This is a genomic window from Aquibium sp. ELW1220, from assembly GCF_030398385.1.
In the GTDB taxonomy this organism is placed as follows: Bacteria; Pseudomonadota; Alphaproteobacteria; order Rhizobiales; family Rhizobiaceae; genus Aquibium.
The window spans coordinates 1-55,219 of record NZ_JAOAOQ010000015.1 but is presented as its reverse complement, the minus strand read 5'-3'; the positions used below and the strand labels follow the sequence as shown (position 1 = coordinate 55,219).

55 protein-coding genes and 1 pseudogene (1 of these 56 cut by a window edge) are annotated in these 55,219 nt (G+C 67.8%); 32 read left to right on the top strand and 24 right to left on the bottom strand.

Annotated features, from left to right (window positions below; all coding sequences use genetic code 11):
* The 3 genes from N1F91_RS15075 to N1F91_RS15065 form a co-directional block, all read right to left on the bottom strand.
* A protein-coding gene (locus N1F91_RS15075) for a TIGR01620 family protein (RefSeq protein WP_289993227.1) crosses the window boundary here: on the bottom strand, positions 1-115 show its 5' end (the start). It extends 947 nt beyond the left edge of the window; only the first 115 of its 1,062 coding nucleotides appear in the window; the start codon lies at positions 113-115; its stop codon lies off the left edge, out of view.
* Positions 112-1,575 carry a YcjX family protein gene (locus N1F91_RS15070; protein WP_289993226.1) on the bottom strand — a complete coding sequence of 488 codons (1,464 nt, stop codon included), beginning with the start codon at positions 1,573-1,575 and terminating at the stop codon, positions 112-114. Before N1F91_RS15070 ends, N1F91_RS15075 begins: the two co-directional genes overlap by 4 nt.
* Positions 1,576-1,648: 73 nt before the next feature.
* On the bottom strand, positions 1,649-2,158 hold the full coding sequence (locus N1F91_RS15065) for a histidine phosphatase family protein (protein WP_289993224.1): 510 nt from the start codon (positions 2,156-2,158) through the stop codon (positions 1,649-1,651).
* A 285-nt stretch (positions 2,159-2,443) separates the two neighbouring features.
* On the opposite strand from N1F91_RS15065, the gene dksA reads away from it, so the two are divergent.
* On the top strand, positions 2,444-2,857 hold the full coding sequence (gene dksA / locus N1F91_RS15060; protein WP_187971859.1) for an RNA polymerase-binding protein DksA: 414 nt from the start codon (positions 2,444-2,446) through the stop codon (positions 2,855-2,857).
* A gap of 991 nt (positions 2,858-3,848) precedes the next feature.
* Here dksA and N1F91_RS31125 read toward each other — a convergent pair.
* Positions 3,849-4,040 (bottom strand): annotated as a pseudogene (locus N1F91_RS31125) (hypothetical protein); the annotation flags it as partial.
* Between the two features lie 315 nt (positions 4,041-4,355).
* On the opposite strand from N1F91_RS31125, the gene cckA reads away from it, so the two are divergent.
* From cckA to N1F91_RS15020, 7 genes are all read left to right on the top strand, one after another.
* Entirely contained in the window at positions 4,356-6,968 is a 2,613-nt protein-coding gene (gene cckA / locus N1F91_RS15050; RefSeq protein WP_289993223.1) for a cell cycle histidine kinase CckA, read from the top strand.
* A gap of 324 nt (positions 6,969-7,292) precedes the next feature.
* The gene (gene urtA / locus N1F91_RS15045) at positions 7,293-8,594 is read left to right on the top strand and encodes an urea ABC transporter substrate-binding protein (protein WP_289993222.1); all 1,302 of its coding nucleotides are present in this window, start codon (positions 7,293-7,295) and stop codon (positions 8,592-8,594) included.
* Positions 8,595-8,719: 125 nt separating this feature from the next.
* Complete coding sequence (gene urtB, locus N1F91_RS15040; protein WP_289993658.1) at positions 8,720-10,336, top strand: urea ABC transporter permease subunit UrtB; 1,617 nt, start codon at positions 8,720-8,722, stop codon at positions 10,334-10,336.
* Entirely contained in the window at positions 10,333-11,580 is a 1,248-nt protein-coding gene (gene urtC / locus N1F91_RS15035; RefSeq protein WP_289993221.1) for an urea ABC transporter permease subunit UrtC, read from the top strand. The genes urtB and urtC overlap by 4 nt, the downstream gene beginning before the upstream one ends.
* 4 nt (positions 11,581-11,584) lie before the next feature.
* On the top strand, positions 11,585-12,331 hold the full coding sequence (urtD, locus tag N1F91_RS15030; RefSeq protein WP_289993220.1) for an urea ABC transporter ATP-binding protein UrtD: 747 nt from the start codon (positions 11,585-11,587) through the stop codon (positions 12,329-12,331).
* A 4-nt stretch (positions 12,332-12,335) separates the two neighbouring features.
* Complete coding sequence (gene urtE / locus N1F91_RS15025; protein ID WP_289993219.1) at positions 12,336-13,031, top strand: urea ABC transporter ATP-binding subunit UrtE; 696 nt, start codon at positions 12,336-12,338, stop codon at positions 13,029-13,031.
* Positions 13,032-13,124: 93 nt separating this feature from the next.
* Positions 13,125-13,343: a hypothetical protein gene (locus tag N1F91_RS15020; RefSeq protein WP_289993218.1), complete on the top strand. Its 219-nt coding sequence runs from the start codon at positions 13,125-13,127 to the stop codon at positions 13,341-13,343.
* Positions 13,344-13,378: 35 nt separating this feature from the next.
* On the opposite strand, the gene N1F91_RS15015 is transcribed toward N1F91_RS15020, so the two are convergent.
* Entirely contained in the window at positions 13,379-14,008 is a 630-nt protein-coding gene (locus N1F91_RS15015) for a MarC family protein (protein WP_289993217.1), read from the bottom strand.
* 22 nt (positions 14,009-14,030) lie between these two features.
* Between N1F91_RS15015 and N1F91_RS15010 the strand changes: the two genes are divergently transcribed.
* Positions 14,031-14,420 carry a hypothetical protein gene (locus N1F91_RS15010; protein WP_289993215.1) on the top strand — a complete coding sequence of 130 codons (390 nt, stop codon included), beginning with the start codon at positions 14,031-14,033 and terminating at the stop codon, positions 14,418-14,420.
* A complete protein-coding gene (gene gyrA, locus N1F91_RS15005) occupies positions 14,413-17,223 on the top strand; it encodes a DNA gyrase subunit A (protein WP_289993214.1) in 2,811 nt (936 codons plus the stop codon). Before N1F91_RS15010 ends, gyrA begins: the two co-directional genes overlap by 8 nt.
* A gap of 93 nt (positions 17,224-17,316) precedes the next feature.
* Here gyrA and N1F91_RS15000 read toward each other — a convergent pair whose 3' ends face one another.
* The 7 genes from N1F91_RS15000 to N1F91_RS14970 all read right to left on the bottom strand — a co-directional run bounded on the left by N1F91_RS15000 (position 17,317) and on the right by N1F91_RS14970 (position 22,679).
* The gene (locus tag N1F91_RS15000) at positions 17,317-17,457 is read right to left on the bottom strand and encodes a hypothetical protein (RefSeq protein ID WP_187971850.1); all 141 of its coding nucleotides are present in this window, start codon (positions 17,455-17,457) and stop codon (positions 17,317-17,319) included.
* A 183-nt stretch (positions 17,458-17,640) separates the two neighbouring features.
* Positions 17,641-17,826, bottom strand: coding sequence for a hypothetical protein (locus tag N1F91_RS14995; protein WP_289993213.1), 186 nt, complete (start codon positions 17,824-17,826; stop codon positions 17,641-17,643).
* A 52-nt stretch (positions 17,827-17,878) separates the two neighbouring features.
* On the bottom strand, positions 17,879-19,186 hold the full coding sequence (gene purB, locus N1F91_RS14990; protein ID WP_289993212.1) for an adenylosuccinate lyase: 1,308 nt from the start codon (positions 19,184-19,186) through the stop codon (positions 17,879-17,881).
* 57 nt (positions 19,187-19,243) lie between these two features.
* Complete coding sequence (locus tag N1F91_RS14985; RefSeq protein ID WP_289993211.1) at positions 19,244-19,705, bottom strand: hypothetical protein; 462 nt, start codon at positions 19,703-19,705, stop codon at positions 19,244-19,246.
* A 68-nt stretch (positions 19,706-19,773) separates the two neighbouring features.
* A complete protein-coding gene (locus N1F91_RS14980) occupies positions 19,774-20,502 on the bottom strand; it encodes a DUF2259 domain-containing protein (RefSeq protein ID WP_289993210.1) in 729 nt (242 codons plus the stop codon).
* Positions 20,503-20,582: 80 nt separating this feature from the next.
* Positions 20,583-21,599, bottom strand: a complete 1,017-nt coding sequence (locus N1F91_RS14975; protein ID WP_289993209.1) for a P1 family peptidase — start codon at positions 21,597-21,599, stop codon at positions 20,583-20,585.
* A 6-nt stretch (positions 21,600-21,605) separates the two neighbouring features.
* Complete coding sequence (locus N1F91_RS14970; RefSeq protein ID WP_354670546.1) at positions 21,606-22,679, bottom strand: branched-chain amino acid ABC transporter substrate-binding protein; 1,074 nt, start codon at positions 22,677-22,679, stop codon at positions 21,606-21,608.
* Between the two features lie 165 nt (positions 22,680-22,844).
* Between N1F91_RS14970 and N1F91_RS14965 the strand changes: the two genes are divergently transcribed.
* The 8 genes from N1F91_RS14965 (at position 22,845) to N1F91_RS14930 (ending at position 29,808) form a co-directional block, all read left to right on the top strand.
* The gene (locus N1F91_RS14965; protein WP_289993208.1) at positions 22,845-23,339 is read left to right on the top strand and encodes a flavin reductase; all 495 of its coding nucleotides are present in this window, start codon (positions 22,845-22,847) and stop codon (positions 23,337-23,339) included.
* Between the two features lie 32 nt (positions 23,340-23,371).
* Entirely contained in the window at positions 23,372-24,301 is a 930-nt protein-coding gene (locus N1F91_RS14960) for a MoxR family ATPase (protein WP_289993206.1), read from the top strand.
* A gap of 142 nt (positions 24,302-24,443) precedes the next feature.
* Positions 24,444-25,718, top strand: a complete 1,275-nt coding sequence (locus tag N1F91_RS14955) for a VWA domain-containing protein (RefSeq protein ID WP_289993204.1) — start codon at positions 24,444-24,446, stop codon at positions 25,716-25,718.
* A gap of 25 nt (positions 25,719-25,743) precedes the next feature.
* Positions 25,744-26,079, top strand: a complete 336-nt coding sequence (locus N1F91_RS14950; protein WP_289993202.1) for an XdhC family protein — start codon at positions 25,744-25,746, stop codon at positions 26,077-26,079.
* A 13-nt stretch (positions 26,080-26,092) separates the two neighbouring features.
* Entirely contained in the window at positions 26,093-26,803 is a 711-nt protein-coding gene (locus N1F91_RS14945; protein WP_289993201.1) for an XdhC family protein, read from the top strand.
* The gene (locus tag N1F91_RS14940) at positions 26,800-28,410 is read left to right on the top strand and encodes a molybdopterin-binding/glycosyltransferase family 2 protein (protein WP_289993200.1); all 1,611 of its coding nucleotides are present in this window, start codon (positions 26,800-26,802) and stop codon (positions 28,408-28,410) included. Before N1F91_RS14945 ends, N1F91_RS14940 begins: the two co-directional genes overlap by 4 nt.
* Positions 28,411-28,477: 67 nt before the next feature.
* Positions 28,478-29,356, top strand: coding sequence for an alpha/beta hydrolase (locus N1F91_RS14935; RefSeq protein ID WP_289993199.1), 879 nt, complete (start codon positions 28,478-28,480; stop codon positions 29,354-29,356).
* 32 nt (positions 29,357-29,388) lie between these two features.
* Positions 29,389-29,808 carry a DUF1330 domain-containing protein gene (locus tag N1F91_RS14930; RefSeq protein WP_289993198.1) on the top strand — a complete coding sequence of 140 codons (420 nt, stop codon included), beginning with the start codon at positions 29,389-29,391 and terminating at the stop codon, positions 29,806-29,808.
* Positions 29,809-29,829: 21 nt separating this feature from the next.
* Here the strand turns inward: N1F91_RS14930 and N1F91_RS14925 are convergent, their stop codons facing one another.
* The gene (locus tag N1F91_RS14925; protein ID WP_289993197.1) at positions 29,830-30,495 is read right to left on the bottom strand and encodes a DUF1176 domain-containing protein; all 666 of its coding nucleotides are present in this window, start codon (positions 30,493-30,495) and stop codon (positions 29,830-29,832) included.
* 100 nt (positions 30,496-30,595) lie between these two features.
* A complete protein-coding gene (locus N1F91_RS14920; RefSeq protein ID WP_289993196.1) occupies positions 30,596-30,760 on the bottom strand; it encodes a hypothetical protein in 165 nt (54 codons plus the stop codon).
* A 254-nt stretch (positions 30,761-31,014) separates the two neighbouring features.
* On the opposite strand from N1F91_RS14920, the gene N1F91_RS14915 reads away from it, so the two are divergent.
* The 4 genes from N1F91_RS14915 (at position 31,015) to N1F91_RS14900 (ending at position 34,500) form a co-directional block, all read left to right on the top strand.
* Complete coding sequence (locus tag N1F91_RS14915) at positions 31,015-31,464, top strand: hypothetical protein (RefSeq protein ID WP_289993195.1); 450 nt, start codon at positions 31,015-31,017, stop codon at positions 31,462-31,464.
* A gap of 103 nt (positions 31,465-31,567) precedes the next feature.
* On the top strand, positions 31,568-31,864 hold the full coding sequence (locus N1F91_RS14910) for a DUF2218 domain-containing protein (protein WP_289993191.1): 297 nt from the start codon (positions 31,568-31,570) through the stop codon (positions 31,862-31,864).
* Between the two features lie 109 nt (positions 31,865-31,973).
* Positions 31,974-33,023, top strand: coding sequence for an aldo/keto reductase (locus tag N1F91_RS14905; RefSeq protein WP_289993190.1), 1,050 nt, complete (start codon positions 31,974-31,976; stop codon positions 33,021-33,023).
* Between the two features lie 22 nt (positions 33,024-33,045).
* A complete protein-coding gene (locus N1F91_RS14900; protein WP_289993189.1) occupies positions 33,046-34,500 on the top strand; it encodes an amidase in 1,455 nt (484 codons plus the stop codon).
* 18 nt (positions 34,501-34,518) lie between these two features.
* Here the strand turns inward: N1F91_RS14900 and N1F91_RS14895 are convergent, their stop codons facing one another.
* The 4 genes from N1F91_RS14895 to N1F91_RS14880 all read right to left on the bottom strand — a co-directional run bounded on the left by N1F91_RS14895 (position 34,519) and on the right by N1F91_RS14880 (position 37,393).
* Positions 34,519-34,950, bottom strand: coding sequence for a TA system VapC family ribonuclease toxin (locus N1F91_RS14895; protein ID WP_289993186.1), 432 nt, complete (start codon positions 34,948-34,950; stop codon positions 34,519-34,521).
* Between the two features lie 5 nt (positions 34,951-34,955).
* A complete protein-coding gene (locus tag N1F91_RS14890) occupies positions 34,956-35,222 on the bottom strand; it encodes a CopG family transcriptional regulator (protein ID WP_289993185.1) in 267 nt (88 codons plus the stop codon).
* A 43-nt stretch (positions 35,223-35,265) separates the two neighbouring features.
* Positions 35,266-36,798, bottom strand: coding sequence for an acyl-CoA carboxylase subunit beta (locus tag N1F91_RS14885; protein ID WP_289993184.1), 1,533 nt, complete (start codon positions 36,796-36,798; stop codon positions 35,266-35,268).
* 154 nt (positions 36,799-36,952) lie between these two features.
* Positions 36,953-37,393, bottom strand: coding sequence for a VOC family protein (locus N1F91_RS14880; protein ID WP_289993183.1), 441 nt, complete (start codon positions 37,391-37,393; stop codon positions 36,953-36,955).
* Positions 37,394-37,615: 222 nt separating this feature from the next.
* Between N1F91_RS14880 and N1F91_RS14875 the strand changes: the two genes are divergently transcribed.
* The 8 genes from N1F91_RS14875 (at position 37,616) to N1F91_RS14840 (ending at position 44,627) form a co-directional block, all read left to right on the top strand.
* Positions 37,616-38,212: a cold-shock protein gene (locus N1F91_RS14875; protein WP_289993182.1), complete on the top strand. Its 597-nt coding sequence runs from the start codon at positions 37,616-37,618 to the stop codon at positions 38,210-38,212.
* Between the two features lie 13 nt (positions 38,213-38,225).
* On the top strand, positions 38,226-38,726 hold the full coding sequence (locus N1F91_RS14870; RefSeq protein WP_289993180.1) for a DUF192 domain-containing protein: 501 nt from the start codon (positions 38,226-38,228) through the stop codon (positions 38,724-38,726).
* A 21-nt stretch (positions 38,727-38,747) separates the two neighbouring features.
* Positions 38,748-39,509: an alpha/beta fold hydrolase gene (locus N1F91_RS14865; RefSeq protein ID WP_289993177.1), complete on the top strand. Its 762-nt coding sequence runs from the start codon at positions 38,748-38,750 to the stop codon at positions 39,507-39,509.
* A 104-nt stretch (positions 39,510-39,613) separates the two neighbouring features.
* Positions 39,614-40,024 (top strand): universal stress protein, encoded by a 411-nt coding sequence (locus tag N1F91_RS14860; protein WP_289993175.1) that lies wholly within the window; start codon positions 39,614-39,616, stop codon positions 40,022-40,024.
* Positions 40,025-40,268: 244 nt separating this feature from the next.
* Positions 40,269-41,459, top strand: a complete 1,191-nt coding sequence (locus N1F91_RS14855) for a septal ring lytic transglycosylase RlpA family protein (protein WP_289993656.1) — start codon at positions 40,269-40,271, stop codon at positions 41,457-41,459.
* Between the two features lie 254 nt (positions 41,460-41,713).
* Positions 41,714-42,820 (top strand): D-alanyl-D-alanine carboxypeptidase family protein, encoded by a 1,107-nt coding sequence (locus N1F91_RS14850; RefSeq protein WP_289993654.1) that lies wholly within the window; start codon positions 41,714-41,716, stop codon positions 42,818-42,820.
* A 98-nt stretch (positions 42,821-42,918) separates the two neighbouring features.
* Positions 42,919-43,581 (top strand): dTMP kinase, encoded by a 663-nt coding sequence (gene tmk, locus N1F91_RS14845; protein WP_289993653.1) that lies wholly within the window; start codon positions 42,919-42,921, stop codon positions 43,579-43,581.
* Entirely contained in the window at positions 43,578-44,627 is a 1,050-nt protein-coding gene (locus N1F91_RS14840; protein WP_289993174.1) for a DNA polymerase III subunit delta', read from the top strand. Before tmk ends, N1F91_RS14840 begins: the two co-directional genes overlap by 4 nt.
* Positions 44,628-44,645: 18 nt before the next feature.
* On the opposite strand, the gene rimO is transcribed toward N1F91_RS14840, so the two are convergent.
* Positions 44,646-45,959 (bottom strand): 30S ribosomal protein S12 methylthiotransferase RimO, encoded by a 1,314-nt coding sequence (rimO, locus tag N1F91_RS14835; protein WP_289993173.1) that lies wholly within the window; start codon positions 45,957-45,959, stop codon positions 44,646-44,648.
* A 251-nt stretch (positions 45,960-46,210) separates the two neighbouring features.
* Between rimO and N1F91_RS14830 the strand changes: the two genes are divergently transcribed.
* Both N1F91_RS14830 and N1F91_RS14825 read left to right on the top strand, forming a co-directional pair.
* A complete protein-coding gene (locus tag N1F91_RS14830; protein WP_289993652.1) occupies positions 46,211-47,455 on the top strand; it encodes an MFS transporter in 1,245 nt (414 codons plus the stop codon).
* The gene (locus N1F91_RS14825) at positions 47,452-48,825 is read left to right on the top strand and encodes a glutamate--tRNA ligase (RefSeq protein ID WP_289993171.1); all 1,374 of its coding nucleotides are present in this window, start codon (positions 47,452-47,454) and stop codon (positions 48,823-48,825) included. Before N1F91_RS14830 ends, N1F91_RS14825 begins: the two co-directional genes overlap by 4 nt.
* Here N1F91_RS14825 and N1F91_RS14820 read toward each other — a convergent pair.
* The 5 genes from N1F91_RS14820 to N1F91_RS14800 form a co-directional block, all read right to left on the bottom strand.
* Positions 48,743-50,035: a DUF2865 domain-containing protein gene (locus tag N1F91_RS14820; RefSeq protein ID WP_289993168.1), complete on the bottom strand. Its 1,293-nt coding sequence runs from the start codon at positions 50,033-50,035 to the stop codon at positions 48,743-48,745. The two genes, N1F91_RS14825 and N1F91_RS14820, sit on opposite strands and share 83 nt — an antisense overlap.
* Position 50,036: 1 nt before the next feature.
* The gene (locus N1F91_RS14815) at positions 50,037-52,373 is read right to left on the bottom strand and encodes an NADP-dependent malic enzyme (protein ID WP_289993166.1); all 2,337 of its coding nucleotides are present in this window, start codon (positions 52,371-52,373) and stop codon (positions 50,037-50,039) included.
* Positions 52,374-52,476: 103 nt separating this feature from the next.
* Positions 52,477-53,280, bottom strand: coding sequence for a DUF72 domain-containing protein (locus tag N1F91_RS14810; protein WP_289993164.1), 804 nt, complete (start codon positions 53,278-53,280; stop codon positions 52,477-52,479).
* 160 nt (positions 53,281-53,440) lie between these two features.
* Positions 53,441-54,418, bottom strand: a complete 978-nt coding sequence (locus N1F91_RS14805) for a hypothetical protein (RefSeq protein ID WP_289993163.1) — start codon at positions 54,416-54,418, stop codon at positions 53,441-53,443.
* Positions 54,419-54,819: 401 nt separating this feature from the next.
* Positions 54,820-55,219, bottom strand: a 400-nt coding sequence (locus N1F91_RS14800) for an IS110 family transposase (RefSeq protein WP_289993162.1), incomplete at its 5' end; no start/stop codon positions are given.

Genomic DNA, 55,219 nt, shown 5'->3' with positions numbered 1-55,219 from the left:
GCGTCACCACCGACATCTCCGCGCCGTGCAGCGCGCGCGGCTCGCGTTCGGCCTGCGCCGCCGCCTTGCGATCCGGCGGAAGACGGAACGCCTTTGGTTCCCGTGCGTCGCTCATGACAGCCGGTCTCCGATCAGGAACTGCAATGCCCTGTCGAGGCGGATGTGCGGCAGGGAAAGCGTCACGCCGTCGGCGCTGCGTTCCAGCCGGGGCGGCCGGAAGCGGACGAAGCGGATGGCGCGCGTCTGGCCGGCGATCGCGCCAGCATCGAACAGCGAATCGGGAGACTTCGGCAGGTCTCCCGGAAAGACGGCCGTTTCGGTGTCGCCGTCGAAGGTCTCGCCGCCGATCGTTTCGCCCGAAAGCGGGGTCCCGATGATCACCGGCAGTTCCTCGCGCCGCTGCGTGACGGTGCCCTCGCGCGTCGCGCGGACTGCGGCCAGTGCCAGTACGTCGACGGCCGCTCCCGAAATGTCGGCCCGCGCCGCCGCCCGCTCGGTCAGCCGGCGCACGATGGCCTGCAGCCGGTCGTGGCTGGTGTGATGGATCTGGTCGGCCTTGGTCGCCGCGATCAGGATCCGGTCGATGCGGCGCGACATAAGGTTCGACAGGAGGCCGCCGGAGCCCGGACGGAAGCAGCCGAGGATCTCGGTCAGGGCCCGTTCGAGGTCGGCCAGCGCTGCCGGACCCGCGTTCATCGCCTGCATCACGTCGATCAGCACGATCTGCCGGTCGAGCCGGGCGACATGCTCGCGGAAGAAGGGTTTGACGACATGCGTCTTGTAGGCCTCGAAGCGGCGCTCCATCATGGCGCGCAGCGAACCCGGCCGCGCCCGGCCATCGCGCAGGTTCGGCAGGGGCGTGAAGGTCAGCGCGGGCGAACCTTCGAGATCGCCGGGCATCAGGAACCGCCCTGGCGGCAGGGTGGACAGGGCACGCGTATCCTGGCGACAGGCCCGCAGGTAGGCGGTGAAGACTTCGGCGAGGCGCCGCGCCGTCATCTCGTCGGCGTCGCGGTCGGGATCGATGGTGGCCGCCAGCGCCAGCCACTCGGCCGAGAGATCGGCTCGAACCGGAAGGGCGGCGAGCTGGAAGGAGTCGGCCGAGAAGGCGGCGAAATCCTTGCCGAGCAGCGGCAGGTCGAGAAGCCACTCGCCCGGATAGTCGACGATGTCGATCGAGATGCGCCCGCGCGAGAGCATGCGCCCCCAGGCCGACGCCGATTCATACTCGATGGTCAACCGGAGTTCGGAGATTGCGCGGGTCGATTCGGGCCATGCGCGGGCGTCGAGAAGGGCCGCCACGTGGTCCTCGTACTGGAACCGCGGCACGGCGTCGTCGGGCTGCTCCTCGAGATAGGCGCGGGCGAGCCGGCCCGACTTCTGCGCCTCGAACATCGGAAGCCGGCCGCCGTGGATCAGGTTGTGCACGAAGGCGGAAATGAAGACCGTCTTGCCGGCGCGCGACAGCCCGGTCACGCCCAGCCGGAGGGAAGGCGCGACGAGGTTCGCGGCTCTGCCGGCTATCGTGTCGAGCGCTATGAACGCCTCGTCGGTGAAGTTCGTGAGAGACGCCAACGTCATCCTCGCCTGCGGAGCAACTGGCCGGATATAGGCCCGAGGCCGGCCATTTGTAATCCCGCGGGGGCGTTCAGTGGTCGGAGGGCATGAAGAAGGCCTCGAGCGTCCCGACGCCGGGCATCGCCTCCGACAGGTCGCCTTCGAACGAGATCACCGCGAGCCCGCCCGTCGGGAAACCCTTGTCGAGATCGTCGCGGGCCGGACCGACACCGGCCGCAGACAGCCCGAGCGCCAGGTCCTCGATCGTCGGGTTGTGGCCGACGATCAGCAGCGATCCGTTGGCACCGTTGTTGCGCACGATGGTCAGATAGCCGGCGGCATCGGCGGCGTAGAGGGTCTCCGAGAGCAGGGCTTCGGATGGTTTCATGTCCAGGACCTCGGCGACCCCGCGCCAGGTATCGAGCGCGCGCCGGGCCGGCGAGCAGACGACGCGGTCGGGCCGGTAGCCGTTCGCGAGCATCATCTCGCCGACGATGCGGCTCTCGCTGCGCCCTTCCTCGGTCAGCGGACGGTCGAAATCGCGGTCTCCGGGCTCGGCCCAGGCGGCACGCGCATGGCGCAGAAGGAAAAGGCGGCTCATCTGACATCCTCCTCGCGGGCAAGCGCCCTCGTGCCTGCGCGGAGCATTACCGGGAGGCCCCGCGCAACGCAACTCGCATGCTGGGCACCGCTCGCGAGCGTGGCCCGGAAGCCTTCTCGAAAGCTCGGGAAAACCGCGTTTCCCTTGCGGCACGACGGCCGGGACGGCTTCGGCCGGCTTTCGGTGCATGGCTAACAAACGCGTGACATTGCTCACCTTTTGGCTTGTACAGCTTCGGCGGCCCGAATATATAGGCGCCGGTTCATAGCTATGGGGGAGACTCAGGTGAGCGAAACCATGGAAGACTACGTGCCCAGCGAGAGCGAGCCGTTCATGAACGAGCGGCAGAAGGCCTACTTCCGCGCCAAGCTCATGACCTGGAAGAACGACATTCTTCGCGAAGCGCGCGAAACCCTCGAAATCCTGCAGCAGGAAAACGCAAACCACCCCGACCTCGCCGACCGTGCCTCTTCCGAAACCGACCGCGCCATCGAGCTGCGGGCCCGCGACCGGCAGCGCAAGCTGATCTCCAAGATCGACGCCGCGCTGATGCGGATCGAGGACGGGACTTACGGCTACTGCGAGGAGACGGGCGAGCAGATCTCGCTGAAGCGGCTCGACGCGCGGCCGATCGCAACGCTTTCGATCGAGGCGCAGGAACGCCACGAGCGTCGCGAAAAGGTCTACCGGGACGACTGACCCGCACGCCGCTGCGGCAGGACTTCAGGAAAGAGATCCAAAAGGCGGCCCCCGTGGCCGCTTTTTTTTGTGCCGGCCATCCTCCGCCATGTGCGGGGTTCCTGCGCCGGGCGGCCTCAGGCGGCGGCGCGGTTGCGGCCGCATCCTCCCGGCATCGGATGCCGTCCGATCGGGTCGCGGTGCTTTGGATTCGGCCGTACCTCGCGGCCGTGCGGCTGCGGGCTTCCGGCGAACCTGCCGCTCAGCGGCGGTCGCGTGACATCTCGCCGAGGAGCTTGTTCATCTCCTCGTCGATGTCGGCGGCCTTCGCGCGGCTGCGCTCGCGGGCCGGGTAGCGCAGGGAAGTCTCGAGTTCCTGCAGCAGGGCGTCGTCGAGATCGTTCTCCACCGGCGCGGGAGCGGGCTGAGGCTGCTGTTGCTGGGCTCTGCGAGTCGCCTGCGCCCGTGCCGGGTGGGGGGTCACGCGGGCCACGACCGGCGGATCGCGGCGTTCTTCCGGAGGTTGCGGGAAATTCGGCTGGGTCGCGGCCGGCAAGGTGACGCGCGGCAGGACAGGGCGGATCGTCCGCTGCTGCCGCGGCGCGGTCGGCACCTGCTGCTGCGGAGCGACGGGTGCCTGCGCCTGCTGCGCCACCGGCGCAAGCGGCTGCCGAACGGGCATCGGCGCGACCGGTCGTACGGCGACCTGCTGGTGTACGGCGGCCGGAGGCGCGGGGGGCGCGGGCGGCGGCGGCGGGGTGGGAGCCGGCGAAGGGGCGGGTTCGACGTTCACGGGTCGCGACGCCGCCGGGGCACGCTGAACCGGCGGCCTCTCCGCAGCGCGGCTCGGCTGGCGCTGCGGTGCGGCCGGAACCTGGCGCGGCGGTGCCGGCGGGATCGGGTTGGGCTGAAGCGCTTCGTCGCCGTGGTCGTAGGCGTCGAACGCATGGTCGGGATCCGGAGCGATCGCGCGCGCCGGTTCCGCTGCTTGAGCGCGGGGCTGGCGGGTACCGAGGCGGATGTCCTGCTCCACCACCACGTCGGTCGGGCCGCCGATCAGGATGAGATGCTCGACGTCGTCGCGGCGCACGAGGACAAGCCGGCGCCTGTCGTCCACGGCGGCTGCGTCGAGCACGGCGAGCCGCGTGCGGCGGTTGCGGCCGCCGGCGATGTAGGTTCCCGACGTCAGCATGCGCACGACGCGGAAACCCGCATAGGCGACGATCACCGCAATGACGCCGATGATCAGCCAGGTGACCGCCGGGATGTACCGGGAATCAATCAAGCCATCCAGCAAGCTGGTCATCGAACTCTCCTCTGAGGTGCCGCGACACGATTGACACGCGAATTGCTGCGCCGCAAGCAAATGAGCATGCTACCGTGTGATAAATATGGTCGCTTCGCGAAGGTGCGGCCTTGCGGGAGATCGCAGCGCCGCGCGAAGCGGGATGCTCTGGAGAATGGACCCGGCGGGCTTTCGCGCCCGTTCATTATGTGATTCATACCGGGCACGGGCGGCATGGCAGGATTCGGGCAGGACGGACAGCGGATGGAGGGGAACGGCGAAGGCGAATTCTATCCGGCGCCCATCGTCGACCAGAACTCGCGTCCGGGGACGATTGCGCGGCTGATCGTCTTCATCATCGTGCTCGTGGGGGCAGCCTTCGTGTTTGCCCTGATGCGCGACCAGCTCGGCGATCCTTTCCTGCTCGGGCTGCTCGGCATCCTGGCCATGATCGGCGTCGGCTACCTGTTCGCTTCGGCCATCGGCTTCGTCCAGGTGGCGCCACGGTCTTCGGGGGACGAACTGGCCAAGGCCTACATCGACACGATGGGGCAGGGGCTCGTCGTGTCCGACATGCGCGCGCGCGTACTCTATGCCAACCAGGCCTATTCGAGGCTTACCGGTGCGACGTCGGCTGCCGACGTGCGGACGCTCGACGTGCACCTTGCCGACAACATCGAGGCCTCCCCGACGGTCGAGCGCCTCGCGCTCGGGCTGCGCGACGGGCGGGGCGGCGACGGCGAGTTCCGCGTCTCGCAATCGATCCGTCCCGGATCGGAACCGGGTGCCCACTGGTACAGGGTGCGGGCGCGTAGCTTCCGGGCAGCAGGCCAGCGCCAGCCGCTGCTGGCATGGCAGGTCGAGGACATTTCGGGCGAGCGCGCCGAGCAGGAACGGTTCTTTCTCGACCTGCAGCAGGCGATCGATCATCTCGACCATGCGCCCGCCGGCTTCTTCTCGGCCGATCCGGCCGGGCGGATCACCTATCTCAACGCCACGCTGGCGGAATGGCTGGGCATCGATCTGGCCAGCTTCTCGCCGGGTTCGGTTGCCCTTTCCGAAGTCGTGGCCGGTGACGGCATGGCGCTGATCCGGTCGGTCAAGGCCGATCCGGGCGCCACCCGCAACGCGGTGATCGATCTCGACCTCTCGACGGTCAAGGGCGAGGCGCTTCCGGTGCGCTTCATGCATCGGGCGACAGCCAGCCGGGACGGCGCACCGGGTCCGACCCGCACCATCGTGCTCAACCGGGCGCAGGGAGAGGATGCCTCGGCGGATTTGCGCGCGTCGGAAGTCCGCTTCACGCGCTTCTTCAACTCCACGCCGATGGCGATCGCCGGCATCGACGGTGCTGGCCGCATCCTGCGCACCAACGCGCCGTTCCTGTCGCTGTTCTCGAGCGTCGTCGATCGCGATGCGGTCGACCGCAGGGCGCGTCTCGACACGGTCATCCACGAGCGCGACCGCGCGGGTTTTGCCGCCGCGCTCGACAAGGCCAAGCAGCACCAGGCCGACATCGCCCCGATCGACACCATCCTGCCGACCGACGAGGAACGGCACATCCGTTTCTACGTCAGCGCGGTCGCCGACGCGAGCGAGGGCGAGACCGCCGAGGAGGCGGCGATCGTCTACGCCGTCGACACGACCGAGCAGAAGGCGCTCGAGGCGCAGATGGCGCAGGGCCAGAAGATGCAGGCCGTCGGCCAGCTTGCCGGCGGCATCGCGCACGACTTCAACAACGTGCTCACCGCCATCATCATGGCGTCGGACCTGCTCCTCGCCAGCCACAGGCCGTCGGACCCTTCCTTCGCAGACATCATGAACATCAAGCAGAACGCCAACCGCGCCGCCTCGCTGGTGCGCCAGCTGCTCGCGTTCTCGCGGCGCCAGACGCTGCGGCCGGAAGTGCTGAACCTGACCGACGTGCTGGCCGACCTGCGCATGCTGCTCACCCGGCTGGCCGGCAACGACATGCGGCTGCGCATCGACCATGGCCGCGACATCTGGCCGGTCAAGGTCGACCTCGGCCAGTTCGAACAGGTGATCGTCAATCTCACGGTGAATGCGCGCGACGCCATGCCGGGCGGCGGCGATCTGGTGGTGCGCACCAAGAACGTGCCGGCCGAGGAATGCGCGCCGTTCGGCTATCGCGAACTCACGGCTGGCGATTACGTGCTGATCGACGTCGAGGACACGGGCACGGGCATCCCGCCGGACATCCTCAAGAAGATCTTCGAACCCTTCTTCACGACCAAGGAGGTGGGCAAGGGCACGGGCCTCGGCCTTTCCATGGTGTACGGCATCATCAAGCAGACCGGTGGCTTCATCTTCTGCGATTCCCAGGTGGGCGTCGGGACGACATTCCGTATCTTCCTGCCGCGCCACATCGTGCAGGAAAAGGAACGGGAAGAAGCGGCCAGGGCCGAGGCCGCGACGTCGGCGGTCAAGCCGGAAGCCAACAAGGACCTTTCCGGGTCGGCGACGGTGCTGCTCGTCGAGGATGAGGATGCCGTGCGGATGGGCGGCGTGCGTGCGCTGCGCTCGCGCGGCTATACGGTGCACGAGGCCTCGTCGGGCGTCGAGGCGCTCGAAATCTTCGACGAACTCGACGGGGCGATCGACATCGTGGTCTCGGACGTGGTGATGCCCGAGATGGACGGACCGACGCTGCTCGGCGAGCTGCGCAAGCGCCAGTCGGACGTGAAGTTCGTCTTCGTCTCCGGCTATGCCGAGGATGCCTTCGCCAGGAACCTTCCCGCAGACGCCAAGTTCGGCTTCCTGCCGAAGCCCTTCTCGCTGAAGCAGCTTGCGACGGTGGTGAAGGACATGCTGGAAGGCGAGGCGTAGAAGCGCACTGGTACGGCCCGGATCTTCCGTATCGGCAGGCGACGGCGACGCGCTGGCAGCCGTATCGTTCGGCATATGGCGATTGTTTGGGCTGAATTTCTTGTCTGCCTATTTTTTGCCCAGCCCCTGCCGTCTGTTGCGCAAAGAAGTCTCAACAAAGATTAAACCCGTACGACGATGCCATCGGAACTCGGGTGGCTGCTCATCGTCCGCGTCTTTGTTCGCAAGGCTTTCCGGGTTTTTGTGACAGCCCGATCAGGTTTGGCACAGCCGTTGCATTGTTTTTATCGGTGCAACAACCAACCCTTATCGGAGGTTCTCAATATGAGGGGAATGATCGCAACACTGGCGAAGCGGGTCTCGGGGGCAGCGCTTGCCGGCCTGATGATGGCCGGTGCCGCTACCGCGCAGGAAGAAACCATCAAGGTGGGCATCCTGCACTCGCTTTCGGGGACGATGGCGATTTCGGAGACGACGCTCAAGGACGTCATGCTGATGCTGGTCGAACAGCAGAATGCCAAGGGCGGCCTCCTGGGCAAGAAGCTCGAGGCCGTCGTCGTCGACCCGGCGTCGGACTGGCCGCTCTTCGCCGAAAAGGCGCGCGAGCTGATCTCGGTGAACGGCGTGTCGGCCGTGTTCGGCTGCTGGACGTCGGTGTCCCGCAAGTCGGTCCTTCCGGTCTTCGAAGAACTGAACTCGATCCTGTTCTACCCCGTCCAGTACGAGGGCGAGGAAAGCCAGCGCAACGTCTTCTACACGGGTGCTGCGCCCAACCAGCAGGCGATCCCGGCGGTCGACTACCTGATGAACGATGAAGGCGTCGAGCGCTGGGTGCTCGCCGGCACCGACTACGTCTATCCGCGCACGACCAACAAGATCCTGGAAGCCTACCTCCAGTCCAAGGGCGTCGCGGCCGAAGACATCATGATCAACTACACGCCGTTCGGCCATTCCGACTGGCAGACGATCGTGTCCGACATCAAGGCCTTCGGTTCGGCCGGCAAGAAGACGGCGGTCGTCTCCACCATCAATGGCGACGCCAACGTTCCCTTCTACAAGGAACTGGGCAACCAGGGCGTCAAGGCCGAGGACATCCCGGTCGTGGCCTTCTCGGTGGGTGAGGAAGAACTCGCCGGCCTCGACACCGCGCCGCTCGTCGGCCACCTGACGGCCTGGAACTACTTCCAGTCGGTCGACACGCCGGAGAACGCGGAGTTCATCGCGGCCTGGAAGGAGTTCACCAAGAACCCCGACCGCGTCACCAACGATCCGATGGAAGCGCATGTGATCGGCTTCAACATGTGGGTGAAGGCGGTCGAGAAGGCCGGCACCACCGACACCGACGCCGTCATCGACGCCATCATCGGCGTTTCGGTGCCGAACCTCACCGGCGGCTACTCGGCGATGATGCCGAACCACCACATCACCAAGCCGGTGCTGATCGGCGAGATCCAGGCCGACGGCCAGATGGAGACCGTCTGGGAGACCACCGGCCTCGTGGTGGGCGACGAGTGGTCCGACTACCTGCCGGACTCCAAGGACCTCATCGCCGACTGGCGCGCCCCGATGTCCTGCGGCAACTTCAACGTCGCCACCGGCAAGTGCGGCGGCAAGGGCATGAACTGACGCGTGCATGACCGGACCGGCGGCGCCTGCCGCCGGCCCGACATGACCGCGACGCTTCCGGGCGGGCACCTCCTCCCGTCCGCCCGGAAGCCTGAACAAACCCAACGAGAAAGCCCGCCGTGCCCATGACCGTCCTGCGCGTCCTGCTCGTCCTGATCGGCCTCGTCCTGTCCGGCGTCTCCGGCGCCTTCGCCGACGACGACGCGATCCGCGCCACCATCGGCCGCTTCGCCGAGAGCAAGAATTTCCGCGACACCGAAGAGGTCGTGCGCGCGCTCGGCGCCAGTGGCGACGTCCGCGTCGAACGCGCGCTCTCGGCGCTGTCGGACGGCAATCTGAGTTTCCGCAAGGCCGACAAGGCAGTGTTCATCGCCCTGGAGAAGGGCCAGACCGCCACGCTCTTCGACCCCCTGACCGGAGACGCCGCGGGCGAGGAGCCCAAGGGCGGCTTCACCAAGATCAAGGTCAACAATTCGCTGCGGCGCACGATCCGCGACGTGATCTCCGGCCTCACGCTCGCGTCGCCCGATCCCGTCGTGCGCCTCGCTGCCGCGCGCACCATGTTCATCGCACCGGATGCCGGCAATCTCGAGGCGCTCGACGCCGCGATCGCCAAAGAGACGGTCGCCAGCGTGAAGACGGCGCTGGAGACCGCGCGCGCATCCACCATCCTCGTGTCGGACGCAGCCGACGCCGCCAAGCTCGAAGCCGTCGCCTTCCTCGGCAAGCGCGGCGACCGCGACACGCTCTCCCTGCTGACCGGCTTCGCGGCCAGGGCGCAGGGCGAGGTCCAGGCGGCTGCCCAGCGCGCGATCGACGATATCAACGCGACCCTGGCGCTCTGGGACGTCGGGCAGAACGTCTGGTACGGCATTTCGCTGGGCTCGGTGCTGCTCTTGGCCGCGATCGGGCTTGCCATCACCTTCGGCGTCATGGGCGTCATCAACATGGCGCATGGCGAGATGGTGATGATCGGCGCCTACACCACCTTCGTCGTGCAGTCCGTCATCCGTACCTCCTACCCGTGGCTGTTCGACTGGTCGCTCACCATTGCGCTGCCGCTCGCCTTTCTGGTCGCAGGCGCGGTCGGGCTGGCGCTGGAGCGCGGCATCATCCGCTTCCTCTACGGCCGGCCGCTCGAGACGCTGCTCGCCACGTGGGGCGTCTCGCTCATCCTGCAGCAGGCCGTGCGCACCATCTTCGGCCCGACCAACCAGGAGGTGGGCAATCCGTCCTGGATGTCGGGCGGGTTCCAGATCGGCCAGCTGGCGCTGACCTGGAACCGGCTCTGGATCGTCGTCTTCGCGCTCGCCGTGTTCGGGCTGCTCCTCTACGTCTTCAAGCGGACGGCCTGGGGCCTGCAGATGCGTGCGGTGACCGCGAACCGGCGGATGGCCTCCTCGATGGGCATCCGCACGCCCTGGATCGACGCCTTCACCTTCGCGCTAGGCTCGGGCATCGCCGGCATCGCGGGCGTGGCGCTGTCGCAGATCGACAACGTCTCTCCCAATCTCGGCCAGGGCTACATCATCGACAGCTTCATGGTCGTCGTGTTCGGCGGCGTCGGCAATCTCTGGGGCACGCTGGTCGGGGCCTTCTCGCTCGGCATCGTCAACAAGTTCCTCGAGCCCTATGCGGGCGCGGTGCTGGGCAAGATCCTCGTGCTGGTCCTCATCATCCTGTTCATCCAGAAGCGCCCGCGCGGGCTGTTCGCCCTCAAGGGAAGGTCGGTCGAGGCATGATCACCCAGCGTCTGTTCACGGGCGGATCGAGTAGCCGTATCCTCGTCGTCGCCGTCATCCTCGCTGCTGTCGCCGTGCTGGTCCCGGTGCTGCATCTGGCCGTGCCGCCGTCCAGCCCCTTCCACGTGCCCAACTACATGGTCACGCTCGTCGGCAAGTACCTGACCTATGCGCTGCTCGCGCTGGCGCTCGATCTGGTATGGGGGTACTGCGGCATCCTCTCGCTCGGCCATGGCGCCTTCTTCGCGCTCGGGGGCTATGCGATGGGCATGTACCTGATGCGCCAGATCGGCGACCGCGGCGTCTACGGCAATCCGATCCTTCCCGATTTCATGGTGTTCCTGAACTGGAACGAACTGCCGTGGTTCTGGTACGGCTTCGACCAGTTCTGGTTCGCCGCGATCATGATCGTGCTGGCGCCCGGTGCGCTCGCCTTCGTGTTCGGCTGGTTCGCCTTCCGCAGCCGCGTGACGGGTGTCTACCTGTCGATCATCACCCAGGCGCTGACCTATGCGCTGCTGCTTGCCTTCTTCCGCAACGACATGGGCTTCGGCGGCAACAACGGCCTGACCGATTTCAAGGACATCCTCGGCTTCAACGTCCAGGCGCCGGAGACGCGCGCGGGGCTGTTCGCCGCCAGCGCCCTGGCTCTGGCGCTCGCGCTCCTCATAACCTCCGCGATCACGCGGTCGAAGTACGGCATGCTGATGATCGCCGTGCGCGATGCCGAAAGCCGCACACGCTTCATCGGCTGGCGGCCGGAAAACGTGAAGGTCTTCGCCTTCACCGTCTCGGCGGTGATGGCCGGCATCGCGGGCGCGCTCTACGTGCCGCAGGTCGGCATCATCAATCCGGGCGAGTTCGCGCCGGCCAATTCCATCGAGGTGGTCGTCTGGACCGCCGTCGGCGGCCGCGGCACGCTGGTGGGACCGATCATCGGGGCGCTGCTGGTCAACGGGGGCAAGAGCTGGTTCACCGGGGTTTTGCCGGAGTACTGGCTGTTCGCGCTCGGCGGCCTGTTCGTCGCGGTGACGCTGTTCCTGCCGAAAGGCATCGTCGGCACCTATGATGCCTGGCGCGCGGCGCGAAGGGATGCGGCCGAGCGGGCAAGGACGAAGGCCGAGGAGGACGCAGCACCGCCGCCCGTCGACCCGGTCACCGGCCGGCCTGCCCGGAACGAGGACACGGCAAAGGCGCCGTCGTCCGACCTCGCCGGCGGCCCCGCGCCGCAGCCTGCGGAGTAGAGAGATGTCGAAGAGCGGAACCATCCTCTATCTCGACGGCGTGTCGGTCTCCTTCGACGGATTCCGCGCCATCAACAACCTGTCGCTGGTGCTCGACAAGGGCGAGATGCGGGCCATCATCGGTCCCAACGGCGCCGGCAAGACCACGATGATGGACATCATCACCGGCAAGACCCGTCCGGACGCCGGCGAGGTCTACTTCGACGGTACGGTGGACCTCACCAAGCACGACGAGGCCGACATCGCGATGATGGGCATCGGCCGCAAGTTCCAGAAGCCGACGGTATTCGAGAGCCACACGGTCGAAGACAACCTCGTGCTGGCGCTCGCCGGGCCGCGCTCGATCTTTCCGGCGCTGTTCCACCGGCGTTCGAAGGCCGAAAGCCAGCAGATCGACGATATCCTCGCCACGATCCGCCTGGAGGCCCGCCGCAACGATCTGGCGGCCAATCTCAGCCATGGCCAGAAGCAGTGGCTGGAGATCGGCATGCTGCTGGCGCAGGATCCCAAGCTTCTCCTCGTCGACGAGCCGGTTGCCGGCATGACCGACGCCGAGACCGAGGAGACCGCGCGGCTGCTGAAGGACATCGCGAAGACGCATTCGGTGGTGGTCGTGGAGCACGACATGCATTTCGTGCGCGAACTCGGCGTCAAGGTGACGTGCCTGCACGAAGGCTCGGTCCTGTCCGAGGGCACGCTCGACAGCGTCTCGGCGGACGAGCGCGTCATCGAAGTCTACCTGGGGAGGTGAGGGCATGCTGACCGTCAAGGACGCCACCCTCCATTACGGTGCGGCCCAGGCCCTGCGCGGCGTCTCGCTGACCGCGGGAGAGGCGAAGATCACCTGCGTGCTCGGCCGCAACGGCGTCGGCAAGACCAGCCTCATGAGAGCGATCGTCGGCCATCACCGGCTGACGAGCGGAGAGATAGCCTTCGAGGGGAAGGCGCTCGACCGGAGCGCGGCGTATGATCGCGCCCGGTCGGGCATCGCATTCGTGCCGCAGGGACGGGAAATCTTCCCGCTCCTGTCGGTCAAGGAGAACCTGGAGACGGGCTTTGCGCCGCTGAAGCGGGCAGACCGGCACGTCCCGGACCATGTGTTCGAGCTGTTCCCGGTGCTGAAGAGCATGCTGTCTCGGCGCGGCGGCGACCTGTCGGGCGGCCAGCAGCAGCAGCTCGCCATCGGCCGTGCGCTGGTGATGCGGCCCAAGCTGCTGGTCCTCGACGAACCGACCGAGGGCATCCAGCCCTCGATCATCAAGGACATCGGCCGGGCGATCCGGTTCCTGCGCGATACGGCCGGCATCGGCATCCTTCTGGTGGAGCAGTATCTCGACTTCTGCCGCGAACTGGCCGACGAGGTGAACATCATGGACCGCGGCCAGATCGTCCATTGCGGACCGGCGGAGGATCTCGACGATCCGCAGGTGCGGAAATTCCTCACGGTCTGAGGTCGGCGGCGCGACGACCGGGACGGCTGGAACCCATGGCGCGGCGGGGGCGTTTCCGGAAGGATCGATCCGCGATCCCCGAGGAGTTTCCCCATGTCGACCAAACCAGCCGCCGCGCCGCAGCCGCCCCGCACCTCCGAAGCCGCCGAAGCATTCCGCAAGGAGCGTGCGCGGCAGGGCTCGGCCCAGCCCGACGCCGAGGACGAATTGCAGGAAGGCCTCGAAGACACGTTTCCGGCCAGCGATCCGGTCTCGCATGATTCGGCAGGCGTGGCCGGCAAGCCGCCGAAGGACCGGCATTCACAGGACTGATCGCCGCCTCTGTCCGCTCGCCTCGCCGTCGCCCGTCAGGCGGCGGCGAGCGCCTTCACGCCGTCGGCGACGAACTGCACGGCGAGAGCCGCCAGGATGACGCCCAGCAGCCGCGTCAGGATCGAGCGGCCCGTCTGTCCGAGATAGCGGTCGACGCGTTCCGACAGCACGAAGACGAGATAGGTGATCGCGATCGCCAGCGCGATGACGGCCAGCAGCACCCCGACTGCGGCCGGCCCTGCGAACGAACCCGACAGGAGCACCGTTGCGGATATCGCGCCCGGTCCGGCGATCAGCGGGATCGCCAGCGGGAAAGCCGCGATGTTGTGGATGTGGTCGCGGGTGATCGCGACGTCCGCAGCCTTCTCCTTGCGCTCGGTGCGACGCTCGAAGATCATCTCGAAGGCGATGAAGAACAACAGCAGCCCGCCGGCCACGCGAAAGGCGGGCAGGGTGATGCCGAAAACCGACAGGATCGCCGCGCCCGCCACCGCAAACAGCGCGAGTACGGCGAGGCCGATGATCGAGGCACGCAGCCCGACCTGATGGCGCTGCGCGCGGTCCATGCCGCGCGTCAGCGCCAGGAAGAGCGGCGCAAGACCGGGCGGGTCGATCGTCACGAGGATCGTCACGAAGGCGTTGAAGACGAGATCGAAGTTCGGCACGGGATTCTCCCGGTGGTCCGGCATGGCGAAAGCATCGTGGTCGCAGGAGCGCCCGGTTGCCCGACCTGCGACGGGAGGCATCCTGAACGGTGGCCGCTCTTTGATCAACCGGATCGTCACCAGCGCGATGGCTGCAATCGGACGCTCCTTGGCCGAGGCCCGTGCCGGCATGTCCTTCCCCGCAGAAACATCCGTCGGCGGGCCGCGACGGGGGAAGAATCGGCGCCGGATTTCCAAGCTTGACGGGCTTTTGTCCACCGGTTTTCTGCCGCACTGCGAGCGTCCTTTCCAAGTCTTTGAAAAAGCTCGACGAATGCGCTTTGCCCATTGGACTGTGAAATTGGAGAATCGCGCCGGCTTCCTATATAAGGGGCCATTGATTCCAGCGACGAACGTGGTCCAATTTGTCTGATCTCACCAAACCGCCCGCCGGGGGTTCGAACGGCATCGAGCCGATCTCCATCATAGAGGAGATGCAGCGCTCCTATCTCGACTACGCGATGAGCGTGATCGTCAGCCGCGCCTTGCCCGACGTCCGGGACGGCCTGAAGCCTGTGCATCGGCGCATCCTCTATGCCTCGCACGAGAGCGGCTACCACTGGAACCGCAAGCACGTGAAGTCGGCGCGTCCGGTCTCGGACGTGATGGGTAAGTACCACCCGCACGGCGACGCATCGATCTACGACGCCCTGGTGCGCATGGCGCAGGACTGGTCGATGCGGCTGCCGCTGATCGACGGGCAGGGCAATTTCGGCTCGATCGACGGCGATCCGCCGGCGGCGATGCGCTACACCGAGGCGCGGCTCACCAAGGGCGCGCACGAGATCCTGGAGGACATCGACAAGGAGACCGTCGATTTCCAGGAAAACTACGACGGCTCGTCGCGCGAGCCGAAGGTGCTGCCGGCCCGCTACCCCAACCTGCTGGTCAACGGGTCGGGCGGCATCGCCGTCGGCATGGCCACCAACATTCCGCCGCACAATCTCGTCGAGGTGGTGAATGCGGCGATCGCCATCGTCGACAATCCGGCGATCGATCTTCCCGCCCTGATGGACATCATCCCCGGCCCGGATTTCCCGACGGGGGGGCTGATCCTCGGCCGCGCCGGCATCTACAGCGCCTATCTCACCGGGCGCGGCTCCGTCATGATGCGCGGCAAGGTCGATGTCGAGCCGATGCGTGGCGATCGCGAGGCGATCATCATCACGGAGGTGCCGTACCAGGTCAACAAGGCCACGATGATCGAGAAGATGGCCGAACTCGTGCGCGACAAGCGCATCGAGGGCATCTCCGACATCCGCGACGAGAGCGACCGCCAGGGCTACCGGGTCGTGATCGAACTCAAGCGCGACGCCAATGCCGAAGTCGTGCTCAACCAGCTCTATCGCTACACGCCGCTGCAGACCTCCTTCGGCGCCAACATGGTGGCGCTCAACGGCGGCAAGCCGGAGTTGATGAACCTCATCGACATCCTGAAGGCCTTCGTCTACTTCCGCGAGGAAGTCGTCAGCCGGCGCACGAAGTACCTGCTCAAGAAGTCGCGCGAGCGCGCCCACGTCCTCGTCGGTCTCGCCATCGCGGTGGCCAATATCGACGAGGTCATCAAGCTGATCCGCAGCGCGCCCGATCCGCAGACCGCGCGCGAGCAGTTGATGGAGCGGCGCTGGCCGGCGGCCGACGTCGAGGCGCTGATCCGCCTCATCGACGACCCGCGCCACCGCATCAACGAGGACGGCACCTACAACCTTTCCGAAGAGCAGGCCCGCGCGATCCTCGAACTGCGCCTGCAGCGGCTCACTGCGCTCGGCCGCGACGAAATCGCCGACGAGCTGAACAAGATCGGCGAGGAGATCAAGGACTACCTGGACATCCTGGGGTCCCGCGCGCGCATCCAGACGATCGTCAAGGACGAGCTTGCTTCCGTGCGCGACGAGTTCGGCACGCCGCGCCGCACCGAGATCATCGACGGCGGTGCCGACATGGAGGACGAGGACCTCATCCAGCGCGAGGACATGGTCGTCACGGTCACGCATGAGGGCTACATCAAGCGCGTGCCGCTCTCGATCTACCGGGCGCAGGCGCGCGGCGGCAAGGGCCGCTCGGGCATGGCGACGAAGGACACCGACTTCGTCACGCGGCTGTTCGTTGCCAACACGCACACGCCGATCCTGTTCTTCTCCTCGCGCGGCATCGTCTACAAGGAAAAGGTCTGGCGCCTGCCGATCGGCACGCCGCAGTCGAAGGGCAAGTTCCTGCGCAACCTTCTGCCGCTCGACGCCGGAGATCGCATCACCGCCATCCTGCCGCTGCCGGAAAACGAGGAGAGCTGGGCCGAACTCGACGTCATGTTCGCGACGACGCGCGGCACCGTGCGGCGCAACAAGCTGTCCGATTTCGCCGACGTGAAGCGGAACGGCAAGATCGCCATGAAGTTCGAGGAGGAGGGCGATGCCATCCTCGCGGTCGAGACCTGCACGGAAAACGACGACGTGCTTCTGACCGCCGACAGCGGCCAGTGCATCCGCTTCGCCGTGACCGACGTGCGCGTCTTCGCCGGACGCTCCTCGCAGGGCGTCCGCGGCATAGCGCTCGGCCAGGGCGACCGTGCGATCTCCATGACCATCCTCGAGCATGTCGACGCGTCGCCTGCGGAGCGGGCAGCCTATCTGAAGCGATCGGTGGCCGAGCGACGCGCGGCATCGAGCGAGATCGGCGACGGCGAGGAGGAAATCGCCCTGACCAACGAGGAGGTCGGCGAGGAGGCGGACCTGAACGACGAGCGCTACGAGCACCTCAAGGCGCACGAGCAGTTCGTGCTTACCGTGACCGAATACGGCTACGGGAAGCGGTCGTCCTCCTACGACTTCCGGCTGATCGGGCGCGGCGGCAAGGGCATCAGGGCCACCGACACCGCCAAGACAGGCGAGATCGGCAAGCTGGTCGCCGTGTTCCCGGTCGACCGGGACGACCAGATCATGCTGGTCACGGATGCGGGCAAGGTCATTCGCGTGCCGATCGACGGGATCCGCTTTGCCGGCCGCGCCACGAAGGGTGTCACGATCTTCCGCACCGGTGACGGCGAGAAGGTGGTTTCGGTGGAGCGGATATCCGAGCCGCAATCGGAAGAAGAGGTCGAGGCGGCCGTGGAGCAGGCGCCGGATGCTCCGGCGGGCGATCCCCCGCCTGCTGCTCCGGAGACCCCCTCCGACGGGTGAGCCGGGCAGCCCGGGCTTCAAAACAGAAACGGCCGCCCAGAGAGGCGGCCGATCTGCTTTGGGAGGTCAGGCCCAGGGTCGTTCTTGGTAATTTCAGCGGCGCATGTTCGCAAACGGGTTCCGGCGGGTCGCACGGACGTCCTGCCGCGCGCGCTGCGCTTCCTCGTAGAAGCCGAACGCAGTCGCAATCAGCATGGCAATGGTCATGGCCGCAGCAAGCATCGTGATCAGCATGGCATCGTTCTCCTTGGCCGATAAACGCGTTAGACACCGAAGGGTTTCGACCGTCTGTGAGTTTTTTGGCACAGCAAGCTTGAACAAAGGCTGAGGCCACCGTTCAGCTGGCGTTCATCTTCGACTGAAGGTGAATGAACGGTAATGAGGGAAGGGCGCCCCGGTCTGCCCGGCCGCAGCGCTTCAGCCGCCGGCTGCGGGCTCGGCGGGCGTGCCGGTCGTCTCTGCGAGGATCTCGTCGAACGCGCCGTCCGCATAGAGAAAGGCGCCGAGCGCAAGGCAGGCCACGATCGTCCAGACGATATACCTGGTGATGCCCTGCCGGCGCCTGTCGTCGAACCCGAAATCCTGCTTGGCCATCATCTTCACTCCGCCATGTCCTGGCGGAGCAAGAACGCCGACGGTGCGCGGACGTTCCGGGTCAGGCCGCGCCGAAGACCCGGGCGAAGATCGTGTCGACGTGCTTGGTGTGGTAGGCGAGGTCGAACTTCTCGCGCAGATCGTCTTCCGTCAGCGCGGCACGCACCTCCGCGTCCGCCAGCAGTTCCTCCAGGAAATCCGCGCCGTGTTCCCAGACCTTCATGGCGTTGCGCTGGACGAGCCGGTAGGCATCCTCCCGCGAGACGCCCGCCTGGGTCAGCGCCAGGAGAACGCGCTGCGAATGCACCAGACCGCGGAACTTGTTCATGTTCCGCAGCATGTTGTCCGGGTAGATCACCAGCTTCTCGATGACGCCCGCCAGCCGGTTGAGCGCGAAGTCAAGCGTGATCGTGGCGTCGGGGCCGATGCCTCGCTCGACGCTCGAGTGCGAGATGTCGCGCTCGTGCCAGAGCGTCACGTTCTCGAGCGCCGGAACCACGGCCATGCGCACCAGCCGCGCGAGACCGGTGAGATTTTCTGTCAGCACCGGGTTACGCTTGTGCGGCATGGCCGACGAGCCCTTCTGGCCGGGCGAGAAGAACTCCTCCGCCTCCAGCACCTCGGTGCGCTGCATGTGACGGATCTCGGTGGCGACGTTTTCGATCGAGGACGCGATGACGCCGAGCGTGGCGAAGAACATGGCGTGCCTGTCGCGCGGGATGACCTGCGTGGAGACCGGTTCCGGAAGGAGGCCGAGCTTTGCGCAGACATGCTCCTCGACGCGAGGGTCGATGTTGGCGAAGGTGCCGACGGCGCCCGAGATGGCGCCGGTGGCGATCTCCGCGCGCGCATTCACCAGCCGGGCGCGGTTGCGGCTCATTTCGGCAAAGAAGCGCGCGAAGGTCAGCCCCATGGTCGTCGGCTCGGCATGGATGCCGTGCGAGCGGCCGATCCGCACGGTGTCCTTGTGCTCGTGGGCCCGGTTCTTCAAGGCGGCAAGCAGGCGGTCCATGTCGGCAATCAGGATGTCGCTGGCGCGGACGAGCTGGATGTTCAGCGTCGTGTCCAGAACGTCCGACGAGGTCATCCCCTGATGGACGAAGCGCGAGTCGGGACCGACGAACTCCGCCAGATGGGTCAGGAAGGCGATGACGTCGTGCTTGGTCACGGCCTCGATCTCGTCGATCCGCGCGACGTCGAACGTCGCCGCGCCACCCTTTTCCCAGATCGTCCGCGCGGCGTCCTGCGGGATCACGCCCAGTTCTGCGAGTGCGTCGCAGGCATGGGCCTCGATCTCGAACCAGATGCGGAACTTGGTCTCGGGAGACCAGATGGCGACCATTTCGGGCCGCGAATAGCGCGGGATCATGCGTATGTCCTCATCGGGAAAGCCAAGCGGACCCCCTAGCAGACGCTGCCGCGGGCCTCAACGGCGGCGGCCTGCCTGAACGAGGGAAAACGCCAGCAGCGCCGGCAGGCCGAGCGGCAGATACATCCGCAGTCCGAGCACCAGGAAATGGTAGCACGCCCCGGCCATGGTGAAGGCGAACTGGAAGATCCAGCCGATGCTCAGAGCCGGCTCGTGCCAGTGCGCATAGTAGAGGCGATACCACAGGCCGAAGAGGAAGGCCGTCACGGCGATGGTGGCGCCGGCCAGCAGCACCATCGTGGCGGCGAAGCGCGTTTCGGCCCGGCGCCCGCCGAGACGATGCGCGACAAGGATGGCGGGCGCGTAGGCGACAAGGGCGCCGGACCCGAAGAGCAGGACGACCGCAGCCTGCGCCTCCTCGTTCTGCCAGGCGCGCAAAAGCAGCGCGACAAGGCATGACGCGCCGATGGCGAGGGACCAGGCGAACGAACCGGCGAACAGCTGCAGGACAGGTCGCATCCACCTGCGGTGGTCCGCACCCGTCGCCCGTGCCGTCGGCGCGGATGCGCCGGGAGCAGGCCTTTCCCTCACAGGCGCCCGGTGACCGCGATCCAGCGGTAGTCGGGTCCCTCGAAGCCGAAGGATCGCACCGCCACCAGCACGGCGAAGGATGGCGCGCCGCCGTCCGGATGGATGGTCTGGATCGCGCCCATCCGGTAGCCGAGCGCACAGCCGCGGCTGGACGGGACGCGGGTATCCTCATGCAGCAGGGCGACGGTGCCGCCGGCCGTCAGGTCGATGCGGAGCAGCCGGAACCCCATGGTCGGACCGAGATTTTCGCACTCGGTCGCGTCGAGTGCGTATTCCTCGATCCGGAACTCGACCGCCTCGTCGATCGGCGGGATGACGGGCCGGGGGTTCACCGCCATGCGGAACGGGTCTGCGGAAAGTTCGGTGACGGCGTTGCTCCCGGCCGTGTATCCGCGATTCTGCGCCAGTTCCGCGTCGGAGACGATCGCCTGGCCCGGCGCGCTCGCCTGATCCCTGGCCTGCTGGAGCGCAGCGCTCTCGTCGTCGATGCGGATGCGGATGGGGGTGCCGGAGACGAAGCCGTCGGTCGCCACGTCGATGTAGAAGCGGTTGGCGTAGGGAAAGCCGGAGCCGTCCTGGATGCCGTATTCCTCGAAGGCGAAAATCGAGGCATCGGCGCTGAAGCCGAGGATTTCCAACTCCGCCACGCTTCCCGCAATGGCTGGGACGCTGGCGAAGACTGTCGACAGAGCAAGGGTGGCGGCTCCGGCAAGCTTGCGGATCATGGCGTTTCTCCCGATTCCTCGCCCCGCCGCACTGTGCCACCGATCAGCCACGCCGATCCATACGAAATCGCTGCTGCCGGTCACCGCCGCCAGCGCGACCGCCAGGCGGGAAAGAAGTCGCCGGCCGCCGGCTCGGCGGCGAAGACGCCGCGGGCGACCGCGCGCGCCATGGCGGCGGCAGCCGCCGCACCCAGTTCGATGGTCGCGTCGCCTTCGGGAACGATGCCGCTGCCGCCGGTGGCCAGCGCAAAGACCAGATCGCCATCCGCCGGCGTGTGGGCCGGCCAGATCGCGCGGGCGAAGCCGTCATGGGCCGACATCGCCAGACGCTTGGCGCCTGCCTTGGTCAGCACCGCGTCGGTGGCGATCACCGCGATCGTGGTGTTGGCGGCAGGCGAGTTCCCGCTGCGGAACTTCAGCCGCACATCCGTCGCGTCGGCGGGTGCCGAGGCCGGCATCCCGCATGCGCCGAACTCGTCGCCGATCTCGAAGGGTGCTGCCCAGAAATGCGGCGTGTCGCCGACCGTGACCGACCCGACAGCATTGACCGCGACGAGCGCGGACACGGTCACGCCATTCGAGAGAACCGCCGATGCGGAGCCCAGGCCGCCCTTGAGCCCGGCCGTCAGGGCCCCGTATCCGGCCCCGGACGATCCGATGGCGAAGGTCTCGGACGCGCGCTCCGCCGCTTCGTAACCGAGGTCGCGATAGGGCGGGTAGCGGCCCCAGTCCTTGTCGCCGCCGTTGACGAGGTCAAAGAGGATCGCGGCGGGAACGATCGGGATCGACAGATCGTGCACCTTCACGCCCACGCCCCGCTCGCGCAGGAAGGCCTGGACGCCCGAGGCCGAGTCGAGTCCGAAAGCGGATCCGCCCGACAGAACGATCGCGTCGACCTTTTCCACCGCGTTGTGGGGCTCGAGCAGGTCTGTCTCGCGCGTGCCCGGCGCGCCGCCGAGCACCTGGACCGCGGCGACGGCCGGCTGGTCGCAAAGCACCACGGTGACGCCCGAGCGGATGCGTGCGTGCTCGGTGTTGCCCACGCGCAGGCCGGCGACGTCGGTCAGGAGATTGCGGGTACCCGCTCTGAATGCCATGGGAGTTCAGTCCATCGGTTGAAAGGCGCCGCCGTCGTAGCGGAACAGCCGGTAGTGCTCGCCGGCCCAGTCGCCCTTCTCGTCGAAGCGGACGGGGCCGAGAACGGTCTGGAAGGTCTGCTCCGACAGCGCGGCAGCGATCGGGCGGGGGCCGTTTCCCGCCGGCTGCAACGCCTGCAGCGCGATCTCGACGGCCGCATAGGTCGGAAGGACGTAGCCGGCCGGCAGCACCTCGCGCCCGGCGAACGTCTCCAGCACCGATGCTTCGGCCAGGTCGGCCCATTCCGCCGGCGCGATCATCAGTGTTCCCGGCGCCAGGTCGACGGCGTCGGGTGCCGCCCGCAGCGCTTCGCCACCGGCGATGACGAGGTCGTAGCCGAGTTCCCGTGCATCGCGGCCGAGAATGGCGAGGTCGGACCGGTCGCCACCGGCAAAGACATGGGTCGCGCCCGATTTGCGCAGGCGCCCGGCGAGCGCGATCTGGTTTTCGAGCTGCGGCCTGAACGTGTCGGTGAAGACCGGTTTCAGGCCGGCCTGTTCGGCCGCGAGGCGGAAACCTTCCGCCAGTTCGCGGCCGTAGATGGTGCCGTCGTCGACGATGGCGAAGAGGTCGTCGCGCCAGAGGTCCGTCAGGATGCGCGAGACAGCGGCGAGTTCGCCGTCCGCACGCGGCGCCAGCCGGTAGACCGGCCAGCCGGTCCGCTCGCGACGGTCGGTCAGGCTTGCGACACGCACGCCCGTCGTGATGACGGGGATGCCGGCCTTCGACAGGATCGGCATCGCCGCCTCGATGGCCTCGATGCAGAGGAAGCCCGCCACCGCCTCGACTTCGGCCACGACGAAGAACTCGGCCGCGGTGCTGCCGCCTTCGGCCGAGCATTGCGTGTCGACGATCTCGATGGTGCTGCCGTCGGCAGCCGCGGCGACCGCTGCCTCGGCACCGGTTCGCATCTGCTGCCCTAGCAGCTCCGCCGACCCCGACAGGGGCGCGGCCAGGCCGAGCGCGGCAGCGCCGGCCGGCACGATCTGGGCGCCGGCCATGGCCAGGATCACCAGCGCTGTGAAGGCTGCCTGCTGCATCGTGTTCGGGTCGGACCGGTCCTCGGACAGGCCGGAAAGGCCTGGATCGGATCAACTGGTAAAGAACGAAGCGTTCATGTGCAATGCACACCGAGCGGCTTGTGGCCCTGCGGCCCGGCCCTATATTGGCGCGCAAGTCGGAAACGGGCGCAGAGGCATGGCCGGGTGTTGAACAAGAACGAGATCGAGCCGGCTTTCTACCGTGAAGCCATGGCGAATTTTGCCGGTGCCGTGCATCTGGTGACGACCGAGGGGCCCGCGGGCAGGCGCGGCGTGACCGTCATCGCGGCCTGTTCCGTGTCCGATGATCCTGCGACCATCCTCGTCTGTCTCAATCGCGAGAACCAGAAGAACGACATGTTCCGGGACAATGGCGTCTTCGCGCTGAACACGCTGGCGGCCGAGCATCAGGGCCTGTCGGCAGACTTCGCCGGCCTGACGGGCAAGCCGCCGGAGGCGCGCTTCGTCGCGGACGACTGGGACACGATCTCCACCGGCGCTCCGACGCTGAAGACGGCGCTTGCGGTCTTCGATTGCGAATTGACCGAGGCGAAGGACTTTGCCACGCATCGTGTGCTGTTCGGCCGCGTGACAGGATTGCGGGTCGGCGATAACCTGCCCGCTCTGCTCTATCATCGCCGCGCCTATCGCGTCCTTTGAGGCGGGGCCACACATCACAGCCAGGAGACGGCATGTCCGACGAACCCAGCCACGCGCTTCCGCAGTCGATCGACGAGACGATGGCGCTGCTCGAAAGCGCCGACTACGTGGCGGACAGGGCGCTGGCGACCGTGCTCTTCCTGTCTTTGCGCATGAAGCGGCCGCTCTTCCTGGAAGGCGAGGCGGGCGTCGGCAAGACGGAGATCGCGAAGGTGCTGGCAAAGGCGCTCGGCCGCAAGCTCATCCGCCTGCAGTGCTATGAGGGCCTCGACGTCTCATCGGCGGTCTACGAGTGGAACTATGCCGCGCAGATGATCGAGATCCGGATGGACGAGGCGGCCGGGCAGACCGACCGCGACCGGATGGAGAAGAACGTCTTCTCGGAAAAATACCTGATCCGCCGGCCCATCCTCGAGGCTCTTGAAGGAAAGGACGGCCGCGCGCCGGTGCTGCTGATCGACGAACTCGACCGGACCGACGAGGCCTTCGAGGCCTTCCTGCTCGAGATTCTCTCCGACTTCCAGGTGACGGTGCCCGAACTCGGGACGATCAAGGCTGCCGAGCCGCCGATCGTCATCATCACCACCAACCGAACCCGGGAAATCCACGACGCGCTGAAACGGCGCTGCCTCTATCACTGGGTCGACTATCCGAATGCCGAGCGCGAGCTGGAGATCGTCGCGCGCAAGGTGCCGCAGGCCAACCGTCGGCTTTCCGCCGAACTGGTCCGCTTCATCCAGAAGCTGCGCGAGATCGACCTGTTCAAGGTGCCGGGTGTGGCCGAGACGATCGACTGGGCGAGCGCGCTGACGGAACTCGACAAGATCGCGCTCGATCCCGAGACGGTCTCCGACACCATCGGCGTCATCCTCAAGTACCAGGACGACATCGCCCGCATCGAGCAGGGCGAGGGCCGGCGGCTGCTGAAGGAAGTGCAGGCGGACATGGCGACGGCGGAGTAGGGGCGGTGGTGCGGTGCGGTTTCTTGCGGGGGCGGGGTCACGGCGCAGTGCGGGCTCGTGAGATCGCCTCTTGGTCCGTTCTTCACCGGCAGGGCAAGGGTGGGGGTAGCCTCCCGCCGTCCGACGTCAGGGAGGCGCGACCGTGAGCGCCACGTACGAAGCGGAAACGGCACCGCAGCATGCCTTCCCCAATGCCGCCAGGGCGGACGGCCGGCTGGCCGACAACATCGTCTATTTCGCCCGCGCCCTGCGCAAGGCCGGCATGCGGGTGGGGCCGGCTTCAGTGAAGGACGCGATCGAGGCGGTTCTCGCCGCCGGGATCGGCAGCCGGGAGGATTTCTACTGGGTGCTCCACTCGGTGCTGGTGAAGCGGCACGAGGATCACGCGACCTTCGACGAGGCCTTCCGCCTGTTCTGGAAGTCGCGCGAGCTGGTGGAGAAGATGCTCGCCATGTTCTCGCCCAAGGCGCCCGACACGCGGGAGCGCCAGAAGCCGCGCGCCGCCGAGAGCCGCGTCGCCGATGCCATGTTCGAGGGCCACGACAAGAACCGTAAGCCGCAGGAGATCCCCGAGATCGAGGTCGATGCGCGGCTCACCTTCTCCGGCAGCGAGGTGTTGCGCGGCAAGGACTTCGCGCAGATGACGGCGCGCGAGATCGCCGAGGCGAAGCGGGCCATCGCCAACCTGAAGCTGCCCTTCGATCTCGTGCGCACCCGCCGCTACCGGCCCGACCCGCGCGGCCGGCGGACCGATGCGCGCGCCATGCTGCGGTCGGGCCTGCGGACCGGCGGCGACCTGATCCTGCCGAAGTTCCGCTCGCCGCGCGAGATTCATCCGCCGCTCGTCGTGCTCGCCGACATTTCCGGATCGATGAGCCAGTACACCCGCATCTTCCTGCATTTCCTGCATGCGCTGGCCGAGAAGCGCAGGCGGGTGCACACCTTCGTCTTCGGGACGCGGCTCACCAACCTGACGCGGCAGATGCGCCACCGCGATCCCGACGAGGCGCTGGCCGACAGTTCGCTTGCCGTGCGCGACTGGTCGGGCGGCACGCGGATCGGCGAGACCCTGCACGAGTTCAACCGCGTCTGGTCGCGGCGGGTGCTGGGGCAGGGCGCCATCGTGCTCCTCATCACCGACGGTCTGGAGCGCGACGATGTCGCATCGCTGACGGTCGAAATGGAGCGCTTGCACAAGTCGTGCCGCAGGCTGGTGTGGCTCAATCCGCTGCTGCGCTTCGACGGCTTCGAGGCCCGGGCGCGGGGGGTGAAGGCCATGCTGTCGCATGTCGACGAGTTCCGCCCCGTCCACACGCTGAACGCGCTCGCCGATCTCTGCGCCTCTCTCTCTGATCGTCGCGCGGGCGATGCCGATCCCCGCCGCTTCATGGCCCTTGGCAAGCGCCGGGCCGCGTGACCATATTCCGGACGGAGGCCGCATCATGGACAATCCGACGCTCGACGAGACCCGCGATCCGCTCTTGATCGCGCAAGGCTGGATGGAAGAGGGCCGCGACGTGGCCATCGCCACCGTGGTGGAGACCTGGGGATCGGCGCCGCGCCCCGTCGGCAGCCATCTGGTCATCGACGCGGAAGGCAATTTCCACGGCTCCGTCTCGGGTGGATGCGTCGAAGGCGCGGTGGTCTCCGAGGCCGTCGACATCATCGAGAGCGGCAAGCCCCGGATGCTGGAATTCGGCGTCGCCGACGAGACGGCCTGGCAGGTCGGCCTGTCCTGCGGCGGCCGCATCAAGGTCTATGTCGAGCGGCTCGGCTGAACGGACGGACCCCATGGACCCGCATGCGCTGAAGACGATCAATGCCGCCCGCCAGGCGAGGCAGGCTGCAATCCTGGTGACCGATCTCGGCGACGGCCGCGACCGCGTGGTGCGCGAGGGCGACACGGTGGCGGGCGAACTCGGCGCGGCGATCGGCAAGGCGTTCCGCTCCGGCAAGTCGGGCACGGTGGAGGCCGGCGGCGCGAGTTTCTTCCTCAACGTCCACCTGCCGCCGCCCCGGCTGGTGGTGATCGGCGCCGTCCACATCAGCCAGGCGCTGGCGCCGATGGCGAAGATCGCCGCCTACGACATGGAGATCGTCGACCCGCGCACCGCCTTCGCCACGCCCGAGCGCTTTCCCGGCGTGCCGCTGTTTGCCGACTGGCCGGAGACGGTGCTGGCCGCGCGGCCCTTCGACGCCTACACGGCGGTGGCCGCCGTGACGCACGATCCCAAGATCGACGATTTTCCGCTGAAGGCGGCGCTCGACGCCAACTGCTTCTATGTCGGTGCGCTTGGCAGCCGCAAGACGCACGCCAAGCGCGTCGAGCGGCTGAAGGCGATGGGCGCCACGGACGAAGCGATCGGCCGCATCCAGGCGCCGATAGGGCTCGACATCGGTGCGTCGAGCCCGGCCGAGATCGCGGTTGCCGTGCTGGCACAGGTCATCGCCACCTTCCGTTCGCGCGGCATCGCGGCATCCGGCGAGAGCACTGCCAGATGAGGTTCGGCCCCGTTCCGGCCGGCCAGGCGCGGGGCGCGATCCTCGCCCATGCGACCACGGCCGGCGGCAGGCGGCTGAAGAAGGGCCATGTGCTCGGCGCCGAGGACGTCGCGGCACTCCAAGCCGCCGGTGTCACCGCCGTGGTGGTGGCCGCGCTCGAACCGGACGATCTCGGCGAGGACGAGGCTGCACGCCGCATCGCCGCCGCGCTCGAGACCCGCGGCATCGAGGTGCGGGCGCCGGCGACCGGCCGGGTCAACCTCCATGCGGTGGCGGCCGGTGTGTTCACCGTCGACCGGGCGCTGATCGACGCTATCAATGCCCTTGATCCCGCGATCACGCTGGCAACGGTTGCCGCGCACGCCGCCGTGTCCGCCGGGCAGATGGTCGCGACGGTGAAAATCATCCCGTTTGCGGTTTCGGCCGCGCTGGTCGGGACCGTCGCGGGGATCTGCGCCGGGCGCGAGGCCTTCGCCGTGCATGCGTTCCGGCCGTGGCGCGTCGGGCTGGTGCAGACCGTGCTGTCGGGCGTCAAACCGAGCGTGCTCGACAAGACCGTGCGGGTGACCGCGGCGCGGCTCGTCCGCTCGGGCAGCACGCTGTCGGGCGAGGCGCGCACGGGGCATGACGAAGCGGAGCTTTCGACGGCGATCGCGGCGGCTGCGGCCGAGAACGACCTTGTTCTGGTGTTCGGGGCGTCGGCCGTCAGCGACGCCGACGATGTGATCCCCGCCGCGATCCGAAGGGCGGGTGGCCAGGTCGAACGGTTCGGCATGCCGGTCGATCCCGGCAATCTCCTGGTGCTCGGCAGGGTCGGCGACGTGCCCGTCCTCGGCGCGCCGGGCTGTGCGCGCAGCCCGAAGGAAAACGGCTTCGACTGGATCCTCGACCGACTGGTTGCGGGGGTCGCGGTCGATTCGGCGGCCATCGCTGGCATGGGTGTCGGCGGCCTCCTGATGGAGATACCGACCCGGCCGCAGCCGCGCGAGCGACCCGCGCAGCCGCACAGGCCGGCGGTCCACGCCGTTCTGCTCGCCGCCGGGCGGTCGAGCCGCATGGGCGGTCCAAACAAGCTGATGGCCAATTTCGCCGGAGAGCCGCTGCTGCGCCGCACGGCGCGCCAGGTGCTGGCGAGCAGGGTGCGCCGGACGGTCGTCGTGCTCGGCCACCAGGCCGCGCGTGCGACTGCCGCCCTGGACGGCCTCGACGTCCGGCTCGTCGCGAACCCGGACTACGCTTCCGGCCTGTCCTCCTCGCTGAAGGCCGGCATCGCCGCCCTGCCGGCGGAAGCGGCAGGGGCTCTCGTGGTGCTGGGCGACATGCCCGGCGTAACCGTCGACGATCTCGATCGCCTCGTCGCCGCCTTCGAAACCGCCGGCGGTCTGTCGATCGTGCGCGCCACGTTCAATGGCAAGCGCGGCAACCCGGTGATCCTGCCGCGATCGCTCTTTGCCGCCGTCGAGGCGCTGTCGGGCGACACCGGGGCGCGACACATCGTCGAGAGCGGCGCGGCCGACGTGGTCGATGTCGAGATCGGCGAGGGCGCCTTCCTCGACGTCGACACGCCCGAAGCCATGCGCGCCGCCGGCGGACTGCTGCAGGGGTGACGGGCGAGCCGGCTCGATGGTCCGGCCCGGGTTGCATCGCCCGTCCCGATCCGTCTAATCATCGGTCATGACCCTTTTGCCACCAGGCGTCCGCCGATTTCTCATCGCTGCCTGCGCTTCGCTTGCGGCGACCGTCGCGGTATCCGCGGAGACGCTGAAGCCCTACAAGGACGATCTCTTCGCCTATCCGGGCATCCTGGAAAGCCGCGACGACGGCGCCTACCGGATCGTCGACTATCGCGAGATGCGCGACATCAATGGCCGTGACGAGGTGCCGGAGCGGCGCGCCCATGCCCGCTACGTTTCGCTTTCAGTGCGGCGGCAACAGCAGAACCTGTCGCTCGACGGGACAGGCCACGTCGCGGTCGGCCGCACCGAGGGGGCGCGGTTCATCACGGTCTACCTCCATGGCCAGGGCGGCAGCCGCAAGCAGGGTGTCGACGACTTCACGTTCGGCGGCAACTTCAACCGGATCAAGAACCTGATGGTCGACAATGACGGGCTCTATTTGTCGCCCGATTTTCCGGATTTCGGGGATGCCGGCGCGGCGGCGGTTGCAGGTCTGATCAACCATTACGCGAAGAAATCGCCACAGGCTCCGGTTTTCATTGCATGCGGGTCCGCAGGCGGCGCGCTTTGTCATCGACTGGCGAAGGACGGAGAACTTGTCGGTCGCCTGGGCGGCCTGCTGCTCCTCGGCTCGTTGTGGGACGACGGATATGTCCGCAGCGCAGCCTTCAGGGCAAAGGTGCCCCTGTTCATCGGGCAGGGAAGCCGCGACAAGGTCTTTCCCGTCGACCGGATGGAAGCCTTCTACCGGTCGGTCCGCGCCGCAGCGCCCGGCTATCCCATCCGCATGGTGCGCTTCGAGAGCGGGACCCACGGGACACCCATCCGCATGACGGACTGGCGGGAGACACTGAACTGGATGCTGTCGGCGCGGTAGGGCGCGGCGGCGATCGTCGAGGAGGAGACTTCATGAGCGGGTTCATCGATCCGACGCGCGAGACGTTCGGGGAATTCCGGCGCCTGCCGGAGGAAGGGCCGATCCACATGCTGAACCTCGTGCGCCTGCGCGAGATTGCGGCCTATCCCGACGGACGCGGGTCGTCAGGCGCGGAGGCCTACGCCGCCTATGGCCGCGAGAGCGGGCCGGTCTTCCGGCGGGTCGGCGGGCGGATCGCCTGGTCCGGCGATTTCCGCCTGATGCTGATCGGGCCTTCGGATGAACGCTGGGACCGCTGCTTCATCGCCGAGTATCCCTCGGGTGCTGCCTTCGTCGAGATGGTCAAGGATCCCGAATACCAGAAGGCGGTCGTGCACCGGCAGGCCGCGGTGCTCGATTCGCGGCTGATCCGCCTGTCGCCCCGGATGTCCGGCGGGGGCTTCGGAGAATAGGCGCATCCCCCTCCTGCAGGTCTACGGCGCCGAATAATAGTCCAGCACGGTTTCCGGGTTGATCTCGCCGTCATAGGTCGGGTCGACCTCGTACCTGACCAGCGAAAAGTCGCCATCGCGGAAGAGCCAGAGCCCGGTCGACGAGGCGTCGCCAAGGCCGCGCCATTTCGCATGGGACAGGATCGCGTGGTCTTCGGCAACGAACTCGGAGTTCACCAGAACCGGCTGTGCGGTGAAGCCGATGATCCGCATCTCCTCCACCGGCTTTTCGGTATCTTCGTCCTCGTGGCGGATCTGCAGTTCGGGTTCGGCGAAGGACAGCCGGCGCAGCCCGTCGAATGCGGTATGCAGGACATAGGCATGCGTCTCGTTGTAGGCGCCGGCCCCGCAGAAGAAGCGGATCAGCGTCGCCTCCTCGAGCGGCGCATCGTCGTCCGCGTAGGACGGGCGAAAGGTCATCGTGTAGATGTCTGGCCGCGGATCTTCGCCGAAACGCGACCCGTCGCACGCCTCGCCCCGCGTCGCCTCGAACAGGTCCCGCGCCTGTCGGAGCAGGTCGTCCTGCGGGGCCGGAGTCTGCACGGCTTCCGCCGGCCCGCTCGCTGCGCCATCCTGCTGTGCGGCTGCAGGCGGACCGAAGAAGGCTGCGCCTGCAAGGATCATCATGGCAAAGCGCGTCTGATACATGGCGAATCTCCCCCTCGACGGGAAGATCATACTCCAGATGCTTTGCGGCGCATCTGTGGACGGCCGGGCGCAGCGGCGGGCCCGGCTCCGACAGGCCGCTTCAGCGCCTGGCCATCTGGCGCGCGATGCGCGGGAAGTCGGCCGGCTTGATGTTGATGTCTGCCCGTTCCGCGCCGCTCATGGCGCCCAGCAGGACCATGGCGGACCGGTAGCGCTGTTCTTCCGTCGGGCGGGGGCGGGCGAAGAGTTCGGTCATGAAACCCATTTGGATGCTCCAGGTCTTTCTCCTCCCGCAAGCATTGAATATCGGAGTTTCATGACGTTTGTGCAGTGCAGCATAACGCATGGCTGATATGCGCCGCAGTCTCCCCGCTCGGGGTGCACGGCGTGGCCGGTCAAACGATTGCAGCCAGGCGTCTCAATTTCGACGGGTTTGAGGACCGGATTGTTAATCGGTTTCGCCGTAGCGTCGGCAACCTATTCGAGTATCCCCGCGTTGATGGGCGCAGGACCCAGGGCATGAACGGTTTCACCACCAGCGAGTTCACCACTCTTCTCGACGAGCTTCTCGCCCGCGGAGAACGTGACGACGACGCGCTCGCGCGTCCGTCGGTTCCCTTCGGCTTCGTCACGCCCGACGCGGCAGTGGAAGAACTCTGGAAGAGCGTGCCGTCCGATTTCGTCGCGAAGGTCTATGGCGAAACCAGCGAGCGGGAAACCGTTCAGTCTGCGCCGGGAATCGAGACGCCGGAGCCGCTGCCGTCGACCGATCCGGACGACATCGCTGCGGAACTGCGCATGGCCAATGCCCGCTGGCCGAAGGATTTCGACCGCATCCGCCGGGAATTCGCGCTGGCCAATCATCCGGACCGGGTCGTACCGCACCTGCGCGACCGCGCCGTGGTGCGCATGCAGATCGCGAACATGATGATCGACCGCGAGAAGCGGAAGGCCGCCGCCCGGGGCTGAGCCCGAAGATCATGACGGAAGTTTCACATTCCGGTCAGCTTTTTCGATTGCCTTCGCGCAAGACTTGGCCAATCTCTGCCGGTCCAGACGGAGAAGAGATCGAATGAGTGAATCCACCTACGCCCTGTCGTCCCGTGCCGACGTGCACACGCAGTCGGCCAGCCGCTATCTGCAGCAGCTGTGCAAGCACTTCGGGCACAAGATCCCCGCCGAGTTCACGCCCGAGGAAGGCACCATCCGCTTTCCCTTCGGCACCTGCGCTCTGAAGGCTGCCGACGACGTGCTTGTCCTGGACGTCTCGGCCGCGACCGAGGAGGACCTGGAGCGCATGCGCGGCGTCATCGGCAGCCATCTCGAACGTTTCGCCTTCCGCGATACGCCCACGATCACCTGGAACTGAAAGCCGCCTTTGCAGCGGGCCTGATTGTCTCGCGACGGATCCGGCCTTAGGATCGGCGACCTGCCTCGGGGGTCGCCCCCGCCTCTTTCCAATCCTGACGGAGTCTCGCATGCAACAGCGCCCGCTCGGCCGCACCGGCCTGTCCGTGTCCACCATCTGCCTCGGCACCATGACCTGGGGCGAGCAGAACACGGAGGCCGAGGGCTTCGCGCAGATGGACATGGCCGTCGCGCGCGGCGTCAATTTCTTCGACACGGCCGAGATGTATCCTATCCCGCCCAGGGCGCCGACGCAGGGGCGCACGGAAACGATCATCGGCAACTGGTTCAGGCACACCGGAAAGCGCGACGACATCGTGCTCGCCACCAAGGTGGTGGGCCGAACGGCGATGGACTGGTTCCGCGGCGGACGTCCCTCCAGGCTCGTCCGGGCCGACATTCTCGATGCCGTCGAAAAGTCGCTGTCGAGGCTGCAGACCGACCGGATCGACCTTTACCAGATCCACTTCCCCGAGCGGCCGATGCCGTGGGGCGCCAATCCGAGCCGCGTCACGAGCCCGCCCGCGCCGCTCGCCGACGAAACCCCGATCGCCGAGACGCTTTCGGTGTTCGACGAACTGGTGAAGGCCGGAAAGATCCGCCATTTCGGTCTGTCGAACGAAAGCGCCTGGGGCGTCATGCGCTATGTCGCCGAGAGCGAGAAGGGCGGCGGGCCGCGCGTCGCCTCGCTGCAGAACGCCTACAATCTCGTCAATCGCACCTTCGAGGTGAACCTTGCGGAAGTTTGCCGCCGCGAAGAGGTGAGCCTGCTCGCCTATTCGCCGCTCGCCCAGGGCTACCTGTCGGGCAAGTATGATGACGGCGCGCTGCCCGAAGGCTCGCGCAAGAAGCTGTTCGACAGGCTGCAGCGTTACGAGACGCCGGGAGCGGCGGAGGCCTTTGTCGCCTATGGCCAACTGGCGCGGCGCTTCGACATGGCGCCGGCGCTGTTCGCCAATGCCTTCGTTACCCATCGGCCGTTCATGACGTCGAATATCGTCGGGGCGACGACGATGGAGCAGTTGCGCATCGCCCTCGATTCGGCCGATGTTTCGTGGACCGAAGAGATGCAGAAGGCGGTGGACGACATCCACCAGCGGGTGGGCAATCCCTGTCCGTAGGCAGCGACGGGGAGGGGACGCGATGACAGAGATTCCGCAGCCGGGACAGGGCCGTTTCGCACCGCCCGACGCCATCTGCAGGCTCGGCGCCACCGACCTCGCCAGCGCCATACGCACGCGGCAGCTCTCCGTGGTCGAGGTGATGAATGCCTTCATGGACCGCATCGCGGCGGTCAACCCGCACGTCAACGCGATCGTGTCGGTGCGCGACCGGGACGACCTGCGCAAGGAGGCCGAGGCCGCGGATGCCCTGCTTGCCCGCGGCCAGGCCTCCGGTGCCCTGTTCGGCGTGCCGATGGCGATCAAGGACCTCGCCCAGACGAAGGGTCTGCGCACCACGTTCGGTTCGCCGCTCTTCGCCACCCATGTTCCCGACGTCGACGACATCTTCGTCGAGCGCATCCGTGCCGCCGGCGCCATCCTGATCGGCAAGACCAACGTGCCGGAATTCGGCTTCGGCTCGAACACCTACAATCCCGTCTTCGGTCCGACGCTGAACGCCTATGGCCATGGGCTGACGGCCGGCGGGTCGAGCGGCGGCGCGGCGGTGTCGCTGGCGCTGCACATGCTGCCGGTGGCCGACGGCTCCGACATGGGCGGCTCGCTGCGCAATCCCGGCGCCTTCAACAACGTCTACGGCTTCCGTCCCAGCCAGGGGCGGGTGCCCGCCGGCCCGTCGCCCGAGAGCTTCGTCGCGCAGATGGGCGTGGAGGGGCCGATGGGGCGCAGCGTGCGCGACATGGCGCTGCTGCTTTCCGTCCAGGCCGGCTACGACGCCCGCGCGCCGCTGTCGCTCGACGGCCGGCCGGATTTCGCTGCAGATCTCGTTCCGGCGATCCGGGGCGCGCGCGTCGCGTGGCTCGGCGACCTCGGCGGCAAGCTCGCCATGGAGGCCGGCATTCTCGACCTCTGCGACGCCGCGCTGCGCCTCATGGAAGGCGCGGGCGCGGCGGTCGAGCCGCATCTGCCTGCCTTCGACATGGAGGCGCTCTGGCAGGCCTTCGTCACGCTGCGCCACTTCACGTCCGGCAGCGCGCTCAAGCCGTTCTACGATGACCCCGAGAAGCGGGCGCTGCTGAAGCCGGAAGCGATCTTCGAGGTGGAGGGCGGGCTGGATCTCAGGGCGGCGACGATCTTCGCCGCATCGCAGCTGCGCACCGCCTGGCACCGCCACCTGCTGTCGCTGTTTGCGCGTTTCGACTGTCTCGCGATTCCGACCGCGCAGGTCTTCCCGTTCCCGGTCGAGCGGCACTGGCCCGACGAAATCGCCGGCACGACCATGGACAGCTACCACCGCTGGATGGAGGTCTCGGCGCTCGCCACCATGGCCGGCTGCCCGGCGGTCAACGTGCCCGTCGGCTTCAGCCCGGACGGCCGGCCGATGGGCCTGCAGCTGATCGGCCCGCCCCGCGCCGACCAGGCGATGCTGAACCTGGCGGCGGGATACGAAGAGGTGACGCCGTTCGGAGTGCGGTGATCCTGCCGGATCGGCCGGTCACCTCAGAACGACAAGGTGTTCGGTCGCTGCTCCGAGCACGGGCGCGGGCGAAACGCGAGCGTCGAAGGTCACCAGACGCCCTGAATTCGAGACAGCAAGTGCCAGCAGGTAGATATCGGTCAACTGTTTGGGGCTGCGCACGAATGAGAAATCGAAGCGGGCTGGGTCGGAGAAAGAGATGTCAGCCGTCCAGAACGCGTGACCGCTGGCGCGGGGCTGGCGGAACAGGATCGAATGGGCATCCAGGAGAGTGATGGGACTTGGATAACTCGGGTTTGAAATGATCCTGAGGAAACCGGTCTGCGTGAGCGGACAGGTAGCCCAGCCCGCATCCGCATTTCCGGCCCACCATCGATGGGCCTTCTCGTGATGGACGTGGATCGGATCGAAGAGAGCCAGGAGTACGTTCACGTCCAGCAGCGAACGCATCGACCTCAGTCCTGGAGCGCGTCCGACAGATCGCTTTCCAGCAACAGTTGCTCGACCCGATCTGCGGTCACGCGTCCGGGACGGTCAGGCAGGATGATCCAGCCGTTGCGCTCTGTCGTTGCGATTGCTTGTCGATCGCGAAGCACCGGCGCATCCTCGAGGCTCCTGCGCGCCAGATCGGACAGAACCTGACCCGCACTCCTGCGCTCGGCGTTCGCTATGCGCTTCGCCGCTTCGAGCACGTCATCGTCGATTTCCAGGGTGGTGCGCATGACGCAAATCTAGATCACCTGCCCGAAACCTTCAATGCGCCCCCTACAGCGGAATGTTGTCGTGCTTCTTCCAGGGGTTCTGCAGGTCCTTGTTGCGCAGCATCCTGAGCGCGCGGGCGATGCGGCGGCGGGTCGAGTGCGGCATGATCACCTCGTCGACATAGCCGCGCTCTGCGGCCACGAAGGGCGACAGGAAGCGGTCCTCGTAAGCCTTGGTGTGGGCGGCGATCTTCTCCGGATCGGCGATGTCCTTGCGGTAGATGATCTCGACCGCGCCCTTGGCGCCCATTACCGCGATCTGCGCCGACGGCCAGGCATAGTTCATGTCGCCGCGCAGGTGCTTCGAGGCCATCACGTCGTAGGCGCCGCCATAGGCTTTTCGCGTGATGACGGTGATCTTCGGAACGGTGGCCTCGGCATAGGCGAAGAGCAGCTTGGCGCCGTGCTTGATCAGGCCGCCATATTCCTGCGCCGTGCCCGGCAGGAAGCCCGGCACGTCGACGAAGGTGACGATGGGGATGTTGAAGCAGTCGCAGAAGCGCACGAAGCGGGCCGCCTTGCGCGACGCGTCCGAATCCAGCACGCCGGCCAGCACCATCGGCTGGTTGGCGACGAAGCCGACGGTGCGTCCTTCGACCCGGCCGAAGCCGGTGACGATGTTCTTCGCGAAGCTCTCCTGGATCTCGAAGAAGTCGCCCTCGTCGCAGGTCTTCAGGATCAGTTCCTTGATGTCGTAGGGCTTGTTGGCGCTGTCGGGCACGAGGCGGTCGAGCGACGGGTCGATCTCGTCGACCGGCTGGAAGCATTCGATCTCGGGAATCTCGGCCGTGTTGGAGGCCGGCAGGAAGTCGATCAGCCGGCGCATCTGCAGCAGCGCCTCGACGTCGTTGTCGTAGGCGCCGTCGGCGATCGAGGACTTCGTCGTATGGATCGAGGCGCCGCCGAGCTGTTCGGCCGTCACGGTCTCGTTGGTGACGGTCTTCACCACGTCGGGTCCGGTGACGAACATGTAGGACGTGTCGCGCACCATGAAGATGAAGTCCGTCATGGCCGGCGAATAGACGTCGCCGCCGGCGCAGGGACCCATGATCAGCGAGATCTGCGGGATGACGCCGGAGGCCAGCACGTTGCGCTGGAAGATCTCGGCATAGCCGCCGAGTGCCGCCACGCCCTCCTGGATGCGGGCGCCGCCGGCATCGTAGAGGCCGATGATCGGCGCGCGGTTGCGCAGCGCCATCTCCTGCACCTTCACCACCTTCTCGGCATGCGCTTCCGACAGCGAGCCGCCGAACACGGTGAAGTCCTTGGCGAAGAGGAAGACGGTGCGGCCGTTGACGGTGCCCCAGCCGGTGACGACGCCGTCGCCGGCATATTTGGTCTTCTCCATGCCGAAATCGGTGGAGCGGTGTTCGACGAACATGTCGAACTCCTCGAAGGAGCCCTCGTCCAGGAACACCGCGATGCGTTCGCGCGCGGTGAGCTTGCCTCTGCGGTGCTGCGCGGCGATGCGGTCGGCGCCACCGCCCTGGCGGGCGATTTCTCGCCGGCGTTCCAGCTCGACCAGCACTTCCTTCATGCGATGCACCCCCCAACCGTTGCGCCGTGCGTGTTGCACCGTGTTAGCACGGCGAAAGCCGAGCGCAATCCCCACTTGCGCCGCAGGCCAAGGTCGGCGGTGCAAGCCGGACGTGCCCCATTGGAAGGGGCTCCGCCCGGCTGACCGTTCAGACCTACCAGCTGCCGGTGTTCGGCATCGAAGCCCAGGGCTCCTGCGGCGCCAGCGCCTCGCCTTCCTGGAGCAGCTCGATGGAGATGCCGTCGGGCGACTTGACGAAGGCCATGTAGCCGTCGCGCGGCGGGCGGTTGATCGTCACGCCCTTGTCCATCAGGTGCTGGCAGGTCGCGTAGATGTCGTCGACCTTGTAGGCGAGGTGCCCGAAGTTGCGGCCGCCCGAATAGGCCTCCGGATCCCAGTTGAAGGTCAGCTCCAGTTCCGGCGCGCGGCTGGCCGCGGAGGTCGCCTTGTCCTTCGGTGCGGCCAGGAAGATCAGCGTGAACCGGCCCTTCTCGTTGTCGATCCGCCGGACTTCCTCCAGGCCAAGCTTGTTGCAGTAGAAGTCGAGCGATGCGTCCACGTCCGTGACGCGAACCATGGTGTGGAGATAACGCATGTGTTGATATCCTGACATTGTCGGTTTGGAATCCGCTCGCTGCATATGGCGCTGTCCGCGCCGATTGGCAATGAAAGGCGGGCTAAGCTTCCCGAAGCTTGCGCGAGCTTGAATTGGTGGTGTCACAACGGGAAAAAATGTGGTTTGCCTGCTGACAGGGGCAGGCAGGGTGGTATCCTGCCGTTGGGAATCAGTCGAGTTTACGACGGAAGGTGCGTTCGGATGGGGGAAAAATCCTCTTCGGAAGGGCGAGATCTGATCAGGGCAGGGTTCGTGAACGCTGGCGGCAGCAACGAGGCCGAGGATCTCACCGAGATTGCAGGCGCCATCAAGTGGTTCGACGTGGCCAAGGGCTATGGATTCATCCTTCCCGACGAACCGGGATACGGCGATATCCTGCTGCACGTGACCTGCCTGCGCCGCGACGGGTTCCAGACCGCGATGGAAGGCTCGCGCATCGTCTGCCTCGTGCGGCGCGGCGAGCGCGGGTTCCAGTGCTTCAAGGTCCTGTCGATGGACCTCAGCACCGCCACGCATCCCAAGGAGCTTCCCGCCCAGCGAACCCATGTCAGCGTGCGGCCGGAAAGCGGCCTCGAGCGGGCGCTGGTCAAGTGGTTCAACCGGACCAAGGGGTTCGGATTCCTCAGCCGCGGCGAGGGCACCGAGGACATCTTCATCCACATGGAGACGCTGCGCCAGTTCGGTATCGCGGAGCTCCGGCCGGGTCAGGTCGTGCTGGTCCGCTTCGGACGCGGCGACAAGGGCCTTATGGCTGCCGAAATTCACCCCGATGTTGGGACGCTGCCGTTCTCCAACTGACAAGGTGCATCACATGCCTCGACTGACCGGGCTGGCCTTCGCTCCAGCCCTTCTTCTTTTCGCCTTCCTCATGCCGGCTGCTGCCGTGCTCGCCCAGGAGGCAGGCAGCCCGATGATCCTGCCGGTCGATCCGGCGCCGCTGGTGGCTGCGACGGGCGAGGGCGAGGTGCGCTTCCAGATCGAGGTGGCCGACACGCCCGAGGAGCGGAGCCGGGGGCTGATGTTCCGCGAGCGGATGCCGGAGAACCAGGGCATGCTCTTCGTCTTTCCGCAGAACCTGCCGGTCGGGTTCTGGATGAAGAACACAATCCTGCCGCTCGATCTCCTCTTCGTCTCCGACAAGGGCGAGGTCCGCGCGATCCTGCCGGGGGTTCCGTTCTCGACCGACACGATCTCGCCGGGCGAGGCGGTGCGCTACGTCCTCGAACTGAATGCGGGGACGGCCGAGCGCGAGGGCATCGCCGTCGGCGATCGCCTTTCCCACCCGATCATCGACGCCGCCTCCGGCGGCTGACCGCAGGACCCTGGCGACCGCATGCCCAGCTTTCATCACGATGGCCTCGACCTCGCCTATATCGACGAGGGCGAGGGCGATCCGGTCCTGCTGATCCACGGCTTCGCGTCGAGCATGCGGGTGAACTGGGTCTCGCCGGGCTGGGTCAAGACGCTGCGCGAGGCAGGCTACCGCGTCGTTGCCCTCGACAACCGCGGGCACGGCCAGTCGCAGAAGAGCTACGAGCCGGAGGACTACCGGCCGGCGAGGATGGCGGCCGACGCCGCCGCGCTGCTCGATCACCTGGGCATCGCCCGGGCCCACCTCATGGGCTACTCGATGGGCGCGCGCGTCTGCGCCTTCACGGCGTTGCTGCATCCAGACAAGGTCGCGACGCTCGTCTTCGGCGGGCTCGGCATCGGCATGGTGGAAGGCGTCGGCGACTGGGACCCGATCGCAGATGCGCTGCTGGCCGACGATCCGGCCGCCATTCCGGATGCGCGCGGGCGGATGTTCCGGGCCTTCGCCGACCAGACCGGCAGCGACCGCAAGGCTCTCGCCGCCTGCATCGCGACGTCGCGGGACCTCGTCACGGAGGCGGATGCGGCGCGCATCGCCCAGCCGACGCTGGTGGCTGTGGGCACGACCGACGACATCGCCGGCTCGCCGGATCTCCTCGCCGGCCTGATGCCGAATGCCGAGGCCTTCGCGATCGAGGGCCGGGACCATATGCTTTCTGTCGGCGACCGCACGTTCAAGAAGCGGGTCCTGGCGTTTCTGTCAGCCCATCCGCTGAACGGATGACCGGCCCTTTCCGTCCTCGCCGCGCCGGTTGATCCAGCGCAAGGACGGCCGCCGCCGCCTGCCGCACGGTCTTCTCCAGCAAATGACAGCCGGAGGGTATGGCCATGTATTCCAGAATTCTCGTCCCGATCGACCTGCACGACGATGCGAAGGCGAAGGCGATGATCGACGCGGCGCGCCATCTCGGCGGGCAAGCCGGGCAGATCGTGCTGCTGCACGTCGTCGAGGACATTCCGAGCTATGTCGCCGTGGAACTGCCGAGCGGCATCCTCGCCGGGCAGAAGGACGATTCGATCCGAAGGCTGGAGGACTTGTCGCAGCGCGAGAACCTGAAGGCTGTGGTCGACGTCAGGATCGGCCAGCCGGCCTCCGCCATCCTGGCCGGGGCCGAGGAACACGGGTCGGACGTGATCGTCATCGCCTCGCATCGTCCGGGCTTCCAGGACTACCTGATCGGCTCGACGGCCGCGCGCGTGGTGCGGCACTCGCGCTGCTCGGTGCTGGTCATCCGGTGATCGGCGGGCATCGTCGTCGCTGTCGGCGGGGCGCAGCCCGCCGGCGGACGAGGACGGTGCCCCAATGTCACAATCTCGCCCTGTTTCGGTCACAGAAAGTTAAGAAGTCGCTAAGCATTGGCTCGCTAGAGCTTGTCGGGTGGCGGGATCGCGGGGGCGGTCGGCCAGAAATGATGACAAGGCTCGCTGCAATCGCATGGCGCGGCAGAGGGTTAACCGGGGAAGAGACTGCATGTTGCAAGGGATGCGCGCGCGCAGGGGACGTCTGTTGTCCCTCGCATCGGTGGCCACATGCGGCGTCGTCCTCGCCTCCTGCGCAGGCCAGTCGCCGATCTCCACCTCGAAGGTCTCGAAGCGGTCCAAGGAGTACTTCGCCGAATCCGTCTACGGCGTGAAGGCGAGCCCCGTCGTCGTCGCCGACAAGAGCGCGCGCGTGCCGCGCGGCGGCGGTCGCGACCAGCTGGGCAAGCCCTACAAGGTCAGGGGCAAGTGGTACAAGCCGAAGGAAGACCCCGACTACGTCAAGGTCGGCGCGGCGTCCTGGTACGGTGACGCCTTCCACGGCCGGCTGACGGCCAATGGCGAAGTCTACGACATGACGCATCTGACGGCCGCGCACCCGACCATGCCGCTGCCGAGCTATGCCCGGGTGACCAATACCAACAACGGCAACTCGGTGATCGTGCGCGTCAACGACCGCGGGCCCTATGCCAACGACCGCATCATCGACCTGTCGAAGCGTGCTGCCGAGCTTCTCGACTATCAGCATGCCGGTGTCGCGAAGGTGAAGGTCGAATATGTCGGCCGCGCGCCGCTGCATGGCCAGGACGACCAGTATCTCATGGCCTCCTACCGGCCGGGCAAGGGGGGCAGCCCGTTCGACCTGCCGGGCGAGATCGCAACCGGCGTGATGATCGCCATGAACGGGCCGACCCCGACCGCGCGCGGCGGCGCAGGCGAGGCGTTCGCCTCGGCCGGGCTGCTTGCCTCGGCGGGCGACCTGCCGCTGCCGGCGTTCGGGCCGGCCGTGCCGGAACGGCCCGAGATCGCCTTCAACGGAACCGGCGTGCGGCTCGCTTCCCTGTCCTATGCCGACGAGCGTGTCGCCCGTTCGGCCGATCCCTTCGGCGCCTTCGACACCGGCATGACCCCGTCGCAGATCGTTGCCGCCTGGGAGCGCAGCCGCGGCGCCCCGGGCGCATCGTCCCCCTCCGCGCCCTACGTCGCCGTCGGCACCTTCGACGACCGCGGCGAAGCCGAGGCGGTCGCGCGGATCCTTTCCTCGAAGGGGGCCGTGGAACTCGCGGTCGAGCCGGCCGACGGGACGAATTGGTACACGATCGCCCTGCAGTTCGACGGCCGGTCCGATCTCGACTCGATGCTGCGGGCGGCCTGGGCCGCGGGCGCATCCGAGGCGATGATCGTGCGCGAGTAGCGCCGCTTTCCCAGTTTTTCCAGCGTCGGCATCCGCGCCGCCAGGAAACCGCAGCGTCAGTCGCCCACCTTCGCGGCGCGGCTTCGGTTGATACTTGCCGCGTTCCTTTGCTAGTCTTCCTGCGGGTGCTGCGGTTCGGCCGCATTCGGCCGTTATGTTTCGCCGTGCGCCGGCTGGCGACGACTGCAACGGGAACCGGTATCATGTTCCGTCACTTGAAGACGCTGGCGATCTCGGTCGTCATCCTGGTCGTCATGGCCCTCCAGGCGCAGGCGCAGCTGTTCGAGACGCGCGCCGAACAGGCCTTCATGATCGACGCCGAGACCGGCACGGTCCTCTACTCCAAGGACGCCGACAAGCTCATCCCGCCGGCCTCGCTCGCCAAGCTGATGACCATGGAGGTCGTCTTCAACGCCCTGAAGAGCGGGCGGCTGACCATGGACGACGCCTTCCTGGTCAGCGAGCATGCCTGGCGCACGGGCGGCGCGCCATCGGGCACGTCCACCATGTTCGCCGAGCTCAAGTCGTCGATCAGGCTCGAGGACCTGATCCAGGGCGTCATCGTCCAGTCGGCCAATGACGGCTGCATCATCATCGCCGAAGGCATGGCCGGCTCGGAGGAGAATTTTGCCCAGCTGATGACCGAGCGGGCGCGCCAGATCGGCCTCACGAAGTCGGTGTTCAAGAACGCGACCGGGCTGCCGGCCGAGGGGCAACTGGTCACCGTGCGCGAACTCGCCATGCTCGCGCTGCACATCTGGCGGGAGTATCCGGACTATTACAAATACTACTCCCAGCCCGACTTCACCTGGAACCGGATCCGGCAGACCAACCGCAACCCGCTGCTCAAGATGGACATCGGCGCCGACGGGCTGAAGACCGGTTTCACCGAAGAATCCGGCTATGCGATCGTCGGTTCGGTCGATCGCCAGGGCCGCCGCCTGTTTGCGGCGCTGAGCGGCCTGTCCAGCGAGAACACGCGGGCCGAAGAGGCGCGCAAGATCCTCGACTGGGGCGTGCGCGCCTTCGAGACGCACGAGGTCTTCGCCGCCGACGAGGTGGTCGGGCAGGCGCAGCTGTTCGGCGGCGAGAAGGGCTCCGTGGCGCTGAAGGCCAGGGCGCCGGTGGCGATCCTCGTGCCGATCACCAACAGGGACCGGCTCATCGCGCGGATCGTCTACCAGGGCCCGCTGCAGGCTCCGGTGGAGGCGGGCATGCCGGCGGGCACGCTGAAGGTCTGGATCGGCGACACGCTGAGCCAGGAGACGCCACTCTTCACCGCCGAGAGCGTCGGCACCGGCTCGCTGCACAGCCGCGCCATGGATGCCATCGGCGAGCTGCTGGTCGGCTGGATGCGCTGAGATTTGCCGGCAGCGCCCGGCACACGTCCTGCGGCGTGGACGTGGCCCGGCTGCCGGACTAAGAAGACGGACGGATAGCGCGATTGGGATCGGCCTTGCTGAACGGCGGACTGTTCATCACCTTCGAGGGCGGCGAGGGGGCCGGCAAGTCGACCCAGATCCGGCGGCTCGCCGAGCGGCTGCGCGGTCTTGGCCATGACGTGCTGGTCACCCGGGAGCCCGGCGGCTCACCCGGTGCGGAGGCGGTCCGCCACGTCCTTCTCTCGGGTGCGGCGGAGCCTTTCGGGCCGCGCATGGAGGCGCTGCTCTTCGCCGCCGCCCGGTCCGACCATGTCGAGCAGGTGATCCGCCCCGCCGTCGAGCGCGGCGCCATCGTGCTGTGCGACCGCTTCCTCGATTCCACCCGTGTCTACCAGGGCGTGACCGGCGGGCTCGATCCCGTCTTCGTCGCCGGACTGGAGCGCATTGTCGTCAACGGCATGATGCCCGATCTGACGCTGATCCTCGATCTCAGTCCGGTGGAGGGGCTGAGGCGGGCCGGCGTGCGACGCGGCGCGGGCGCTGCCGCCGACCGTTTCGAGAAGGAGACCATCGCCATCCACGAGCGCCGGCGCGAAGCGTTCCTCGACATCGCCATGCGCGAGCCCTACCGCTGCGTGCTCGTCGATGCCGGCGGGCGGGAGGACGAGGTGGCGGCCAGGATCGACACGGCGGTCGACCGCCTGCTCTCCGATCGCGAAGGCAAGGCGGCAGCGGAATGAGCTTCGAGCGAGTGGCGCCCGAACAGCACGATACGCTGGACGGCATCCCCGAACCGGCCGAGAACCCGTTGCTGGTCGCCCACGGCGCGGAGGCCAACCGCCTCGCAGCCACCTATCGCGGCGGCAAGATGCATCATGCGCTGATCCTCTCGGGCCCGCGCGGCATCGGCAAGGCGACCTTCGCCTTCCATCTTGCGCACCATCTTCTGAAGTATCCGGACCGGGCGACCGCGCCCGACCGGCTGGCCGTGCCGGAGCCGGGGTCGGCGCTGCACCGCATGATCGCCTCCGGCGCCCATCCCGGCGTGCTCTATCTGGCGCGGCCGATGAACGAGAAGACCAAGGCCTTCCGCACCGCTGTCACGGTGGAGGAGATCCGCCGCGTCAACCGCTTCCTGTCGATGACCTCGCACGACGGCGGCTACCGGATCGTCATCATCGATCCGGCCGACGACATGAACACCAATGCGGCCAACGCGCTCCTGAAGAACCTCGAGGAGCCGCCGTCGCGCACGCTCTTCATCCTGATCTCGCATGCGGCCGGCGGGCTCCTGCCGACCATCCGCTCGCGCTGCCAGACCGTGCGCCTGCACGGGCTTCTGCCGGAGGACCTGTCGCGGGTGCTGGCCAGTTTCGGCACGGCGGTGCCGGATGCCGCCGCGCTCGCCGCACGGGCCGGCGGAAGCGTGCGCGAGGCGATCCTGCTCACCGAATATGGCGGTCTGGAGATCGCCGGGGCGCTCGAGACGATCGTCGAGGCCGGGCGCTTCGATCCGGCGGCGGCCGGCAAGCTCGCCGACGCGGTGGCCGGGCGAGACCAGGCCATCCCGTTCGCGCTTTTCAACGCCCATCTGCTCGACCGGGTGGGCGCGAAGGCGACCGCGGCGGCGCTGGCCGGCGATCTCGGCCGCGCCGAAGCGCTGTCGGCGCTCTGGCAGGAGACCAGCCGGACGATCGCCGAGACGGAAACCTACAATCTCGACAAGCGCCAGCACGTGCTCGGGCTGGTGCGCCGCATCCAGGGCGTTCTGGCCAGGGCGGCCTGAGCGGCCCCGTTTGCCCTGTCAGACCGCCTGGCCGTAGAGATCGTAGGCGTCCGCCTCGTCGATCTTGACGGTGACGATGTCGCCGACGCGCAGTGGCCGGCGCGACTGGACGTGGACGGCGCCGTCGATCTCCGGCGCGTCGTACTTGGTGCGGCCCCTGGCGGCCGTGCCGTTCGCCTCGTCGATGATGACGGGCAGGCGCTTGCCGACCTTCTTCTTGAGCAGATTGGCCGAGATCTTCTGCTGGCGCGCCATGAAGCGGTTCCAGCGGATGTCCTTGACCTCCTCCGGCACGGGCTCCAGCCCGAGGTCGTTCGCCTTCGCGCCGCCGACGGGCTCGTATTTGAAGCAGCCCGCGCGTTCGATCTTCGCCTCGTCCAGCCAGTCGAGCAGCATCTCGAAGTCCTCCTCCGTCTCGCCGGGGAAGCCGACGATGAAGGTGGAGCGCAGCGCGAGGTCCGGGCAGGTCTCGCGCCAGCGGCCGATGCGCTCGAGCGTCTTTTCCTGATGCGCCGGACGCCGCATGTTCTTCAGAACGCGCGGCGAGGCGTGCTGGAAGGGAATGTCGAGATAGGGCAGGATCTTGTGCTCGGCCATCAGCGGGATGACCTCGTCGACATGCGGGTAGGGGTAGACGTAGTGCATCCGCACCCAGGCGCCGAGTTCGCCGAGTTCCCGCGACAGGTCGAGGAACCGCGTCCGCACCTCGCGGTCGCGCCACAGGCTCGGCGCGTATTTCAGGTCGATGCCGTAGGCGCTGGTGTCCTGCGAGATGACGAGGAGTTCCTTCACGCCGGCGGCGACCAGGCGCTCGGCCTCGCGCAGCACGTCGCCGACCGGGCGCGAGACCAGATCGCCGCGCAGGGCAGGGATGATGCAGAAGGAGCAGCGGTTGTTGCAGCCCTCCGAAATCTTCAGATAGGCGTAGTGGCGCGGCGTCAGCTTGACGCCCTGCGGCGGGATCAGGTCGACGAAGGGCTCGTGCGCAGGCGGGGCTGCCTCGTGCACGGCTGCCATCACGCTCTCGTAGGCCTGCGGTCCGGTGATCGCCAGCACGTTCGGATGCTTTTCGCGGATCAGTTCGGGCGTGGCGCCCATGCAGCCCGTCACGATGACCTTGCCGTTTTCGGCCATCGCCTCGCCGATCGCGGCCAGCGACTCGTCGCGCGCGGAATCGAGAAAGCCGCAGGTGTTGACGACGACGAGGTCGGCGCCGTCGTGCTTGCGGGCGATCTCGTAGCCCTCGGCGCGCAGGCGCGTGAGGATGCGCTCGGAATCGACCAGCGCCTTGGGGCAACCGAGACTGACGAAGGAGACGCGCGGAGCGTTCATTGCGGGACTTTCGATAACGGAACGGGAGGTTGCCGCGCCCATAGCACAGTTTGCGGGCTGCGGTCATCCCGGCGATTGTTCGTCAGGGGAGGTCTTGCGGCAAGGCGCGGAACACAATGGTCCAACGGCGGGTTGCCCTGTTCATCGCGGCGCCCCGGGCCTAGAGGTTTGGTGAGCACCGTGCCGGCCGCGCCGTGGCGCTTCCTTCAAGCCGCGGCCAGGACCACTTCATCTCCACCGACCGTGAGCCGATGTCCTTCCTCGTCTTCCTTCGCGACAATGCGCGCTGGCTCGCCGGCGGGTTTCTGCTCACCTTCTTCTCGTCCTTCGGCCAGACCTTCTTCATCTCGCTTTCGGCCGGCGACGTGAGGCGGGAGTATGGCCTGTCGCATGGCGACTTCGGCCTGATCTACATGCTGGCGACGCTCGGAAGCGCCCTGACGCTGCCCAAGCTCGGACAGGTCGTCGACCGCCATTCCGCCCGGACGGTCGCGCTCTTCATCATGCCGATGCTGGCGCTTGCGGCGGTGATGATGTCCGTCTCGCAGAACGTCGTCCTCCTCGTGGTCAGCATCTACATGCTGCGGCTGTTCGGGCAGGGTATGATGACCCACAACGCCATGACGGCGATGGCGCGGTGGTTCGCCGCGCAGCGCGGCCGGGCGGTGTCGGTCACCACGCTCGGCCACAATGCCGGGGAGGCGATCTTTCCCCTGCTGTTCGTCTTCGTCGCCGGCCTGGTCGGCTGGCGGAACTCGTGGCTGATCGCCGCCGCCGTGCTGATCCTCGTCGCGCTGCCCGCGGTCGCGGGGCTGATCGCTATCGAGCGGGCGCCGCGCGCTTCCGACCCGACGTCGACCAAGCCTGCCGCGCGCGACTGGACGCGCGCCGAGGTGCTCGGCGACCCGCTGTTCTATCTGCTGCTGATGGGGGTGATGGCGCCGGGGTTCATCGGCACCACGATCTTCTTCCACCAGGTCTACCTCGTGGAACTTCGCGGCTGGTCGATCGAGCTCTTCGCCGGGTCCTTCACCTTCATGGCGGCGATGACCATCACATTTGCGCTGGTGGCCGGGCAGCTGATCGACCGCTTCTCGGCCGTGGCCCTGCTGCCGAGCTTCCTCGTGCCGCTCGGGCTGTCGTGCCTCGTGCTCGGGCTGCTCGATGCGCAGTGGAGCGTCTTCGTGTTCATGGCGCTGCTCGGCGTGTCCTACGGTTTCTCCTCGACGCTGTTCGGCGCGCTGTGGCCGGAGATCTACGGGCTGAAGCATCTGGGCTCGATCAGGGCGGTGATGGTGGCCATCCTGGTCTTCGCCACGGCCATGGGTCCGGGCCTGACCGGCTACCTGATCGACGCCGGCATCGCGCTGCCGGCGCAGGTGGTCGCCATGGGCCTTTACTGCCTCGCCATGGTTGTGGTGATGAGCCTCGTGACGCGCAGGCTGCAGCAGCGTAGCTTGCTAGAGAATCACGCTTCGGATACCTCGCGACCATGACCGTCACCGTCCGCTTCGCCCCATCGCCGACCGGCCAGATCCATATCGGCAACGCGCGCACCGCGCTGTTCAACTGGCTGTTCGCGCTGAAGAACCGCGGCCGCTTCATCCTGCGGTTCGACGATACCGACGTCGAGCGGTCGAGGCAGGAATATGCCGACCAGACGCTCTACGATCTCCACTGGCTCAACATCTTCCCCGACGCGGTCGAGTACCAGTCGCGGCGCGGCGCCTCGCACGCCGAAGCGGTCGAGCGTCTCAAGAAGAGCGGCGCGCTCTATCCGTGCTACGAGACGCCGGAGGAACTCGATCTCAAGCGCAAGATCCGCCTGTCGCGAAAGCTCCCGCCGATCTACGGCCGCGAAGGGCTGGCCTATTCGGCGAAGGACCGGGCCGCCTTCGAGGCGGAAGGTCGCCGGGCGCACTGGCGGTTCCGGCTGCCGAATTTCCGCCGCGACCCCTTCGATCCGGTGCGCACCCTGGTGAGCTGGACCGACGTGGTGCGCGGGTCCGAGACCGTCGATATCGGGTCGCTGTCCGATCCGATCCTGGTGCGCGAGGACGGGACCTATCTCTATACGCTGCCCTCCGTCGTCGACGATATCGAGCTCGGGGTCACCCATGTGATCCGCGGCGACGACCATGTGACCAACACCGGCGTTCAGATCGCCCTGTTCCAGGCGCTCGGCGCCACGGTGCCGGCCTTCGGCCACCACAACCTGCTGACCACGGCGACCGGCGAGGGGCTGTCGAAGCGGACGGGCGCCCTGTCGATCCGCAGCCTGCGCGAGAGCGGGCTGGAGCCGATGGCGATCGCGTCGCTGGCCGTGCTGACGGGGACCTCGGAGAACGTCGTGCCCGAGGGCGACATGATGAAGCTCGCCGAGCGCTTCGATCCGGAGGCGACCTCGCGGTCGGCCGCCAAGTTCGATCCCGAGGATCTCACGGGGCTCAACCGCGCGCTCGTCCAGGCGATGCCGTTCGAAAGGGTCCGCGACCGGCTCGTCGCCTTCGGCGTCATGGGCGAGAAGGCCGAGGCCTTCTGGATGGCGATCCGGGGCAATCTCGACCGGCTGCAGGACGTCACGTCCTGGTGGAAGATCGTGACGGTCAGGCCCGAGCCGGGTGTGACCTTCAGCGACGCCGATGTCGCCTTCCTGCGCGAGGCCTTCGACCTGCTGCCGGACGAGCCGTGGGACGCAGGCACGTTCAAGGCCTGGACGAGCGCCGTGCGCGAGACGACGGGACGGAAGGGCAAGACGCTGTTCATGCCGCTCAGGCTTGCGCTTACCGGACGAGACCAGGGGCCGGAGCTTGCAGACCTCCTGCCGCTTCTTGGTCGAGAAGGAACGCTGGCCCGACGACCCTGATACGCCGCTCGGCGGTCGACGCCGTCGACCGTTCTTCGGTCGACGCGGTCGGCGCCGGGTCGGGCGTCATCGCCTCGACGATGGCGAGGATGGCCGCCCGGTCGAGGCCGCCGTCGCGGTTGGCGAGGCTCTCCGGATCGGTGGCCGGATCGGGGCGCCGGCGCGGCAGGGGGACCATCGCCGTCTCCGCGGGCGGCTCGCCGGCGGGATCGGTCGCACTGGCGGGATCGGCCGGGGCCGCGTGGTCGCCGGCGATGATGGAAAAACTCTTCGGCGCGCCGCAGCCGCAGGATTCGGGTCGGACGAAGCCGGTCTGGCGGTAGCGGAAGGCGGTCGGCAGGGCGGTGTAGGGAACGCCCGACAGCGATACCATCTGGTCCGCCTCCTCGCCCGGCGTCCGGTGGATGTAGAGTTCGACCTCGGTCCCCGGGCACTGCGCCTGGCAGGCCGCGGCGTCGCGGTCGAGTTCGTCGGCGAAGGTCGAATAGGCGACCGGGAAGAAGTAGCCGTCGCAGGCCCGCACGCAGAGCGTCCGGAACGTTCCCGAGAAGCGTGGCCGGATCTCGATGCGGCTGCCGTTCCGGATGACGACGCGCTGGCGTTCGCGGTTCTCGTCGGCGGGTTCGCGGACGATCCGGTCGGGACGCCGCTCTTCCAGGCCGCCGCCGAACAGGCGGTCGAGGAAGGAGGGCGCGCCGCGGGCCCGGGCGCCGCCGTCCCGCGGCGCGGCGGTGGCACCACGGCAGTCATTGGCGTCGAGCGAGGCGAGGATGCGCGCCCGCGAGGCGGAGCCGTCGCGCCCGCCGGAGACCTGGCGGGACTTGCGCTGGAGGCTCGCCAGGTTGGCGTTCATGCGCTGCAGGGTGGAGCGGAGCGACTGGCACGCCTGGCCGGTATTGCCGCCGAAGATGCCCGAGCAGCCGGCGCCGCGCAGCTGGCCCTCGGCCCGGTCGATCTGGCGGAGCTGGTCGGCGATCGCCTTCTCGTACTGGCGGGCGCGGGCGGGCGAGCCGCCCGTGTTGCCGGCGCGGGCGAGCTGACCCTCGAGGTCGCGGCAGATGCGCGACGAGGCGGCGGCGTCGGAGGCGGACGGCAGGCCGGCCGCGAGCAGGACGAGGGCGATGATCGCGCCGCGCGTCGCCCCTTTCGCCGTCACCGCCATGGCCATGTCCTCGCCGATCCCGCCCGTCCGTTCCGATGCGCGCCGCATGCTACCCCGTCGTGGTTAACCCTTCGTTGGCCGGCTGCGCCGCGGCCGACTGGGAGGCTTCGACGACCGAGAGGGCCGTCATGTTGACGACGCCGCGCGAGGTGACCGAGGGGGTGAGGATGTGGGCCGGCCGCGCGGTGCCGAGCAGGATCGGGCCGACGTGGAGCGCGTCGGTCAGGGCCTTGACGGTCGTCAGCGCGATGTTGGCGGCGTCGAGGGTGGGGAAGACGAGCAGGTTGGCCTCGTCCGTGAGCTTGGAATGCGGATAGACGCGGTTGCGCAGCACGGCCGAGAGCGCCGAATCGCCGTGCATCTCGCCGTCTGCCTCGAGGTCGGGCGCCATCTCGGCGAGCAGGGCGGCGGCCCGGCGCATCTTCAGCGTGCTCGGCGTGTCGCGCGAGCCGAAATTGGAGAGCGACAGCAGGGCAGCCTTGGGCTCGATGCCGAAGCGGCGGATCTCCTCGGCGGCGAGCAGCGTCATCTCGGCGATCTCCTCGGCCGTCGGATCGACGGAGACGTAGGTGTCGGTGAAGAAGGTGACGCCGCGCTGCATGATCAGCATCGACAGGGCCGAGAGATCGCGCACGCCCGCCCGCCGGCCGACGATCAGGTCGACGTTGCGCAGGTGCCGCTCGAAGCGGCCTTCGAGGCCGCAGATCATCGCGTCGGCCTCGCCGCGCACCAGCGCCAGCGCGGCGATGACGGTGGTGTTGGTGCGCACCAGCGTGCGGGCGGCCTCCTGGGTGATGCCGCGGCGGCCGGCGAGCTGGATCAGGTGGTCGACATAGCCGCGGTAGCGCGGATCGTCCTCGGGGTTGACGAGGTCGAAGTCGATGCCCGGCCGGACCTTGAGGCCGTAGCGGCGCAGGCGCGTCTCGATGACGCTCGGCCGGCCGATCAGGATGGGGCGGGCGATGCCCTCCTCGAGCACCACCTGGGCGGCGCGCAGCACGCGCTCGTCCTCGCCGTCGGCATAGATGACGCGCTTGGCGGTGGCGGTGCGGGCGGTGGAGAAAACAGGCTTCATGACCAGCCCCGACCGGAAGACGAAGCGGTTGAGGCGGTCGATGTAGTGGGCCATGTCGGCGATGGGCCGGGTGGCGACGCCGCTGTCGCAGGCGGCCTTGGCGACGGCCGGCGCGATGCGCAGGATGAGGCGCGGGTCGAAGGGCGAAGGGATGAGGAAGTCCGGGCCGAAGGTGGGCGTCTCGGTGGCGTAGGCGCGGGCGGCGACGTCGGACGGCTCCTCGCGGGCAAGCGCTGCGATGGCGCGGACGGCGGCCATCTTCATCTCCTCGTTGATCGCGGTGGCGCCGACGTCGAGCGCGCCGCGGAAGATGTAGGGGAAGCAGAGCACGTTGTTGACCTGGTTGGGAAAATCCGACCGGCCGGTGCAGATCATCGCGTCGGGGCGCGCGGCGCGGGCTAGCTCGGGCATGATTTCGGGCACCGGGTTGGCGAGAGCCAGGATCAGCGGGTTTTCCGCCATGTGCGCGAGCAGCTCGGGCTTGAGGACGCCGGCCGCCGAGAGGCCGAGGAAGACGTCGGCGCCGCCGATGACGTCGGCCAGCAGACGGGCGTTGGTGTCCTTGACGTAAGGGTCCTTCCAGCGGTCCATCTCGTCGACGCGGCCCTTGAAGGCGACGCCGAAGCGGTCGGTGACCCAGATGTTCTCGCGCCGGGCGCCGAGCGAGACGAGCAGGTTGAGGCAGGCAAGCGCGGCAGCGCCGGCGCCCGAGGTGACGATCTTGACCTCGCCGAGCTCCTTGCCGGCAAGCTCCATCGCGTTCAGCACCGCGGCGGCGACGATGATGGCGGTGCCGTGCTGGTCGTCGTGGAAGACGGGGATGTTCATCCGCGCCTTGAGCTGCTCCTCGACCTCGAAGCACTCTGGCGCCTTGATGTCCTCGAGGTTGATCCCGCCGAAGGTGGGCTCGAGGGCGGCGATGGTGGAGACCATGGCCTCGATGCCCGGCGCGTCGATCTCGATGTCGAAGACGTCGATGCCGGCGAACTTCTTGAACAGGACGGCCTTGCCCTCCATCACCGGCTTGGAGGCCAGCGGCCCGATGTTGCCGAGGCCGAGCACGGCCGAGCCGTTGGAGACGACGCCGACGAGATTGGCGCGGGCGGTGTAGAGGGCGGCCGTCGACGGGTCGTCGGCGATGGCCAGGCAGGGGGCCGCGACGCCCGGCGAATAGGCCAGCGCCAGGTCGCGCTGGTTGCCGAGCGGCTTGGTGGCCTGGATCTCCAGCTTGCCGGGCTCGGGATAGCGGTGGAAGAAGAGCGCGGCCTCGTCGAGATCGGAGAGGGCGGGCTTGGGCGACTGGTGATCCATCGAAAACGATTCCGCATCCTGGCCTGGCAACTGAACGGGTTTAGCATGGCGGGCGCGGATTTCGAGGGCGTGACGGCCGAAACTGTTTCGCAGCCGCCGCCGGTCATCCGTCGGCGAGCCGCTGCAGCGCGATGGCGCCGTGCGGGGCGCGGATCTTGCCCTCGTGGATGACGTAGACGAAGACGTCGCGCGGGCGCTTCTCCACCTTCGCATCGGGGTCGGCCAGCGGCAGGTCGTCCGGCACGCCGCCCTCGGCCCAGAGGCGGGCGCGGCGTGCCCAGGCTTCGAGTTCGGCCGGCGGATAGGCGGTCGGCACGTCGTCGTCGCCGCGCTGCAGCCGCGCATAGACGAAACCGGCGGTGACGTCGGCGATCTCGGGATAGTCGAAATGATGCGCGTAGCAGATCGCCGCGCCATGCCTGCGGGCGAGCGCGACGAAGGCGGGGTCGACGAAGGAGGCGTGGCGCACCTCCAGCACGTGGCGGAGGACGAGGCCCGCATGGGTCTCGGGCAGGAGCTTCAGGAACCCCTCGAAATCGTCGGGCTCGAACCGCTTCGTCGGCGCGAACTGCCAGACGATCGGGCCGAGCTTGGCTCCCAGTTCCTCGATGCCCTGGGCGAAGAATTTCGCCATCGAGTCGCCGGCCGAGGCGAGGACCTTCTTGTTGGTGACGAAACGGTTGCCCTTGAGGGCGAAGACGAAGCCATCGGGCGCCTCGGCCGCCCATTTGGCGAAGGTTTCCGGCGTCTGGCCGCGGTAGTAGGTGCCGTTGACCTCGATGGTCGACACCTGGCGGGCGGCGAACTCCAGCTGCTTCTTCTTCGGCAGGTCGGCCGGATAGAAGCTGCCCTCCCAGGGCTCGAAGGTCCAGCCGCCGAAGCCGGCTCGGATGGTTCCGGACTGCATGTGATCGTCTCCCGGTTGCAGAGGCTACAGCCTGCGCGGCCGGCTGCCGCTTGTCCACCCGATTGCGGCGGGCTGCTGACAGGGGCGCGGACAAGCGGACGCGACCGCTGCCGGACGGGATCCGGGCGGGGCGGACGGCCGGAAGCGGCGGCCCGAAAGGTCATGAGGTGTCGTACCGCGCCAGCAGGCCGTGGGCCTGCGCGTTGAGTTCGTCGCGAATGACGAAGATCTCGTCCTTTCGCCGTGTCCGGCCGCCGGGCGGGCGGCCGAGGCGCAACGGCCCGACGCGGCGGAAACGGCGTGACATGCGGCGGGCATGGGCTGCCGGCGTCTCGCCCGGGGCATAGCCCGTGTCCTCGGGCGCGAGCGCTTCGGCGCGCCGGTCCCGCGCGCGCTCGGCGGCGCGGCGGGCGCGCCAGCGCAGGAAGCGTTTCGCTTCGCCGTTCAGGTCGTCGAGCGCGTCGGCCAGCGCCTCGATGCGCAGCATCAGCCGGGTCGCGTCGAGCCGGTCGTCCGGCCGCGGCGCTCGCCAGGCGGGCGCGCGCTCGGCTTCGGAGCCGGGGAACCAGATGCTTGGCCGGCTGCGCGGCGCGCTTCGTCGTTTGCTCGTTCGGCGCAGGGGGTCGGTGAGCGGCAGGCGCAGCCGGCGCGGCGGCTTCGGCGCCGGCGGTATCGCCCAGGCGGGCACCGGCGCGGGACCCACCAGAGAGCCGACCGCGATGCCGAAGGTGGGATGGGCGTCACGGAGATGCCGGATGACGATGCCGGACCGGGTGCCGCTGGCCAGGCTGGTCGATGCGGCAACGGGCTGGCGCGGCGCGTGGGCGCGGCGCGGACGGCCCTTTTGCGCCTTCGGCAGGTCGGCCGCAGGCCTGTCTGCCGCGTCCGCCTGCGCCTGCGGCGCGGCATGGACGGCCAGCGCCAGCACGATGACCAGCCGCCGCGCCGCAGCCTCGACCGGCCGCAGCACGCGCGTCAGGGCGCGGTGGCGCCGGCGCGAAAGGGTGGGGCGGTCGGCCGGCACCGCATCCGGGGGGCGCAGGTCGTCGTCGGTGCCGCGGCCGACCATGGCGACGAGCGAGGAGACGATGCGCCGCAGCGCCGCCGCCCTCCACTCCACCGCCGCCTGCCAGTCCATCGCCGCCGCCTCCGTTATCACCGCGCAGAGTGTCGCGCGGGTCGAGGGGGGCGTGGATAGACGGGCTAAGATTTTTTTGCGGGGCCATGCCGAGGGTGGGGCGCGCAGCGGCGGCGGAGGGATGCGGAGGATGGCGCGCAGCGGCGGCGATGGGGGCCGTGCGGTGGGTGGCATTCGGCATGATGCAGCCGAGGCCGGTCGAGGCCGCAGGGTTTCATCGTCCTTGCGGCCATGCCGGTCGTGGCTGGCGTGAAAGGCGTGAGCATCGGTGCGGCGGGGTCCCCCCCTCCGCCTCGCTTCGCTCGGCACCTCCCCCCCACTTCGTGGGGCTGGAGGATGGGCGGCAGTGCTGCCGGCGGCTTATCCTCCAGCCCCACGCAGTGGGGGGGACTCCCCACCGTTTAGCAAGAGGTTTTCTGGGTCGCCAGGGACGGGTCGAAGGTGGTTCCGGCTTTCAGCATGGCACAGGCGACGTTGAGGAGGCGGTCGGCGACGGAGCGCAGGGCGCGGCCGTGGCTGTGACCTCGGCTCCGAAGGGCGGCGTACTTCGAACGGCTGCTGAGGTCGTGCTGGATGGCGACGCGTGCCCAATGGTACACGGCGTTGGCGAGCCGGTCGTGACAGGCCTGTCGTCTGACGACGATGCAACTCTTGCCCGACCGCTTGGTGACCGGCGCTGTTCCTGTCAGACTGCGCAAGGCGGCGTAGTCGCGTCGCTGCAGGGCATCGAAGGCTTCTGCAAGCAGCGTGGCGAGGACGATCCTTCCCACTCCCGGCAAGGATGCGAGGATCTCCACGTCA

What these genes read in the sequence shown, in the direction of transcription:
- N1F91_RS15065 (WP_289993224.1), bottom strand. Translation starts at nt 2,158, where the DNA reads ATGAGCCGCCTTTTCCTTCTGCGCCATGCGCGTGCCGCCTGGGCCGAG.
- cckA (WP_289993223.1), top strand. Translation starts at nt 4,356, where the DNA reads ATGGCAGGATTCGGGCAGGACGGACAGCGGATGGAGGGGAACGGCGAA.
- urtA (WP_289993222.1), top strand. Translation starts at nt 7,293, where the DNA reads ATGAGGGGAATGATCGCAACACTGGCGAAGCGGGTCTCGGGGGCAGCG.
- urtB (WP_289993658.1), top strand. Translation starts at nt 8,720, where the DNA reads ATGACCGTCCTGCGCGTCCTGCTCGTCCTGATCGGCCTCGTCCTGTCC.
- urtC (WP_289993221.1), top strand. Translation starts at nt 10,333, where the DNA reads ATGATCACCCAGCGTCTGTTCACGGGCGGATCGAGTAGCCGTATCCTC.
- urtD (WP_289993220.1), top strand. Translation starts at nt 11,585, where the DNA reads ATGTCGAAGAGCGGAACCATCCTCTATCTCGACGGCGTGTCGGTCTCC.
- urtE (WP_289993219.1), top strand. Translation starts at nt 12,336, where the DNA reads ATGCTGACCGTCAAGGACGCCACCCTCCATTACGGTGCGGCCCAGGCC.
- N1F91_RS15020 (WP_289993218.1), top strand. Translation starts at nt 13,125, where the DNA reads ATGTCGACCAAACCAGCCGCCGCGCCGCAGCCGCCCCGCACCTCCGAA.
- N1F91_RS15010 (WP_289993215.1), top strand. Translation starts at nt 14,031, where the DNA reads ATGGCGAAAGCATCGTGGTCGCAGGAGCGCCCGGTTGCCCGACCTGCG.
- N1F91_RS15000 (WP_187971850.1), bottom strand. Translation starts at nt 17,457, where the DNA reads ATGCTGATCACGATGCTTGCTGCGGCCATGACCATTGCCATGCTGATT.
- purB (WP_289993212.1), bottom strand. Translation starts at nt 19,186, where the DNA reads ATGATCCCGCGCTATTCGCGGCCCGAAATGGTCGCCATCTGGTCTCCC.
- N1F91_RS14985 (WP_289993211.1), bottom strand. Translation starts at nt 19,705, where the DNA reads ATGCGACCTGTCCTGCAGCTGTTCGCCGGTTCGTTCGCCTGGTCCCTC.
- N1F91_RS14980 (WP_289993210.1), bottom strand. Translation starts at nt 20,502, where the DNA reads ATGATCCGCAAGCTTGCCGGAGCCGCCACCCTTGCTCTGTCGACAGTC.
- N1F91_RS14975 (WP_289993209.1), bottom strand. Translation starts at nt 21,599, where the DNA reads ATGGCATTCAGAGCGGGTACCCGCAATCTCCTGACCGACGTCGCCGGC.
- N1F91_RS14970 (WP_354670546.1), bottom strand. Translation starts at nt 22,679, where the DNA reads ATGCAGCAGGCAGCCTTCACAGCGCTGGTGATCCTGGCCATGGCCGGC.
- N1F91_RS14960 (WP_289993206.1), top strand. Translation starts at nt 23,372, where the DNA reads ATGTCCGACGAACCCAGCCACGCGCTTCCGCAGTCGATCGACGAGACG.
- N1F91_RS14950 (WP_289993202.1), top strand. Translation starts at nt 25,744, where the DNA reads ATGGACAATCCGACGCTCGACGAGACCCGCGATCCGCTCTTGATCGCG.
- N1F91_RS14945 (WP_289993201.1), top strand. Translation starts at nt 26,093, where the DNA reads ATGGACCCGCATGCGCTGAAGACGATCAATGCCGCCCGCCAGGCGAGG.
- N1F91_RS14940 (WP_289993200.1), top strand. Translation starts at nt 26,800, where the DNA reads ATGAGGTTCGGCCCCGTTCCGGCCGGCCAGGCGCGGGGCGCGATCCTC.
- N1F91_RS14935 (WP_289993199.1), top strand. Translation starts at nt 28,478, where the DNA reads ATGACCCTTTTGCCACCAGGCGTCCGCCGATTTCTCATCGCTGCCTGC.
- N1F91_RS14930 (WP_289993198.1), top strand. Translation starts at nt 29,389, where the DNA reads ATGAGCGGGTTCATCGATCCGACGCGCGAGACGTTCGGGGAATTCCGG.
- N1F91_RS14925 (WP_289993197.1), bottom strand. Translation starts at nt 30,495, where the DNA reads ATGTATCAGACGCGCTTTGCCATGATGATCCTTGCAGGCGCAGCCTTC.
- N1F91_RS14920 (WP_289993196.1), bottom strand. Translation starts at nt 30,760, where the DNA reads ATGGGTTTCATGACCGAACTCTTCGCCCGCCCCCGCCCGACGGAAGAA.
- N1F91_RS14915 (WP_289993195.1), top strand. Translation starts at nt 31,015, where the DNA reads ATGAACGGTTTCACCACCAGCGAGTTCACCACTCTTCTCGACGAGCTT.
- N1F91_RS14910 (WP_289993191.1), top strand. Translation starts at nt 31,568, where the DNA reads ATGAGTGAATCCACCTACGCCCTGTCGTCCCGTGCCGACGTGCACACG.
- N1F91_RS14905 (WP_289993190.1), top strand. Translation starts at nt 31,974, where the DNA reads ATGCAACAGCGCCCGCTCGGCCGCACCGGCCTGTCCGTGTCCACCATC.
- N1F91_RS14900 (WP_289993189.1), top strand. Translation starts at nt 33,046, where the DNA reads ATGACAGAGATTCCGCAGCCGGGACAGGGCCGTTTCGCACCGCCCGAC.
- N1F91_RS14895 (WP_289993186.1), bottom strand. Translation starts at nt 34,950, where the DNA reads ATGCGTTCGCTGCTGGACGTGAACGTACTCCTGGCTCTCTTCGATCCG.
- N1F91_RS14890 (WP_289993185.1), bottom strand. Translation starts at nt 35,222, where the DNA reads ATGCGCACCACCCTGGAAATCGACGATGACGTGCTCGAAGCGGCGAAG.
- N1F91_RS14885 (WP_289993184.1), bottom strand. Translation starts at nt 36,798, where the DNA reads ATGAAGGAAGTGCTGGTCGAGCTGGAACGCCGGCGAGAAATCGCCCGC.
- N1F91_RS14880 (WP_289993183.1), bottom strand. Translation starts at nt 37,393, where the DNA reads ATGCGTTATCTCCACACCATGGTTCGCGTCACGGACGTGGACGCATCG.
- N1F91_RS14875 (WP_289993182.1), top strand. Translation starts at nt 37,616, where the DNA reads ATGGGGGAAAAATCCTCTTCGGAAGGGCGAGATCTGATCAGGGCAGGG.
- N1F91_RS14870 (WP_289993180.1), top strand. Translation starts at nt 38,226, where the DNA reads ATGCCTCGACTGACCGGGCTGGCCTTCGCTCCAGCCCTTCTTCTTTTC.
- N1F91_RS14865 (WP_289993177.1), top strand. Translation starts at nt 38,748, where the DNA reads ATGCCCAGCTTTCATCACGATGGCCTCGACCTCGCCTATATCGACGAG.
- N1F91_RS14860 (WP_289993175.1), top strand. Translation starts at nt 39,614, where the DNA reads ATGTATTCCAGAATTCTCGTCCCGATCGACCTGCACGACGATGCGAAG.
- N1F91_RS14855 (WP_289993656.1), top strand. Translation starts at nt 40,269, where the DNA reads ATGCGCGCGCGCAGGGGACGTCTGTTGTCCCTCGCATCGGTGGCCACA.
- N1F91_RS14850 (WP_289993654.1), top strand. Translation starts at nt 41,714, where the DNA reads ATGGCCCTCCAGGCGCAGGCGCAGCTGTTCGAGACGCGCGCCGAACAG.
- N1F91_RS14840 (WP_289993174.1), top strand. Translation starts at nt 43,578, where the DNA reads ATGAGCTTCGAGCGAGTGGCGCCCGAACAGCACGATACGCTGGACGGC.
- rimO (WP_289993173.1), bottom strand. Translation starts at nt 45,959, where the DNA reads ATGAACGCTCCGCGCGTCTCCTTCGTCAGTCTCGGTTGCCCCAAGGCG.
- N1F91_RS14830 (WP_289993652.1), top strand. Translation starts at nt 46,211, where the DNA reads ATGTCCTTCCTCGTCTTCCTTCGCGACAATGCGCGCTGGCTCGCCGGC.
- N1F91_RS14825 (WP_289993171.1), top strand. Translation starts at nt 47,452, where the DNA reads ATGACCGTCACCGTCCGCTTCGCCCCATCGCCGACCGGCCAGATCCAT.
- N1F91_RS14820 (WP_289993168.1), bottom strand. Translation starts at nt 50,035, where the DNA reads ATGCGGCGCGCATCGGAACGGACGGGCGGGATCGGCGAGGACATGGCC.
- N1F91_RS14815 (WP_289993166.1), bottom strand. Translation starts at nt 52,373, where the DNA reads ATGGATCACCAGTCGCCCAAGCCCGCCCTCTCCGATCTCGACGAGGCC.
- N1F91_RS14810 (WP_289993164.1), bottom strand. Translation starts at nt 53,280, where the DNA reads ATGCAGTCCGGAACCATCCGAGCCGGCTTCGGCGGCTGGACCTTCGAG.
- N1F91_RS14805 (WP_289993163.1), bottom strand. Translation starts at nt 54,418, where the DNA reads ATGGACTGGCAGGCGGCGGTGGAGTGGAGGGCGGCGGCGCTGCGGCGC.